The following is a 57,671-nucleotide window of genomic DNA, read 5'->3' as shown; positions in this document are numbered from 1 at the left end:
CCTTCGCGACGTTGCGCGATCACCCTTTCGCCAGGGTGGATGGCGACACGCTGAACCTGTTCGAACACCTGCCCGGCGATGCCTGGCAGGCACTCGAAAAACCGTTGCCCACCGACAGCCGTGCTTCAATCGAACTCACCGGGTTTGATCAGGCATTGCTCGACGGCCAGCACGGTCAAGCCGCGCAAATGGCCATGCACATCGTGCTGCGCATGGCCGAGCTGCAAGGGGCGCGAAGCCTGGTGGATGTCACCCAGGCGCACATCGATGGCTGCATCTACACCGGACCTGCAAGCCTGCGCTTTGCCCAACAGTTGGTGGAATGGGGAGCCAAAGTGCGGGTGCCGACCACCCTCAATTCGATTTCCGTGGACCAGCGCCGCTGGCGTGAATTGGGCATCGACCCGGCCCTCGGCGAGCCGGCCAGTGCCTTGGGCGATGCCTATATGGAAATGGGCGCACAACTGAGTTACACCTGCGCGCCCTACCTGCTCGACAGTGCGCCCAAGGCCGGCGAGCAGATTGTCTGGGCCGAATCGAATGCCGTGGTGTACGCCAACAGTGTGCTCGGTGCGCGCACCCTGAAGTACCCGGACTACCTCGACATTTGCATCGCCCTCACCGGCCGTGCCCCGCTGATCGGCTGTCACCTGGACGCGCAACGCAAGGCGCGGTTGCAGATCGAGTTGCCGGTACTCGGTGAGCTGGACGATGCGTTTTACCCGTTGCTCGGTTATCACATCGGTGCGCTGGCCGGCAGCCGCGTGCCGTTGGTGCTGGGTCTGGAAAATCGCCAGCCGAGCCTGGACGATCTCAAAGCCTTTGGTGCCGCATTTGCCACCACCTCGGCGGCGCCGCTGTTTCATATCGCCGGGGTTACACCGGAGGCGATTGACCCTTTACAGGTGCTGGAAGCAGATGCGTCGATCCCCGTGGAAAAAATCCGCCTGAAAGACCTGCTGGTGAGTTGGCGCGAGCTCAACAGTGCCCGCAATCACCACGTGGATGTGGTGTCGCTGGGCAACCCGCATTTTTCCCTCAGCGAGTTCGCGCATCTGGCGCGGCTGTGCCGAGGTCGGCACAAACACCCGGACGTCGTCCTCGCCATCACCTGCGGCCGAGCGGTGCTGGAGCAGGCCCGCGAGGCCGGGCATATCGCGGTGATCGAGGCCTTCGGTGCCACGCTGGTCACCGACACCTGCTGGTGCATGCTCGGCGAGCCGGTGATTCCACCCGCCGCCACCACGCTGATGACCAACTCGGGCAAGTACGCCCACTACGCACCCGGACTGGTGGGCCGCAAGGTGCATTTCGCCAGCCTTGCCGAGTGTGTCGATACCGCGTGCAACGCCATCGCCAGCGCACGCCTGCCGGCCTGGCTGCAACCCGCCGCCCAACTGGAGAGCCCTGCGCATGTTTGACTACACCTTTCAATGGCGCTCTGCCCTGCGCGCCTTGCCGGACATGCTCGCCGGTGCCGTGGTCACGTTTGAGACCGCGGCCCTGTCGATGATCTTCGGCGTGCTCATCGCCCTGGCCCTGACGGTCATGCGCGAAAGCAAACAGCCACTGCTGCGCGGCATCGGCAACGGCTGGGTATCGATTGCCCGCAACACGCCGTCGTTGTTCCAGATCTACATCCTGTACTTCGGCCTTGGCTCGCTGGGCATGCACGTCAGTTCATGGCTCGCGCTGCTGGCCGGGATCACGTTCAACAACGCCGGCTACCTCGCGGAAAACTTTCGCGGTGGGCTCAAGGCCGTGCCGCAAACCCAAGTGCGCGCGGCACGGTCACTGGGCATGAGCGCCTTTCAGACCTATCGCATGATCATCGTCCCGCAACTGCTGCGCATCGTGTTCTACCCGCTGACCAACCAAATGGTCTGGGCGGTGCTGATGACGTCGCTGGGGGTGATCGTCGGGCTGAACAATGACCTGACCGGGGTGACCCAGGACTACAACGTCAAAACATTCCGCACCTTCGAATACTTCGCGATTGCTGCGGTGCTGTATTACGCGATTGCCAAGACGATCGTCGCGACGGCCCGGCTGATGGCCTGGCGGTTGTTCCGTTACTGAGGAGCTGTCCATGTTTGCCACCGGTTTTTCCTCGAATGACCTGATGTTCCTGCTCAATGGCGCCTGGGTCACGCTGCAATTGACGTTCTGGTCGATCATCCTCGGCTCCATCGCCGGGCTGCTGTTCGGCTTGTTGCGGGCGTTGTTGCCACGGGCCAGTTTGCCGCTGGCCTGGGTGCTGGACGTGTTTCGCAGCGTGCCGTTGTTGATCCAGTTCGTGCTGTTCAACTCACTCAAAAGCATCGTCGGCCTGAACATCAGCGCCTTCAGCGTCGGCTGCATCGTGCTCGGCGTGTACACCGCCGCGTACTTCACCGAGATCGTGCGTGGCGGCGTGCTGGCGGTGCCCTTCACGGTACGCCGGGCCAGTCGCTCACTGGGCCTGAGTTTCTTGCAGGACCTGCGCTGGATCGTCCTGCCGATGGCCACGCGCGTCGCCTTCCCCGGCTGGCTGAACCTGGTGCTGGGGGTGATGAAAGACACCGCGCTGGTGATGTGGATCGGCATCGTCGAACTGCTGCGCGCCTCACAAACCATCGTCACCCGCATCCAGGAACCGTTGCTGGTGCTGTGCATCGCGGGCCTTATCTACTACGTCATGAGCCTGGTGGTTGCTCGCCTCGGCGCTCGTCTGGAAAGAAGGTGGCAGGAAAATGATTGAGATCGACAACGTACACAAATCGTTCGGCAACCTCGAAGTGGTCAAGGGCGTGAACCTGACCGTGAACAAGGGTGAGGTGGTGTCGATCATCGGCGGCTCCGGCTCCGGCAAATCCACGCTGCTGATGTGCATCAACGGCCTGGAGCCGATCCAGAAAGGCAACATCCGCGTGGACGGTGTCGAGGTTCATGACAGCGCCACCGACCTCAACCGTCTACGGCAGAAGATCGGCATCGTGTTCCAGCAATGGAATGCCTTTCCGCACCTGACGGTGCTGGAAAACGTCATGTTGGCGCCGCGCAAAGTGCTGGGCAAAAGCAAGGCTGAAGCCGAGGAACTCGCGGTGCAACAACTGACCCATGTTGGCCTGGGCGACAAGCTCAAGACCTTCCCCGGCAAGCTGTCCGGCGGTCAACAGCAACGCATGGCCATCGCCCGCGCGCTGGCGATGTCGCCGGACTACATGCTGTTCGACGAAGCCACCTCCGCCCTCGACCCGCAACTGGTGGGCGAAGTGCTGGACACCATGCGCATGCTCGCCGAAGACGGCATGACCATGGTGCTGGTGACCCATGAGATTCGCTTTGCCCGCGATGTGTCCGACCGGGTGGCGTTCTTTCGCAATGGGCTGGTGCATGAGATTGGGTCGCCGGATCAGGTGATTGGCAATCCGGTGCATGCGGAGACGGCGGCGTTTCTTAAATCGGTGAAATAGCGGATGGCCCCATCGCTGGCAAGCCCGCTCGCACAGGGTTTGGTGGTGTCCGCAAAGTGGGTGACCAACACAGATACCTGTGGGAGCGGGCTTGCCCGCGATGGGGCCCGAACAGACAAAACAAGGAGCAGGCAATGCGCTCATCAAAAGTCATTCATGTAGTCAGCTGCCACGCCGAAGGCGAAGTCGGTGACGTGATCGTCGGCGGCGTCGCCCCACCCCCCGGTGCCACCGTGTGGGAGCAATCACGCTGGATCGCCAAGGACGAAACCCTGCGCAATTTCGTGCTCAACGAACCGCGCGGCGGCGTGTTTCGCCACGTCAACCTGCTGGTGCCGGCCAAGGACCCGCGGGCGCAGATGGCCTGGATCATCATGGAACCGGCGGACACGCCACCGATGTCCGGTTCCAACTCACTGTGCGTGGCCACGGTGTTGCTCGACAGCGGCATCCTGCCGATGACCGAGCCGCAAACCCGGCTGGTGCTGGAAGCCCCCGGTGGGCTGATCGAGGCCGTCGCCGATTGCCGTGACGGCAAGGTTGAACGGGTGGAAATCAAAAACGTACCTTCCTTCGCCGACCGCCTGGACGCCTGGATTGAAGTCGAGGGCATCGGTTCATTGAAGGTCGATACCGCCTACGGTGGCGACAGTTTCGTAATCGCCGATGCCAAGGGGCTGGGCTTTTCCATCCGACCCGACGAGGCCGCCGATCTGGTCGCGGTCGGGCTGAAAATCACCCGCGCCGCCAACGAACAATTGGGCTTCGTGCATCCGCTGAATCCGGAGTGGTCGCATATTTCCTTCTGCCAGATCGCGGCGCCCATCGTCCATGAGAACGGCATTGCCACCGGCGCCAACGCGGTGGTGATTCAACCCGGCAAAATCGACCGTTCCCCTACCGGCACTGGCTGCTCGGCGCGCATGGCCGTGATGCACGCGAAGGGCTTGATGCAGGTGGGCGAACGGTTTATCGGTCGTTCGATCATCGGTTCCGAGTTCCACTGCCGCATTGATTCGCTGACCGAAGTGGCCGGCCGCGCGGCCATCTACCCCTGCATTTCCGGGCGGGCCTGGATCACCGGTACTCACCAATTGCTGCTCGATCCGAGCGATCCATGGCCACAGGGCTATCGCCTGTCTGATACCTGGCCGGGGGCTTAATCCCGAACACCCGGACCAACGGCTACAAAATCCCCTGAAAAAACCGAAATAGCACTGGCCGAATCTTTTCATTTTAAATATCGTATACGAAATACAATTAACGACCCGGAGGCAACAAATGAGCAAGCGTATTAACTGGAGTGGCGTCTTCCCCGCGGTGACCACTCAATTCAACGATGACTTCACCATCAACCTGGACAAGACCCATCAGGTGATTTCCAACGTGATCCGCGATGGCGTGTCGGGCCTGGTGGTGTGTGGTTCGGTGGGTGAAAACACCTCGTTGACCGCCGAAGAAAAAATCGCCGTCACCGAAGTCGCGGTCGATGCCTCTCGCGGCCGGGTGCCGGTGATTTGTGGCGTGGCCGAATTCACCAGCGTGCAAGCGGCCAAAGTGGCCAACGCCGTGCGCAAGGTGGGCGTCGATGGCGTGATGCTGATGCCCGCGCTGGTCTACAGCTCCAAGCCGTTTGAAACCGCCGAGCACTACCGCTACGTGGCCAAGCATGCCGACGTACCGTTGATGGTCTACAACAACCCGCCGATCTACAAAAACGACGTCACCCCGGACATCCTGATTTCCCTGGCCGACTGCGACAACGTGGTGTGCTTCAAGGATTCCTCCGGCGACACCCGCCGTTTTATCGACGTGCGCAATGAAGTCGGCGACCGCTTCGTGTTGTTCGCGGGGCTCGACGACGTGGTGCTGGAAAGCATCGCCGTGGGCGCCGAAGGCTGGGTCTCGGGCATGTCCAACGTGTTCCCGAAAGAAGGTGAAACTATTTTCCGTCTGGCCAAGGCCGGGCGTTTTGCCGAAGCCATGCCGATCTACGAATGGCTGATGCCGATCCTGCACCTGGATGCCCGTGCCGACCTGGTGCAGTGCATCAAACTGTGTGAAGCCATCGCCGGTCGCGGCAGCGCGCTGACCCGTCCGCCACGCCTGGCCTTGCCGGACGAAGATCGCCTGTTCGTCGAACAGATCATGGCCAAAGCCCTGGCGAACCGTCCGCAGCTGCCGGACGTCGGTCTCTGAGTGAGTGCCGGGCGGGCCTTGGAGGCCCGGCCCGGCTGCCTGTTTTTGCGCCTCTACAGGAAACGTCAGCATGCCCAATCATCAAGACACTCAACGCGCAACCTCGCCCTCCGGACTCAAGCGCGTCGTGGCCGCCGCCATGGCCGGCACGATCGCCGAGTGGTATGAATTCTTTCTCTACGGTACGGCCTCGGCCCTGGTCTTCGGCCAACTGTTCTTCCGCCAGACCGACAGCCCCGTCGACGGCATCATCGCCGCGTTCGCGCTGTACGCCGTGGGCTTTCTCGCCCGCCCGCTGGGGGGGCTGGTGTTCGGTCACTACGGTGACAAATTCGGCCGCAAGCGCCTGCTGCAACTGAGCCTGGTGGTGGTCGGCATCACCACGTTCCTGATGGGTTGCCTGCCCGGCTTCGATCAGATCGGGTACGCGGCACCGGTGTTGCTGGTGCTGTTGCGGCTGATTCAGGGTTTCGCCTTTGGTGGTGAGTGGGGCGGCGCGATTCTGTTGGTGTCCGAACACTGCCCGGACAATCGCCGGGGCTTCTGGGCCAGTTGGCCGCAAGCCGGTGTGCCAGCCGGGAATCTGGTCGCGACCGTCGCCCTGCTGCTGTTGTCGTCGAACCTGTCGGAGCAACAATTTCTCGCCTGGGGCTGGCGCGTGGCGTTCTGGTTCTCGGCGGTCGTGGTGTTGATCGGCTACTGGATTCGCACCAGCGTCGATGACGCACCGATCTTCAAGGAAGCCCAGGCGCGTCAGGCTCACACCAAGCAACAACAATTGGGCGTGGTGGAGGTGCTGCGTCACCACTGGCGTTCGGTGCTGGTGGGTATCGGCGCGCGCTTTGCCGAAAACATCCTCTACTACACCGTGGTGACGTTCTCGATCACCTACCTCAAGCTGGTGGTGCACAAGGACACTTCAGAGATTCTGTTTCTGATGTTCGGGGCTCACTTGCTGCACTTCTTCATGATCCCGTTGATGGGGTATCTGTCGGACATCGTCGGGCGCAAACCGGTGTATCTGGTCGGCGCGGTGCTTACGGCATTTTGGGGGTTCGTCGGCTTCCCGATGATGGACACCGGCAACAACTGGCTGATCATGGCGGCCATTACCCTGGGCCTGGCCATCGAGTCGATGACCTATGCCCCGTATTCGGCGCTGATGGCCGAGATGTTCCCGACGCACGTGCGCTATACCGCCCTTTCGCTGTGCTACCAGGTGGCGCCGATTTTCGCCGGTTCCCTCGCTCCGCTGATCGCGATCACGCTGCTCAACAAGTACCACAGCTCGACGCCCATCGCCTGGTACCTGGTCGGTGCCTCGCTGATCTCTGTCATTGCCGTGGGGCTGACCCGGGAAACCCGCGGCAAGTCGCTGCACGCGGTGGATGCCGAGTCCGCGGCGCGCATGGCTGCACTGGATAACGCCGCTCACGTTAGCCCGCGTCGAGGCGATTCGCTGGCGTGAATCCAAAACCTGTAGGCGCGTGGCTTGCCCGCGCCCACAGGGGATGTATTACCTTTTTGCCTGACAGGAGTTTTCATGCCCCAGATCCTCGGCCACAACTACATTGGCGGCACACGCAGTGCCGCCGGCAGCCTCACGTTACACAGCCATGACGCCAGCACCGGCGAGGCGCTGCCCTACGCTTTCGTGCAAGCCACCGAAGGCGAAGTGCACGCCGCCGCTGAGGCCGCTGCCGCTGCATTCCCGGTCTTTCGCACGATGCCAGCGGCACGCCGTGCGGATTTTCTCGAAGCCATCGCCGCACAACTGGATGCGCTGGATGATGCATTCGTCGCCCTGGTCACCCGCGAAACCGCACTGCCTGGCGCACGGATACAGGGGGAACGCGCGCGCACCAGCGGCCAGATGCGCCTGTTCGCCCAAGTCCTGCGACGCGGTGATTTTTACGGCGCACGCATCGACCGCGCCTTGCCCGACCGTCAACCGCTTCCCCGTAGCGACCTGCGTCAGTACAAGATTGGCGTCGGCCCCGTGGCAGTGTTTGGTGCGAGCAACTTTCCGTTGGCGTTCTCCACCGCTGGCGGCGATACCGCTGCGGCCCTGGCCGCCGGTTGCCCGGTGGTGTTCAAGGCCCACAGCGGACACATGGCTACGGCCGAACAAGTGGCCGATGCAATCATCCGCGCCGCCGAACAGACCGGCATGCCCCAGGGTGTGTTCAATATGATCTACGGCGCGGGCGTGGGCGAAGCGCTGGTCAAGCATCCGGCGATCCAGGCCGTCGGGTTCACCGGTTCGCTCAACGGTGGCCGGGCGTTGTGTGACATGGCCGCCGCACGCCCACAACCTATTCCGGTGTTTGCGGAAATGAGCAGCATCAATCCGGTCGTGGTGTTGCCCGAAGCCCTTGATGTTCGCGGCGAGAACATCGCCAATGAACTGGCCGCCTCTGTGGTGCTCGGCTGCGGCCAGTTCTGTACCAATCCGGGATTGGTCATTGGTATGCGCTCCGTGCAATTCAGCGCCTTCACTGAGACCCTGACTGCGCGGCTGGCTGAACAACCGGCGCAAACCATGCTCAACGCCGGCACCCTGCGCAGCTACGAAAAAGGTGTGCAGGCCTTGATTAATCACCCAGGCGTGACCCACCTGACCGACCATGAACAACACGGCAATCAGGCGCGCACGCATCTGTTCAAGGCCGACGTGAGTCTGTTGCTTGAAGGTGATCCGTTGCTACAGGAAGAAGTGTTCGGCCCGACCACCCTCCTCGTCGAAGTGGCCGACAAGGCCGAATTGCGCCAAGCGCTGAACAGCTTGCACGGTCAACTCACCGCCACCCTGATTGGCGAACCCCAGGACTTGCATGAACATGCAGAGTTGCTGGCGCTGCTGGAACAAAAGGTCGGCCGGGTGCTGTTCAATGGCTACCCCACCGGCGTCGAAGTGTGTGATGCGATGGTGCATGGCGGCCCCTACCCGGCCACCTCGGATGCCCGTGGCACCTCGGTCGGCAGCCTGGCCATCGAACGTTTCCTGCGCCCGGTGTGCTACCAGAACTGCCCGGACGCGCTGCTGCCCGCCCCACTGAAAAACGCCAACCCACTGGGCATCGCGCGGCTAATCGACGGCAACACCCAACGAAACCCGATCTGAAAACACCCAAAACCTTGTAGGAGTGAGCCTGCTCGCGATAGCGCAGTGTCAGTCAACAGAGATGTGGACTGTGCCGCCGCCATCGCGAGCAAGCTCGCTCCCACAGTTTTTGAATCAAGCCAGCAATGCCATGAGGTCGTTATACAACGCCTCGGGAATCTGCACGCCCTCCACCAGGCTACGCGCCCGCGCTTCGTATCGGCGTTGAGATGGCAAACGTGCGCCCTGCCCTTCGATACCCTGGAACAACGCTTCAGCCCTGGCCAGATGCACCTCTGTCGAATCCCCCAAAAAGCGTCGTGGGTCCAGGGCAATGATCAGTTCCCCATGGTACGGCGACGATTTGCTGCCCGCATCGTAGGCCAGGGATTCGGCACTGGTCAGGTCGCCGATCAACGGCCCGGCAATCAGCTCCACCATGGCCGCCAGCGCCGAGCCCTTGTGCCCTCCGAATGTGAGCATCGCGCCGCTGTCGAGTACGACGTTGGCATCGGTGCTCGGTTGCCCCTGCGCGTCCACGCCCCAGCCCTCGGGAATCGCTTTGCCGGCACGACGATGCAGTTCGATGTCGCCACGGGCGATGGCGCTGGTGGCGAAGTCGAACACGAACGGATCCTGTCCCTGACGGGGCCAGCCGAAGGCAATGGGGTTGGTGCCGAACACCGGCAAGCGCCCACCGGCCGGTGCCACCCAGGCATGACTTGGATTACACGCCAGCGCCACCAGTCCGGCAGCAGTCAATTGCTCGATCTCCACCCACAGCGCCGAGAAATGCACACAGTGATTGATCGCCAACGCCGCAATCCCGTTGGCTCGGGTTTTCTCCGTCAGCAACGGCAAACCTGCCTGAAACGCCAACTGCGAAAAACCGCCACCGGCATCCACCCGCACAATCGAGGGCGCCTGGTTGATCACTTCGGGTTCAGCCGTGGCCGAGACTTTGCCGGCGCGCAGGGAGTTGACGCACCCCAGAACCCGGTACAAACCGTGGGAGGCACAGCCATCGCGCTCGCCGGCCGTCACCGTCGTCGCCACCGCACGCGCATGGGCCAGGTTAAAACCGTTGTGCAACAGGATCGATTCGGCCAACGCGTGGGCTTCGATCAGGGTCAGTCGGATCATGGTCATCTCCTTGAACAGACCGGTCAGGGTGGTCTATTCGAGGCGACAGGGCTTGATGGGTTTGCACGGAGGGAGTGACGAAATCAGCACAGGTGCTTCACCAAGTGCCCGCGACAGTGCAATGACGATCCCTGCACTGTCGCCCCTGTCGGTCAGGCCTTCGTGCTTCGTACCGCTGGCACAACCACCGCCGATTTCCTGGCCAGCAGGTAGTAAAGAACACCCGGCACCACCAGCCCGACGATCCAGGAAATATCCACGCCGCCCAGTTGCGAAACCATCGGCCCGGAGTAGAAATGCGTGTCGACAAACGGCAGCTGGATCAACACGCCGCTGACATACACGCTGATCCCCAACACGTTCCAGCGACCGTAACGCCCGGCCGGGTCGGACAAGGCCGGGATGTCATAGCGCTCCTTGTTGATGAAGTAGTAGTCCACCAGATTGATCGCGCTCCACGGGGTGAAGAACGTCAGCAAAAACAGGATGAAGTACTTGAAGGAGTTGAGGAACGAGTACTGGCCGACCAACGCGAGCGTGGTCGATGCCGCGACGATCAGCAGCACAAACAGCATGCGCTGGCGGGCGGTGATTTCCAGGCGACTGCGGAAACCGCTGATGATGGTGGCCACGCACATAAAGCTGCCATAGGCGTTAAGAGTGGACACGGTGACTTTGCCGAACACCACGCTCAGGTACAGCAGCGACGCCATCACCCCGGTACTGCCCAGGCCGACGATGGTCGCCACTTCGTGACCGCGAAAGTTGGCACCGGCCAGTGCGGCGGCAAACACCCCCAGCACCATGGATGCCTGGGCGCCGAGCACGGTCCCGAGGCCAACGGCGGTGAACGTTTTCCAGGACGACGTTTTGCTCGGCAGGTAACGCGAGTAGTCGGCCACGTACGGGCCAAACGCAATCTGCCAGGACGCCGACAGCGACACTGCCAGCAGGAAGGTGCTCCAGCCAAAGTGGCGGTTTTCCAGGAGCAGGCCGATGTCGTTGAGGGTCATCAAGCGGGTAAACAGGTACGCGAAGGCGATGATGCCGAGCACGCTGGCCACACGCCCCACCAAGTGAATCACCCGATAGCCGAAGATCGTCAGGAACGTGATGCACGCGGCGAAAATCAGGATGCCGGTGCTGTCGCTGACGCTGATCAACTGGGCAATCGCCTGCCCCGACAACACCGCGCCGGTGGCGCTGAAACCGAGGTACATCAGGCACACCAACACAATCGGGATCGCCGCGCCATAGACCCCGAACTGCACACGGCTGGAGATCATCTGCGGCAGACCCAGTTTCGGGCCCTGGGCCGCGTGCAAGGCAACGACCGCACCGCCGAGCAACTGGCCGATCAGCAAGCCGATCAATGACCAGAACACATCCCCGCCCAACACCACGGCCAGCGCCCCGGTGACGATTGCGGTGATTTGCAGGTTGGCGCCGAGCCACAGGGTGAACTGGCTGTAGAGGCTGCCATGACGCTCGGCCTCGGGGATGAAATCGATCGAGCGGGTTTCGATCAGGGGACTTCGTTGTTGGCTATCGTGGAGCTGAGTCATTATTTTTATTCTCTTCAAAGGTAGAAACCATGCCGAACAGTTCAGCCAGCTGCTACAGAATTGTGTTGAAGCTGAAATTGTTTAGCTGATCGGCATTAGTAGGCGTGGGTTATTTTTGTTGTTCGGTCATGGCCACTTGGCCTACGAACGGCGCCTTGGCCCACACGATCTTGCCCCCCACCACGGTCATCAACACGCTGTTGCGGGCCAATTCATCCTCGGGCACCTGCATGAAGTTTTTATCCAGCACGATCAGGTCCGCAAACTTGCCCACCTCGACCGAACCGACGACGTTCTCCAGCTTCAGTTGCTCGGCGGCGTTGACGGTGATGGTGCGCAGCACTTCGGCACGGGACAACGCCGGGTCGGCATTCAGGCGACCCGCGTATTGGGGGCCATAGCTGTGCGGGTTGGTCGGATCACCGGAACGGGTGACACCGACTTTCAGTGCCAGGAACTCATCGAGCGGATCAACCGGCCAGTCGCTGCCATAGGCCACGCGACCACCCGCACGGGCGATGCTGCCCGAAGGCTCCATACGCGCAAATCGAGTAGGCCCGAGGTGATCGCTGGTGCCGTCAACGGTGGACGGTGCCTGCTGCGCCCACTGGAAGGACATGTTGGCGGTCACGTCGAGGGCCTTGAAGCGCCCATAGTCGGCGGGGTCCACGGACTCGTTGTGGGTGACGGTCGGGCGAAAGCCATTGCCGGGCAATTGTTGGCGCACGTATTCGATGCCGTCGAGTGAGTCACGCACGGCGCGGTCGCCGGTGGCGTGCAGGTGCGGATCGAGGCCGGCCTGCACCGCTTGCAACAGCAGCGGCTTGAGCACTTGCGGCGGGAAATACAGCTCACCGACGTTTTTACCCGGCGCCCATTTTGGTGCCTTCTCGGTGCCGGCGTTGCGCAGGTACGGCGTCAACATCGCACCGGTGTCCGCCGGGGCATTGATGATGCCATCCATGAACAATTTGACGTGACGCATGCTCACGCCGGGCGCGACTTTGGCTTCGCCCTGATCGTAGGTCGCGGCCATTGCCTTGGCCTCGGCGATGGTTTTCGCCGGGTCGGCTGCAGCGGCGGCCGGGTCCAGTTTGATCGCCAGCAAGGCCCGGGCGGTCAGTTCACCCGACTGCTGCAAGGTGGTGAAGGCTTTGCCGTTCTCCGGCCCCGACAAGGCATCGAAGAAACTGGTGATGCCTTGCTGGCGCATGGCGTCGAGCGCCGCGCGGGTCTGGTTGAGTTTTTCCGCGTCGGTGGCCGGCGGCACCACGGCGGCCATCGCGTCGGCCGCGCCGTCTTCGCAGATGCCGGTGAGGTTGCCGGCACTGTCGCGCACGTACTTGCCATCCCCGGGGTTGGCGGTGTTTTTGCTGATGCCGGCGACGGCCAGGCCGCGCGAGTTGGTCAGCACGGTGTGGAAATCGGTGGAGCGCACCTGAATCGGCCGGTCGGTCTTGAGGGCGTCCAGCGTCGATTTGTCCGGGTCGCCGTCGAGGCCGTCCATGCCCATCCGGTCCCAGCTGCCGACTTCGAGCCAGACATCAGGCCCCTTGCCCTTGTCGGCATCCAGGCACGCCTGAATGGTGGTCTGGAATTCCTTGCGCGTCATGGTCTGGTATTTCAGGTCGCATAACGTCATGGCGCGGCCGCCGTCACCGGGGTGCATGTGCGCATCGATGAAGCCCGGCATCAGCATGCGCCCCGCCAGATCGATCAATTGCGTTTGTTTGCCGATGTACGACGCCGCCCCTTCGTCGTTGCCGACGTAGACGATCTTCCCGCCCGTGACGGCAATTGCCTGCTGCACCGAGTTCTGGCCATCGACGGTGTAGACATAGCCGTTGCGCATGACCATGTCTGCCGGGGTCGAACCCTGGGTCTGGCACCCCACCAGCGCCAGACCGGAAAATGCCGTGGTTGCCGCAATGGCGACAAAAAGCCTGGAGAATTTCAACTGCCTCACCTCTGTTTTTATAGTTTTGGAAGAGGCCCGAACAGCCTGCGCGCAAGCCCCTGATATGCAAGGCATACCCTAGCGTGCGCGGGCGTTGGATGGACCTCCACAAATGAGGAGGGGGCGGTGATTCAGAGGGCTTCGCGGCGGGTTGCCTGTGCAGACAAGACAGCGCCCAGCTCGACTTTGCTTTTCACGCCGAGCTGCAAATAGCAGTTGCGCAGGTAGGTGCGCACCGTCGCAGGGCTCAAGCCCAGGATTTTGGCGATCTCTTTATACGAGTGACCGGCCGCAAACAGCATCGCCGCCGTCCGTTCCCGTGGCGCCAGCACCACGCCGCGTGACTGTGTTTCGAGGGACAGAATGACGTGCTCGCCATTCGGGCTGAGGGTCAGCGCACAGCGGCCCAGGCGCATGACGCTCGGCGCTTTTGGCAGTTGCGCGATCACTTGCGCCGGCAGCATCGAACCGCTCCACCCCGGCACCTCGCGCTGGATCGCCGCACACAGGCTGGCGCCGACGTACAGCAGCGTGCCGTCCATGCGCGCTACGCCAAAGTCGCTGGCACCGTTACCGGTGTCGATGCGGATCATGTCCTGCACCTGGAAGCGCCACAGCTGCAACAGGTGATCGCAGAAGGCCGAAAACAACGCGGCCTCGCTGTCGTTGAACCCCGGCGCGTGTTCGCCGCGATACAGGCAGACAAAAAACATCAAACCGCTTTCGGGCAACTCGAAGGTGATGCAGATCACATGGTAGAGGTCATGACGGCGAGCGAACGCGTCGACCTCTACATGGGGATCGGTGTAGCCACTGTCACGCACCACTGCGCCGGGTTGACTCAAGGTGTCATGGGAGAACCGGTCGCTGCCTGCGCTCTTGTGCCATTCGGCGGCAAACGACTCGGGCAGGTCGATGCGCCCGTGCATCCAGCTTTTCGGCGCCACATGGGCATCCGACGTGGACATCTCGCCCCACCACGCCGACGCGAACGGCACCAATGAGCGAAAGGCTTGCAGCCCGTCTTCGATGAATTGCGAGGCGCCGCGCTCCCGAGCCAGTCGCCCGAGGTGCAACACGCACTGATTGAATGCCTTCAGCGTCGCCATCGACGGTGTGCCGCCGACCTCACTCCCCTCCTCCATCATCTTGATCCTGTTGGCTGCCTGGCATTTTTTTCGACCATGCCACAAGGCCAGCGATGGCGTCCACAAGCCCTGCATTCATGCGCAAAACGGCAACAGTGTTTGTCCTTCCGACCGCTGTTTGAGGCCGGGGCAAACCCCTAGCATCGTTCCTGCCCGGTGAGCATTTACCAACCGCTCACAAGGTAGAAAACCAACCCTCCTCAAACGATACGGTGAACGCCATGAAACTTTCGAAATTCGCGCTTCTGCTGACACTGGCCAGTCTCGGCGCCCCCGCCTTCGCTGACGATAGTTCTGCAAAGACCGCAACGGCCAACAGCCCGGTTGAAACTTACACCTACGACACCCACCTCGACATCAAACGCGTCATCAGCGTGTCAGACGTCGGCGATGAGTGTGGCCCGGTACCGGCGCAAATGACCTACGAAGACTCCCGCGGTCAACAGCACGTCCTGCAATACCAAGTCATGGGCACTGGCTGTTCCAACGGTTGAATACCGTGCAGACGATGGAGGGTCGACACTCCATACCGGCGGCACCGGCGTTTACCTGTTTTTGCTTGAACCGACGATTTTCTCATCGGAGGCCAACAGGACCGGAATGTAATCCTTGAGAAAATCCACCCAGGTCTTGATTTTCGCATCGACGAATTTGCGTGACGGATAGATGGCGAACACATTCAGTTCTTCGAAACGATACTCAGGCAACACCCGCACCAAGGTCCCCGCTTTCAAACCTTCCACGGCAGACGCAATCGGTTGAATGCCGATGCCCATTCCGTTGCTGATCGCCACTGTCATCGCGTCGGCGGTGTTGACGTGAAACGGCGACATCGGTGTGCTCACCGTCTCCACGCCTTCGGGCCCTTCGAATACCCAGTTCTCCGCCGGCATCACAGTATTCACAATCCGCAGGCAATCATGTGCGCCCAGTGCAACCGGTGCGTGGGGAATTCCGCGTTTCTTCAAGTACGCGGGCGAAGCGCAAAGAATGCTGTAGGTAATGCCCAGCCGCTGCGCGACAAAGCCTGAATCGGGTAAGTCCCGCGCCAACACAATCGACATGTCATAGCCTTCTTCCAGCAAGTCCGGCAGCCGATTGGTCAGGGTCAAATCAAACATCACCGAAGGGTGCGTCTCTCTGTAGCGAGCGATGGCGTTGATCACGTAGTGATTGCCCACGGCGGACATCGCATGAATTTTCAGCCGACCCACGGGCCTGGTTTGCGCCGTCCCCGCTTCTTCATCGGCTTCGCGCATCTCCTCGATAATCTTCTCGCAGCGTTGCAAATAGCGCAGGCCCGCCTCGGTCAGGGCCAGACGCCGGGTCGTGCGATTGATCAGGCGTGTTTGCAGCCGCGCCTCCAGGCTGGAAACCGCTTTGGACACGTTAGTGGTCGAGGTGTCCAGCATCGCCGCTGCGGCCGTGAAGCTGCCGCTCTGGGCCACGGCGATGAAACAACGCATGGTTTGGAAAACATCCATCGGTTTTGCCTCGGCGCACAATTGACCAGTCAAAAAAAAGCGGCGGCCCGAGATCAGGCCGCCGCGCTAGCATGGGTTACCTTTTGCCCGGGATAAAGCCCGGAATACCGGTTTCCACCACCGAGTTGAAGCGCACCCGCGTCGTGATGTCCTCCTTGATCTCAAGCATGGCCCGGTGCGGCAGCGTGGTAATGTCAAAGTTTTCCTGAATATGGCTCAGTGTCGCAGACGTGGTCAGAAACGCCACACCGCGCTGCACCGACCAGGCCAAGGCGACTTGAGCCGGGGTTCTGCGCAGGTGTTTGGCGATGCCGGTCAGCACCGGATCTTCCAGCACCGCAGGCTGCATGCCATGACCGAGCGGCGCAAACGCGAGGACGATGATGCCGTGCAGTTTGCAGAACTCCAGCAGCTCCCATTCCGGCAGATACGGGTGGGATTCCACCTGCACCACGGCAGGTTTTATCCGCGCGACTTCGACAATCGCCTTCAACGCCTCAAGGGTGATGTCCGACAAGCCGATGGACTTGCAGCGCCCTTCATCCACGAGCTGTTCCAACGCCCGCCACGTCTCGATCAAGGTCACGCCCGAGTCATAGATCATGTGGCCGAACGGGTCTCGGGGTTCCTGGTCATCACCGGGTTGAAAGGCGAACGGCGTGTGGATCAGGTAGCAGTCAACGTAATCCACTTGAAGACGCCGGCAACTGGCCTCGAACGCCGGCAACACGCGCTCGGGACGATGGTTGGTGTTCCACAGTTTGGTGGTAATGAACAGGTCTTCGCGCCGGGCCTTGCCCGAGTCGATGAAGGCCTTGAACGCCACGCCCACTGCTTCTTCATTGCGATAACGCTCGGCGCAGTCGAAATGACGGAAACCGGTTTCCAGCGCGTGGGTGACCGCTTGGGTGGTGACGCTGAGGTCGCGGAACAAGGTGCCAAAGCCCACGGCTGGCATCTCGGCCGAGCCGTGGCTCAGTGCAAATTTTGTCTCGCGAAGTTCGTCGTGAAAGGCTTCGTAGGTCATGTCGTTACTCCACTCTCTGAGGCCGCAGCCTTTACTGATATGAACGTTTGGATGCTTCGCGACTGGCGACTCGCTGCTCAAACACGCCAACCGAATTGCCACCCAGGGCGACAAACAGCTGGACGGTGTCGAGGTACTGCGCGGTCTTCACCCTGATCTGTCCCAACAACGCTTGCTCATAGGCGCGCTCGGCCTCCAGCACCTGAAGAATGCTGTTCTCGCCTTGGGCGTACGCTTGCTGGTTCAAGCGAAAACTGCTGTCGGCGGCGCGCAATGCATCTTCCTGGGCGAGGTTTTCTTCGGCGTGATGGTTGATGGCTTGCAGCGTGTCGGCGACCTGACCGAACGATTGGATGACGGTCTGCTGGTAGTCAGCGAGCGATGCGTTGTAACCATCGACCGCCGCCTGGCGTTCAGCCTTGAGGGTTCCACCATTGAAGATCGGCCCCGCCACCCCGGCGGCGAAGCCCCAGAGCGCGGCGCCACCATTACCGGACGCCGACTGTGCGAGAAACGCGGACAGCTCCACATGGGGATAGAGGTTGGCAGTCGCGACACCGACGGCGGCGCTGGCCATGTGCAGTTGCGCTTCGGCTTGCAAAACGTCCGGCCGGGTGTGGGCCATTTCCGAGGGCAGACTGACAGGCACGTTGGCCGGCAAGGCAAATTCACTCAGGTCGAAGTCCGGCGCGATCCAGTCGGCCGGGCCTTTGCCGGTCAGAATCGACAGCGCATGCCGGGCCGAATCACGTTGCTGAGCCAGAGGCGGCAATAGCGTGCGGTCCTGGGCGAACCGGGTTTCGGCCAGCGACACATCGATCTGCGTGGCGCTGCCGTTGGCATGGGCCATGCGCACCAATTCAAGGTTTTTGCTGTCATTGGCCAGCAGTTTTTCCACGGCCTGGATCTGCGCATTCGCCGAGGCCATCAACAACGCCTGGCTGGCGACATTGCCCGTCAAGGTCAGGTACGCCGCTTCGTAGCGATGTTGCTGAAACGCCGTCAATGCTTGCTGTTGTTCAACCTGGCGCTTGTTGCCGCCGAACACATCCAGGTCGAAACCGACCCGAGGCCCGATGGCATAAAAGTTGGAAACCACGGGCTGCGGTCCGTTGTGCGTACGCTGGCGACCGGCCTGGGCAGCAAAATCGACCTGCGGATACAGCACCCCTTGCGCCGCCGCGACGGAAGATGCCGCCTGGCGAATGGTGGCATCGGCCGCGACGAGTTCCAGATTGCCTTCGATGGCCCGGCGCACAACGCCGTCGAGCTTGGGCGAACGAAACGCTGTCCACCAGTCGCCGTTGACCTTCTTGCCCAAATCGATCAACAGGCCAAGACGCTGCTCGGCCTGTTGATCGTAGTGTTGCGACGGACTCGGCGCAGGCATTTGATAATCGGGGCCGACCGTGCAAGCGGTCAGGAACACCAGCACCGCGACCGCGCCGAACGTGGTGTTGATCAGTTGTCTGTTGATGAAACGCGCATTGGATTTCATGAGGCAAACTCCACGAAAACTAGTTGGTCGCAACAGGCTTGCGAAGAAAGATCACCAGTGGGCTCACCACCAGCATCGCGAACATCAAAATCTTGAATTGGCCGACCACGCCGATAAACGCCGCCTGGCCGGTGATCATTTCGTTGAGCCCCGCCATGGCTTGCAGGGACGTCGCCGCCGAATGCGCCGCCGCGCCATACGGCGTCAGGTTGCTGGCCAGCGCCATGTGCATCGCGTGGGTGTTGTTGTAGAAATACAACTGCACGATTGCCACACCGAGGGTGCTGCCGTACACACGCGACAGATTGAACAGACCGGTGCCTTCCGGGCGCAGCGTCGGGTCGAGCGTGCTGAACGCAACCTTGGTCAGCGAGGGCATCAACAGGCCGATGCCGATGCCCTGAATCGCCCCGGCCAGCGCCACCGGCCACCCGTCCATCAGCGGCGAATAACCGAGCATCAGCCAGTTGGCATACACCACGATGGCCACGCCCGCCGCCACGAACAGTCGACGGTCGAAACGCTCCGGAACACGCCCCATCAACAGAAATGCACCAACCAGGCCCATGCCCCGCGGGATGGTCAGCGAACCGGTGGTGTCCGGCGGGTAGCCGAGGATTTCATCGAGCATCGGCGACGTCAGCGCCATGGTCGACAGCAGCACGAAACCCACCGCAAAAAAGATCACCGTCGACAACACGAAGTTGCGGTCGTTGAACAAACGCTTGTTGAGAAAATGCACCTTCGCGGTCAACACATGCACGAGGAACAGGTAGAGCCCGAGTGCACAGCCGATCGCTTCCAGCCAGATTTCGGTCGAGGCAAACCAGTCCAGGCGTTCCCCACGATCGAGCAACATTTGCAGGCTGATCAGCCCCAGCGTGAAGGTGCCGAAACCGAAGAAATCGAACGTTGGGCGTTTCTCGGCCTTCTTCTCGGCGAGCAACAATGCGATCACCAGGAAGATGTACGCCGACAGCGGCAGGCTGATGTAGAAGATCGGGCGCCAGCCAAAATGTTCGGCGACCCAGCCGCCGATGCTCGGGCCGCTGACGATGCCCAACAGCACGATGGCGGTCCACGTCGCGCCGAACTTCGCGCGTTTCTCCAGTGGCAATGTTTCCAGGGCAATCGCCATCGACAACGGCGCCAGCACGCCACTCGCCAGGCCCTGGAAAATCCGCGCGCCGATAAACTCCAGCGGCGTCGAAGCCAGGGTGGCGAGCAACAAGCCCAGGACGAACACGGCCAGCGCGGTTTGGTACACCCGTTTCAAGCCATAACGCCCGGCCAGCCATTGCGCGACCGGCATGGTGATCGCGCTCGCTGCAAGGTACGAGGTGAAAATCCACCCCGCCTGGTCGTCGGTCATCGACATACTGCCTTGAATATGTCTGAGCACGGCATTGGGCAGAGGCAGGTTCGCCGATTGCATATACGTCGCGAGCAATGCGGCCAACCTCAATGAACCCGCGGGAGTGGTGTTCATCAGGAAGCTCCTGCGGTCAACAGCGCCTTGAGCGGTTGCCACCATGGCGTGCGGTGCCCGGTATCGACCTTGACCGTGGCACTGATCCCCGAATAGAGCGGCATCTGCGGGTCGAGCTCGTCGAGTTCGAGTCGCACCGGCACCCGCTGCACCACCTTGACCCAATTGCCGGTGGCATTTTCCGGCGGCAGCAAGGCGAAGTCCGAACCGGCACCGGGGCTCATGCTGATCACGTGGGCCTTGAATTCGTGATCCGGGTAGGTGTCGAGATGAATGGTCGCCGCCTGACCCGGACGCATATGCGTCACCTCCGTTTCGCGGAAGTTGGCTTCCACCCACACCTCGCGATCGGACAACAGCGCAAAGGCTGGCGCGCCGTTGTTGACGAAATTACCCACCTGCAAATCATCGACCTTGGCGACGATGCCGTCGTCCGGCGCATACACCGTGGCGTACGAGAGGTAGAGCTGGGCTTCATCCAGTTGCGCCTTGGCCTCGCGGACGGCCGGGTGGCTGTCGGCCTCGATGTTCGGATTGCCATTCAACGCGACCACGGTGCTGGCGATCTGTTGTTCGATGGAGGCAATACGTTGGCGTGACACTTTCACGTCGGTGTCGGCGCGCTCATAAATCGACTTCGACACGAACTCGGACGCGACCAGTGCCTTCTTGCGGCCAAATTCCTTTTGGTCGAAGTCGGCCGACTCTTTGGCCGATTGCAGTTCAGCCTGTTGCTGGCGGTAACTGGCCTTGAGCCCATCGATGCGCAACCGCGCGACGCTCAACTGGGCTTGTGCGCGGTCAACGGCGATCTGCAAGGGTTTGGGGTCGATGCGGAACAACACCTGGCCCTTGCGAACGGGCTGGTTGTCTTCGACTGCGATCTCGATGACCTGCCCCGAGGTGCGGGCATTGATCGAGGCCTTGGCCACTCGGGCGTAGGCGTTATCGGTCGAGATGTAAGGCTCGCCAGCAACATAGTGGGCGTATCCGATCGCGGCGAAGAGCGCCGGGACACCCACCATCAACAGGGGCCGTACGGTTTCTTTAAGCGTTTTTTTGTTGGGCGCTGTCGGGTTTGGCCCTGGGTGCTCAAAGGTTTGTGAAGCCGGGATATCGAACTGTTTAGTCATGATCGAAAACACCTTTAACCGGGAAGTCAGGGGCTAATACCCATAAAAAACAGCCATACCGTGCGCAGTCAGAAGGATCACTCCGCCGCACCCTGTTTCGTCGCCGCTATACCCCGTTCGAGCGCTGCTTCAACAAACCTGAAATTGAGGAACTTCTGGTTCCTTAATTTTGTGCGATGGTGTAAGAATATGCCTCGACTTACCTTCACACAAGGATTTTGTACGCCATGGCACAAAAAAAGATTACCGAAGCAAAAGGACGTGGACGCCCACGCGCCTACGACCCACAGACCGCACTGCAGCAAGCGCTTGGTGTGTTTTGGAGTACTGGTTATTCCGCCGCGTCGCTGGACAGCATCGCCACCGCAGCGGGCATGAACCGCCCGAGCCTGTATGCCGCTTTCGGTGACAAACACGCGCTGTACATCAAGGCGCTTGAGCAGTACTGGGAATTTGCCGCCGCCGACATGCACGCGGCGCTGACGGACAGCCAACTGACCTTGAGCGAGGCGTTGATGCGTTTCTATGAGGGGCAACTATCGATCTACTTCTCGGGAGACGGCCAACCCCGCGGCTGCTTCGCGATTGGCACGGCCACCACCGAAGCCGTCGAGGATGTTGAAATCCGTGAGGTGCTGTCGGACCGTCTGAGCCGACTCGACGCCGATCTCGAAGCGCGTCTGCGAACGGCCGTGACTGCCGGCGAACTCAAAGACAACGTCAACCCGGCCGCCCTCGCCGTGCTCGCCTCCTCCCTGCTGCACAGCATTTCCATCCGGGCGCGTGCAGGAAAATCCCGCGCGGAACTGACCGAACTGGCACGCAACGCGGTCAACGTGATCTGCGGTTGAGAGGCTTTATGGCGGGTGAAGGACTTGAAGACATTTTGGCCGATCAGCTCGACGTGATTTTCTGCGGGATCAATCCGGGCATGACGGCCGCCGCCCAAGGGCATCACTTTGCGGGCCGGAGCAATCGTTTCTGGCGCACGCTGCACCTTGCCGGGTTTACCCCCGAGGAGGTGCGCCCGGAAAACGACCGGACCCTCTTGCAGTACCGCTGCGGATTGACCGCCGTGGTCGACCGGCCCACTGCGCGCGCCGATCAGCTGTCATTGCACGAATTCATCGCCGCCGCTGCCGACTTCGAACAGAAGATCCTGCGCCATGCGCCCCGTGTCGTCGCGTTTCTCGGCAAGGCCGCCTACAGCGCGTTAACCGGCCAGCGAGACATTGCCTGGGGCCTTCAACCCAAGACCTTCGGCAACGCCAAGGTCTGGATTTTGCCCAATCCGAGTGGGCGGAATCTGGCGTTCTCGCTGGATCAATTGGTGGCTGCGTATCGCCAACTCCATCAAAACTTGCACAAATCAACAGTAGGCTAAGCTAAGGATCAGCTTATTGCGCACGATGCTCGCTCCGGCAGGGTTTGGGTGTTTCTGAAGAGCGTCTGCAACAGCTATTTCAGACAGGCCCACACTGTTCACGCAGGACTGACGTGATGACCGAGCCCCTTCTCAGCTTTGATGAACTGAAGCGTGCCGCCGTTGCCGGCGAAATTGATACCGTCCTGGTCTGCATGGTCGACATGCAGGGACGTCTGGTCGGCAAACGATTCCAGGTCGAGTTTTTCATCGACAGCGGCCATGAAGAAACCCACTGCTGCAATTACCTGTTGGCCGACGACATCGACATGGAGCCCGTGCCGGGCTATGCCGCTGCCAGTTGGAGCAAAGGCTATGGCGACTTTGTGCTCAAGCCTGACATGTCCACCCTGCGCCGGGTGCCCTGGCTGGAATGCACGGCGCTGGTGCTCTGTGATGTGCTCGATCACCACCATCGCCGCGACTTGCCGCACAGCCCGCGGGCGATCCTGAAGAAGCAGATCGAACGCCTGCGCGAGCGTGGCTATACCGGCATGTTCGCCTCGGAACTGGAGTTCTATCTGTTCGACGAGAGCTACGAGGCGATCCACAAGCGCAACTACCACAAGCCAAAAACCGCCGGCCATTACATCGAGGATTACAACATCCTGCAGACCACCCGCGAAGAGCCGGTGCTGCGGGCGATTCGCAAGCACCTGCAGGCCAGCGGCATTCCCGTGGAAAATTCCAAGGGTGAATGGGGCCCCGGCCAGGAAGAAATCAACATCCGCTACGCCGATGCCCTGACCATGGCCGACCACCACGTCATCATCAAGCATGCCTGCAAGGAGATTGCGCAACTGCAAGGCAAGGCGATCACGTTCATGGCCAAGTGGCGTTATGACGCCGCCGGGTCCAGCAGCCACATCCACAATTCGCTGTGGGACAAGAACGGCAAGAAGCCGCTGTTCTTCGATGCCAAAGCCGAATTCGGCATGTCGAACCTGATGCGCTCCTGGGTCGCCGGTCAGCTCAAGTACGCCAACGACATCACCTGTTTTCTCGCGCCCTACATCAACTCGTACAAGCGTTTCCAGGCCGGCACGTTTGCACCGACGCGGGCGGTCTGGAGCCGCGACAATCGCACCGCCGGTTTTCGGCTGTGTGCCGAAAGCAGCAAATCCATCCGCATCGAATGCCGCATCGGCGGCGCCGACCTCAACCCGTATCTGGCCTTCGCAGCCCTGATCGCGGCGGGCCTGGCCGGGGTCGACGAGAAGCTCACCCTCGCCCCGCCGTTTGAAGGCGACGCTTACGTCGATGACCATTTGCCCGAAGTCTCCAAGACCTTGCGCGAAGCCAGCGCCGCACTCCAGAGCTCGAGCATGTTGCGCGAAGCGTTCGGCAACGAGGTGATCGACCACTACGTGCACACCGCCGAATGGGAACAGAAAGAGTACGACCGGCGGATCACCGACTGGGAACTGCAGCGCGGCTTCGAGCGCTATTGAGGTCAGCATGACGGCAACCATCCAACTCATTTCCCCGGTCGATGGCCGGGTGTATGCCGAGCGCCGCTACGCCGACGCCATGCAGATCGAACAGGCACTGACCGCCGCCTCCACCGCCCAGGCACAGTGGAAACGCCGGCCACTGAGCGAGCGCGCGGTTTTTTGCAGTGCGGTGGTGGACGCGATGCTGGCGATGAAAACTGACATCGTGCGGGAACTGGCCTGGCAAATGGGGCGCCCGGTACGCTTTGGCGCGGGTGAACTGCGCGGTTTCGAAGAGCGTGCCCGGCACATGATCGCCATTGCACCTGAAGCCCTGGCGACGATTGAACCCACGCCCGTCAGCGGATTTCGTCGGTACATTCAACGTGATCCGTTGGGGACCGTGCTGGTCATTGCGCCATGGAATTACCCGTACCTGACCGCCGTGAATACGATCATTCCGGCGCTGATGGCCGGCAACAGCGTCATCCTCAAACACGCGTCGCAAACGCTGCTGGTGGGAGAACGGTTCGCCGAGGCCATGGCCAACGCCAACTTGCCGCCCGGTCTGTTTCACAACCTGCTGCTCGATCACCGCCAGACCGCCGACATCATTGGCTCCGGACGCGTGCAGCAAGTGAATTTCACCGGTTCCGTCGGCGCTGGCGAGGCCATGGAAACCGCCGCAACCGGGCGCTTCCTTGGCGTCGGCCTGGAGCTCGGTGGCAAAGACCCGGCCTATGTGCGCGCCGATGCCAATCTTGAACACGCGGTAGAAAACCTGGTGGACGGCAGTTTCTTCAATTCCGGGCAAAGCTGCTGTGCCATCGAACGCATTTACGTCGACAAGACAATCTACCCGGACTTCATCGAACGTTTCGCCGCCCTGACTCGCCAATACGTGCTGGGCAACCCGCTGGATGAAGCCACCACACTCGGCCCCTTGGTCACCCCGGCCGCCGCTGATTTCGTGCGCGGCCAGATCGCCGAAGCGCTGGCCCAAGGCGCCATGGCACTGATTGAACCCACGGCATTTGCCGCTGACGAACCGGGCAGCGCCTACCTCGCGCCGCAAGTATTGGTCGATGTCACTCATCAAATGTCGGTCATGCGCGAGGAAAGCTTCGGTCCGGTGGTCGGCATCATGCCGGTGGACGGTGACGACGAAGCCATCGCCCTGATGAATGACAGTGAATTCGGGCTCAGTGCCTCGATCTGGACTCAGGACCTGGCCGCCGCCGAACGCCTGGGCAATGAAATCGACACCGGCACCGTGTTCATGAACCGCTGCGATTACCTGGACCCGGCCCTGGCCTGGACCGGGGTAAAAAACAGCGGACGCGGCGTCACCCTGTCGCGCATCGGTTATGAACACCTGACCCGCGCCAAATCCTTCCATTTGCGCCACGAGATCTGAGCCATGAGCCTGACCGCGAACTGGAATTACCCCACGAGCATCCGCTTCGGTGTCGGCCGCATCGCCGAACTCGCCGACACCTGCCGCGCCCAGGGCATTCAGCGCCCGTTGCTGGTCACCGACAGTGGCCTGGCGCGTGCGCCGATGACCCTCGCCACCCTCGACGCCTTGCGCTCAGCGGGCCTCGGTGCGGCGATGTTTAGCGACCTCAAGCCCAACCCGGTCGAAGCCAACCTTGCCGGAGGCCTGGATGCCTGGCGTGCCGGCAACCACGATGGCGTGATCGCCTTCGGGGGCGGCAGCGGCCTGGACATGGGCAAGCTCATCGCCTTCATGAGCGGACAGACGCGGCCGGTCTGGGATTTCGAAGACATCGGCGACTACTGGACCCGCGCCGACGAAAGCCGCATCGCCCCGGTCATTGCGGTGCCGACCACGGCAGGCACGGGCTCGGAAGTCGGGCGTGCAGCGGTGATCATCGACGAGGCGACCCACACCAAGCGCATCATCTTCCACCCGAAAATGATGCCGCGCGTGGTCATCAGCGACCCGGCACTGACCGTCGGCATGCCGGCGAAAATCACCGCCGGCACCGGCATGGACGCCCTGGCGCACTGCCTGGAAGCCTACTGCGCCCCCGGTTTTCACCCGTTGGCCGACGGCATCGCCGTGGAAGGCATGCGCCTGGTGGCCAACGCATTGGTGCGCGCCGTGCACACGCCGGGCGACCTGGAAGCGCGCGCGAACATGCTCGCGGCGGCGGCGATGGGCGCCACCGCGTTCCAGAAAGGCCTGGGCGGAATGCACGCGCTTTCACATCCGGTGGGCGCGCTGTACGACACCCATCACGGCATGACCAATGCGACCTTCATGCCCTATGTCCTGAAATTCAATCGCCCGGCCATCGAAGAGCGCATCACCCGCCTGGCCGCGTATTTGCGTTTGCCTTCCCCCGGCTTCGACAGCTTCCTGGCCTTCATCCTCAAGCTGCGCAAAGACATCGGCGTGCCACACACGCTGTTCGAGTTGGGCGTGGACGATCGACAGGCTGATCTGATCGCGGACATGGCCGTGGTCGACCCTTCTGCCGGCGGCAACCCGCTGCCCTTGACCAAGGCCGGTGCGGCAGAGATTTTCGACGCGGCGTTTCACGGCCGCCTGTAGAGCCGTTGACTGTCGGTGCTCGACACATGAAGGCAGCGCACGGCAGGTTGTATCGGTTGGAGACAGGAGCAGTACGACAAGGGGTTGAAAGCCAGCTCGTCCGGCATTCCGGAGGGGCGCGTATCAAAACCTGAAGGGGCACACAACATGAATCCAGCAAGCCAGCCCGGCTCCGACGCCTCGCATGACGAGGACGTCAAGGCGCTGCACAGCATGGGCTACGCCCAGCAGCTCTCACGACGCATGGGCGTTTTCTCCAACTTCGCGATTTCCTTCTCGATCATCTGCATCCTCTCCGGGGGCATCAACTCCCTCGCCCAGGGCACCTCCGGCGCGGGCGGCGCGTCCATCGGCATCGGCTGGCCCATCGGCTGCCTGATCTCCGGGGTGTTCGCCATGGCCATGGCGCAGATTTCCTCGGCGTACCCCACCGCTGGCGGGCTGTATCACTGGGGTTCGATTCTGGGCAACCGCTTCACCGGATGGCTGACCGCGTGGTTCAACCTCCTGGGATTGGTCACCGTACTGGGGGCGATCAACGTCGGCACCTATTACTTCTTTTTCGGTGCGTTCGGCCCGGCATTGGGCATGGAAGACACGACCACGGTGCGGGTGATTTTCCTCGCCGTGCTGACCGGTCTTCAGGCCTTGTGCAACCACCTGGGGATCGGCCTGACCGCCAGGCTCACCGACTTCTCCGGCTACCTGATTTTCGCCACGGCTTTGGCGCTGACCATCGTCTGCCTGATCTCGGCACCGAGCTATGAATTCGCACGGCTGTGGACCTTCAGCAACTACTCCGGCGATGCCGGCGGCGCGGTCTGGCCATCGGTGTCGAACGGCTGGGTGTTCATGCTCGGCCTGCTGCTGCCGATCTACACCATCACCGGTTATGACGCCTCGGCACACACCTCCGAAGAGACGCGCAACGCAGCCATTTCCGTGCCGCGCGGCATGGTCATGTCGGTGGTCTGGTCGTTGCTGTTCGGCTGGGTGATGTTGTGCTCGTTCGTGCTGATGTTGCCGAACATGGACGAGGCGGCCAAGCAAGGCTGGAACGTGTTTTTCTGGGCGATGAACACCCAGGTCAGCCCGACGCTGAAAGTGGTGCTGTATGTGGCGATTTTCATCTCGCAGATCCTCTGCGGCTTGGCGACCGTGACCTCGGTGTCCCGGATGATCTTCGCCTTCTCCCGTGACGGCGGCCTGCCCTTCTCCAGAGCACTGGCGTCGGTCTCGCCAACCTTTCGCAGTCCGGTGGCGGCGATCTGGACGGGTGCCACCCTCGCCGTGCTGTTCGACTGGGGCTCATCGGTGATCTCGGTCGGGGCCACGCCGGTGTATACGATCGTGGTGTCCTGCACGGTGATCTTCCTGTTCTTCTCTTTCATCATTCCCATCGTGCTGGGCCTGTTTACCTACGGGACCTCGAAGTGGCCGACCATGGGGCCGTGGAACATGGGACGCTTCTGGTACACCGTATTCGCCCTGCTCTCGGTGCTGTCGATGGTGATCATTTTCATCATCGGCATTCAGCCACCGAACGATTGGGCGCTGTACATCACCATCGGCTTCCTGGTGCTGACGGCGATTGTCTGGTTCGGCTTTGAAGCCCGACGCTTCCAAGGGCCGCCGGTGGGCGATGTGATTGCCCAGCGCCAGGCGCAGATTGCGGCGGCAGAGGCGGCGTTGAATAAACGCGCCTGAAGCTACACGAACCCTGTAGCAGCAGGCTTCGCCAGCTGCTACAAAATTGCGTTAGCGTCTCAAAAACGCGGCTTGACGGTTTTCCACTCGGGCTTGTAACGCTGCATCTGTTTCACATCATCGCGCTGGCGAATGCCGCACGTCAGGTATTGGTCATGCAGCTTGCCAAGTTGATCGTGATCCAGCTCCAGGCCCAACCCCGGCGCACGAGTAATTTTCACGCAGCCATCGACGATCGGCAGCTTGCCGCCCTTGATCACCTCTTCGTCCGGCTCCTGCCACGGGTAATGCGTGTCGCAGGCGTAATCGAGATTCGGCACCGACGCGGCGACATGGGCCATCGCCATCAGGCTGATGCCCAAGTGCGAGTTGGAGTGCATGGACACGCCCAGGCCAAAGGTCTGGCACATTTTCGCCAGCGCCTGGGTGTCGCGCAGGCCGCCCCAATAGTGATGATCGGCGAGGACGATCTGCACGCTGTTCAAGGCCACACTGCGGCGGAACTCATCGAAATCAGTCACCACCATGTTGGTCGCCAGCGGCAGGCCGGTGCGTTTGTGCAGTTCGGACATCCCCTCCAGGCCTGGCGTCGGGTCTTCGTAATATTGCAGGTCGTCGCCCAGCAGTTCGGCCATGCGAATCGACGTTTCCAGGGACCAGTTAGCGTTCGGATCGATCCGTAGCGGGTAACCCGGAAAGGCCTTTTTCAGCGCCTTGATGCACGCCACTTCATGCTCCGGTTCCAGCGCGCCGGCCTTGAGCTTGATGCTCTTGAAACCATAGGTCTCGATCATGCGCCGAGCCTGGGCGACGATCTGCTCTTCGTTCAGCGCTTCACCCCAGCTGTCGGGCTTGTAGGGGGAATCGATGTGCTGGGCGTACTTGAAAAACAGGTAGGCGCTGAACGGAATCTCGTCGCGGATCGCACCGCCCAGCAAGTCCACCAATGGCACGTTCAGCGAGTGCGCCTGCAAATCCAGGAACGCCACTTCGAACGCCGAGTAGGCATTGCTCACCGCTTTGCTGGCGTGAGAGCCGGGCGCCAGTTCGGCGCCGGCGATGCTCGCGGGTTTGTTCGCCGCCACGGTGGCCTGCACGATGGCGCGCAGCTGATTGAGGTTGAACGGGTCGAGGCCGATCAGCTTGTCTTGCAATTGCTGCTGGATCGCCAGCGCCGGCGCGTCGCCGTAACTCTCCCCCAAGCCGATGTAGCCATTGTCGCTCTCGATCTCGATGATCGAGCGCAGCGCGAACGGTTCGTGGATACCGCTGGCATTGAGCAGCGGCGGATCACGGAAAGCGATGGGGGTGACGGTGACTCGTGTGATTTTCAAGAGGCTGCTCCCTTTGGATCTGGTTTCAAAGCGGTGTGACTGACAGTGGATTGCGGCAAGGGGGTCGTGGCGGGTTTACCGGTCAGCGCGCGCAAGGCGTCGCCACGGGGTGCGGTGCGTGCGAAAAAGATCACCACGGCGGCGACCAGTGAGGTGGCGGCCAGGCCGTAGAGCCCGCCCTCGATTGAGCCGGTTTTTTGTTCGAGAAAACCGAATGCCGTCGGCGCCACGAAACCGCCCAGGTTGCCGATGGAATTGATCAGGGCGATCACCGCGGCGGCGATGCGCGCATCCAGATAGCCTTGCGGAATCGGCCAGAACAACGCCGAGGCCGCCTTGAAACCAATGGCCGCAAAACAGATGGCGACGAAGGCGAAGATCGGTCCGCCGGTGGTCGACATGAACATGCCGAACGCCGCAATCACCAGCGTCAACGCCACCCAGGCTTGCTGGTGTTTCCATTTGTTGGCCATGGCGGCGAAGCCATACATCGCGACGATGGAAATCAGCCACGGAATCGAGTTGAACAGGCCGACCTGGAAGTCGCCCAGATTGCCCATTTTCTTGATCATGCTCGGCAGCCAGAACGTGGCGCCATAGATGGTCAGGGCAATGGAAAAGTAGATAAAACAGAACAGCGCGATTTGCTTGTCGGCCAGCAGTTTGAACATCGACGGCTTGATTGTCTGCGCGGCTTCGCGAGCCTGCTGCTCCAGCGCGATGGCGCCCACCAGCGCGTCCTTCTCTTCGGCGCTCAGCCACTTGGCTTCACGCGGATGGGATTGCAGCCAGAACCAGACAAAACCGCACAGGACGATGGAGGCAAAACCTTCAATCAGGAACATCCACTGCCAGCCATGCAGGCTGAAACCGCTGACGTTCAGCAGCGCACCGGACACCGGGCCGGAGATGACCGACGCAATGGCCGAACCACTGAGAAAAATCGCCATGGCCTTGCCCCGTTCCGTCGACGGCAGCCACTGGGTGAAGTAGTAAATGATGCCTGGGAAAAAACCCGCTTCGGCCGCGCCGAGAATGAAACGCAGCACATAAAAACTGGTTTCGCCGCGCACGAAGGCCATGGCCATGGCGGCGGCGCCCCAGGTGAACATGATGCGCGTCAGCCACGCGCGAGCACCGTAGCGTTGCAGCAACAGGTTGGAGGGCACTTCGAAGATCGCGTAACCAATGAAGAACAGCCCGGCGCCCAGGCCATAGGCTGCGGCGCCGATGCCCAGGTCGGTTTCCATGTGGCTGCGCACGAAGCCGATATTGACCCGATCGATGTAGTTGACGATGAACATCACCACAAACAGCGGCAGCACGTGGCGTTTCACCTTGGCCGCGGCGCGGGCGAGCACACTCGGGTCTGGCGGATTCTGGAGGGTATTCAAGAGGCAACTCCCGATCATTGTTTTTTTAGGGACGAGCCGATCATGGACGCGGCAATTGATCCCGTCTAATCTAACTTGGCATTCGATTGATACCTGGATTAGATCAATGTTCGAACTGACTCAACTGCGCTGCTTCACCACAGTGGCCACCGAACTCAACTTTCGGCGCGCCGCCGAACGCCTGAACATGACGCAACCGCCGCTCAGTCGACAGATCCAGTTGTTGGAGCACCATCTGGGTGTCGAGCTGTTCACCCGCACCACCCGCAGCGTCGCCCTCACCGCCGCCGGTCGTGCCTTCTTCATCGAAGCGCAGAACCTGCTGGAGCGCGCCCAGCAAGCCGCCGTCACCGCCCGGCGTTTTGCCGAAGGCGACATCGGCTCGGTCAACATCAGCTTCGTCGGGAGCGCGGTGTACGAATTCCTGCCCAAGGTCATCGCCGAAGCACGGCTCAAACAGCCCCACGTCAAAATCGACCTGTCGGAAATGAACACCTACCAACAGCACGAAGCCCTTCGCGCTCGGCGGATCGATCTGGGCATCGTCCGCGCGCCCTTGCTGGAACCGGGCTACGCCACCGAGTGCCTGGTGCGTGAGCCGTTCGTGCTCGCCGTCCCCAGTCGCCACCCGCTGGCGACTGCCGACACCGTGTCCGTCCAGGACCTCGACGCGCAACCGTTCCTGATGTACTCCCACGCCGCCTACCCGCCCTTCAACGAACTGCTGACCGGGATGCTGCGCTCCGCCCGCGTGGCCCCGGAATACGTGCAATGGCTCGGTTCGTCACTGACGATTCTGGCGCTGGTCAACGCCGGAATGGGCCTGGCCCTGGTCCCGCGTTGCGCCACCAGCGTGGTGTTCAAGAACGTGGTGTTCCGGGATATCGATCTGGGGGAAGGCGTGCAGAGTGAGCTGCATCTGATCTGGCGCGAGAACAATGACAACCCGGCGTTTGCGATGTTGCTGGAGGGGATCAGGAAGGCTGTGAGGGAGGGATGGGGCGTGTGAAAGCATCGATCAAACGATGAATACCTGTGGCAAGGGGGCTTGCCCCCTCACCACAATCAGCGGTTACACAGAGGGCTCAACCTTATCCAGCACCCGGTTCGCCGTGATCTCCGCCACCATGATGCTGTTGGAAATACCCAGCAAGGCGTAGCGCGACTCACCCTCCAGGTGATCCACCAATTGATGGACCATCACATCGACCGACGCCAACGTTTCGACCAAAAACACGGCCAGGGTTTCGGTCGTGGCCGCCGGGTCCACGGAAAACAGCGTACTGCGCGTGCGCTGGGTGGCTTTGATGTCCGCGTTTGACGGGAAGTGAAAATTGAGCGCGCGCTCGGCGGCCGCGTGGAGTTTTTTGGAGTCGAGGGTTTCGTATGGGGATGCGGGGTCGGTATCTGGTGGGTCGGTTTCTGGTGGATTGGGCGTTACTTTGAACATTGGCTCTAACCTCATAAGAGTGAGGCTGCAACCCGCTCGCGACTAAACGATAGGGAGGCAGCTGTGCACAGGTTAGTCGACCGATGAGCCAAGAAATCGGCGCGCCGAAGCGCCCTGCGCACAACCGCCATCAAGTGCAGGCATGGGATACCTGACTGATAGGGACACTGTGCGTCTTGACATCAACGGGCGACTAAACCCGATCACTGATGGGCAGTGACGGGAATCAAATTACCGAGGGAGCCCAAGGCGCACAAGCCGGCGGATTCTGGCGTAGCCGTAGGCAACGGCGCAAGGTTTTGTAGCTTTCAGGACGTAACCTGGAGGGCGTTTAAACACGCGCTTTCAAAAGTTGTTGAATGAGCCGACACGTAGTTCCTAAAGACTCCTGTCGTGGGAATGATCAATAACCTGTGGCGAGGGGGACGGCTTTATTGTTCCTGCCGTCTGAAGCCGCTCACTTCTGCGGAACGACAAAACTCACTTCCGTATGGGTGAGAATCTTGTGAGTCGGATCCGCCACTTCAAGCAGCACCTTATGCGTGCCGGGCGTCAGCCCAACCACGATAATCGGATCTTCACTGGTGTGCGCCCATGTCCCTTTCCAGTCGTCGACGGTCACATGCAGGTGAGCGAGACGGGGTGATACGTCAGCAGCCGTTTTGCCAAACACCGGCATGATCCTGGCGTGTTCTATTTGATACTGGATGATGACAACCCCGCGGGCGAGCGGCTCGGCAAGCGGCGGATAGGCGATGAGCGTGGGCACCGCCTCGGATTCCAGCGGGAGGATTGCCGGTGGCTGCTGGGGGGCTGCAATGCCTTGACCGCTTGCGGCGATGTAAAGAAAGAATCCCGACGCAACGGCCAAGGCATTTCTGAGCGCGACGGGCATGATTGTTCTCCCGTGAGATAACTTAAGGCTAGATCAAACTTGGCAGTTGTCGATATGGCACAGAACGTGCCGCATCCGCTCGAACGCCGCACACCCTCAACGCCCGATGGATGACTTATCGAGTATCGCTCGATACCCTACCTCCCCGTTCCCAGCCCAACGCCCCTTTCACCCAGGCGAGCATGTCATGAAATCCCCCGCAGGTTTGCTGCTGTCGGCTATCGAACTGGACCGTACCAGCGCCATTCCCCTGTACCGCCAACTGTATCTGCAAATTCGCAAACAGATACTCAACGGCAGAATCCAGGGCGGCGTGCGCCTGCCGTCTACGCGGACCTTGAGCCAGGAATTGGGGCTGTCGCGGATCACCATTCTCAATGCGTTCGATCAGTTGATTGCCGAAGGTTTTCTGGCCTCGCGCACCGGTGCCGGTACGTACGTCGGCACGGAGTGGGAAAACCGGGGGATCGAGGACGAGCAAACGTCCCAGCCACCGCGCCTGTCGGACCTGAGCCAGTCAATGCTGTCGCTGCGCAGCGATCATTTTCGCGGGGTGTCCTATGCCGACTGGGACCCTGCGACCCCAACCTCTTTCCTGCCCAGCCACAGCACCTATGAAGCCTTCCCGCAGGCGATCTGGCGGCGCCTGATGAACCGTCATCTGCTCAAGCCCACCAAGGCCATTCTGGGTTATGGCGAATTGCAAGGCTTGCAGGCGTTTCGCGCGGCGATTGCCGAATACGTTTTCGATGCGCGGGGCATCGACTGCGATGCCGGGCAAGTGGTGATCGTTTCCGGCGCGCAGCAAGCGTTCAACCTGCTGGGCATGTTGCTGCTCAATCCGCAGGACAGCGTCTGGATGGAAGATCCGGGGCACATCGCCGCGCGCATTGCGTTGCAGGCCCAAGGGGCGCAGGTGATTCCCTTGCGTATCGATGAACAGGGGATCGACGTCCAGCAAGGCCTGGCCGAGTGCCCTGATGCCCGCCTGGTGTTTTGTACGCCGTCGCGCCAGCACCCGTTGGGTGTCACCCTCAGTTATGCGCGGCGCCAGGCGCTGATCGACTGGGCGGCGCAGCATCAGAGCTGGATCATCGAGGACGATTGCGACAGTGAGTTTCGCTACAGTGGCCGCCTCCTGCCGGCGCTGTATGCCATGGACCAGATGGCCCGGGTGATCTACGTCGGTACGTTCAGCAAAGTGCTCTTCCCGTCACTGCGACTGGGTTACGTGATTCTGCCGCAGGCACTGGTCGAACCCTTTTGCACGTTGCGTGCGGTGATGGATCGCAGCCCGCCCACCCTGCTTCAGGCGACGACAGCAGACTTCATGGGCGAAGGCCACTTTCTGGGGCACATCCGCCGCATGCGTGCGCTGTACAAGGCGCGCCAGCAGGCCTTGATCGGAGAGCTTGAAAAGCAGATTGGCAACTTTTTCAGGATCACCCCGGCGGACGCCGGCATGCACCTGATCGCCTGGCTGCCCGCCGAACTCAGTGACATCGAAGTTGCCCGGCAACTGGCCCAGCGCAACATCCACACCTACGCCTTGAGCGACTACCGCATCCAGCATGCCCTGCCGCCGGCGCTGTTGATCGGCTTTGCCGGCACGCCCGAACACCAGGCCCGGGAGCGTGTCGAGGCGCTGGCCCAAGCCTTGCGCGCATTGGGTTATCTGCCGCCGACCACTTGAGGCGAGGCAAGTGGTCTTATCAAATAACTGATAGTGGATCTATCGAGAGTTCCTGACTGGCGCGATAAAGGCTGCGCCGGTAGACCCGGTGTCTGAACCAGGAACGACTCTAATGAACAATAAGATCCAGGAACGATTCAACGCCTTGCTGAGCCATAAAGTGGTCGAAGACGGGGCTGTCCCCGTGCTCACGGATGCACTGGCCCGGCGGTTGCTTGAGCGTCTGGGGCAATTGCGTCTGTTTGCCCACGCCTACCCGCTACTGACCAACCTCACCCATGGCCGTGTGACCCCGGCCGACCTGCTGGACTTCGCCTATCGCCACGAGCTGCAAGGCCTGAGCCTGCACTTGCTCGACGGCGAGGAAAACAGCCTGAGCCAGATGTCACCCGTGCAACTCCAGGCGTTTGCCGCCAAGGCCAAGGCACTGGGGCTGGATGTGCACCTGGAAATCAGCAGCACGCGGAAAAAGGATGTCGACCAGGTGATCGCCATCGCCAGGGCGCTGGGGGTGCGCAACATCCGTGTTTACTCGCGGTACGAGGGCACGCTGTCACAGGTCATGGAGATCATCGAAACCGACCTGCAGTACCTCGCGCAGCAAGCCGATGAACACGACCTGTTCTTTGACTTCGAGCAGCATGAAGAACTCAAGAGCGGCGAAATCGCGCAACTGCTCAATCGCCTCAACCACCCTCGCCTGCATGCCCTGTTCGACTTCGGCAACATGATCAATGCCTGCGAACAGCCTTTGCAGGCCCTGCGCAACCTGGGGCCGCACATCCGCCAGACGCACATGAAAGGCGTACGCATCGTCCCCGAACACAACGGTTTCGGCCATTACGGTGTACTGCAGGGCAGCGACGAAGACGATCTGCCCAGCGCCCGCCTGCTGTTCGAATTGTTGATGCTGGGCGAAGCCACCCCACAGGTGATCGCCTTCATTCTCGAGCAGGAAAACCACTACGTGGCCCCCGCCTTCCGCCAGAGCATCGAGGCCGCCGATCCGTTCATTGCTTACCGGGAGATGAGCGAAACGCCGCTCCCGAACGGCTTCTCGCTGGAGCAAATGCTGGCCGATGAACACCGCTGGGCAAACAACCAGGTCGCCTATGTCCGTAGCCTGCTGGCCGAACTGCGCACCTTGGCCGAACTGACCCTGGCCAGCCCTTCCAACGCCTGACCCTGACGACCCGATTACGCCCGGAGAACAATAATGACAACTCAAAACAAGGCCAAATGGCTCCGATTCCTGATCCTCATCCTCGGGGGCGGCACCATCTACAAACTGGCCAATCTCAAGGACGCCTTTTACGTGCCCATGCAGGAATTCATGGGGTTGAGCCACACTGAAATCGGCATGCTGCTCAGTGCCAACGCGATCATCGCCACTGCGCTGTTTGTGCTGGGCGGCCTGCTCGCCGATCGCTACGACACGCGCAAGCTGATCCCCCTCGGCCTGATCGGCACCGGTGGCCTGGGGTTGTACCTGGCGACCTTTCCGCCCTTCAGCAATTTACTGATCGTGTTCAGTCTGTTAGCCGTGTGCGCCGACTGCCTGTTCTGGCCATCGCTGCTCAAAGCCATCCGCAACCTGGGTGACGATCAGGAGCAAGGCCGGTTGTTCGGCCTGCTCGAAGGCGGGCGTGGCGTGGTGGATACACTGGTGGCGTTTTCGGCGCTGGGCGTGTTCGTCGCCATGGGTTCGGGCGAAACCGGCCTGAAGTCGGCGATCCTGTTCTACTCGGTCATCGACATTTTGGCCGGCACCCTGACCTGGTTCCTGCTCAAGAGCGGCAACGCGCAGTCGGTGGCCAAGCCCAAGAATGGCCTGGCGAACCTGATGGAAGCGATCAAGGTTCCAGGCATCTGGCTGGTCAGCCTCAACGTGTTCATGGTCTACATCGTCTATTGCGGCCTGACCTATTTCATTCCCTACCTCAAGGAAATGTACGGGTTGCCCGTGGCATTGGTGGGCGCCTACGGCATCATCAACCAGTACTTCCTGAAGATCCTCGGCGGACCTGCCGGCGGTTTTATTGCCGACAAGCAATTCAAGAGCACCAGTCGCTACCTGAAGTGGGCATTCCTGGCGCTGTTGCCGCTGATGGGCGTAATTATGTTGATTCCGAAAAGCCCGGGCTTCATCTATGCGGGCATGGCTGCCACCCTGTCCTTCGCCTTGATCGTGTTCTCCATGCGCGGGGTGTTCTGGGCGCCCATGGGTGAAGTCGGCATTCCCCAACACATCACCGGCTCGGCCTTCGGCATCGGTTGCCTGATCGGCTATGCGCCCGGCATGTTTGCCTACGTCATCTACGGCGCGATCCTCGATCATTTCCCCGGTGAACAGGGTTACAACTATGTCTTCACCTTGATGAGCCTGCTGGCCGTCGTGGGCTTCATGGTGTCGAGCCTGCTTTATCAAGCGGTGCGCAAAAAATCCGTGACCACTGACGGCATGAGTGCGGCGCAAGCCTGATCGTCGAGTGCAGAGGTCATCGGCATTGACGATGACCTCTGCCTCGCCCGTCACTCAATGCGGCGCGCGAGGAATCGTCTTCAGTAGGTCTTCAGGGCTGATGTAACCCACCACCGGCTCTGAACCACTGCCCGGCAGTGGCAGGTCAAGGATGTGGCCCTTGATCTTGCCGATGACGTGCATTTCGCAAGGCTTGCAGTCGAACTTCAGGGTCAGCACTTCGTCACCGTGCACCAATTGCATTGGCGCGACTTTGGTGCGCACACCGGTCACGCCTTTGGCTTGCTTGGGGCACAGATTGAAAGAGAACCGCAGGCAGTGCTTGGTGATCATCACTGGCACTTCCCCGGTTTCTTCATGAGCCTCAAACGCCGCGTCGATCAGCTTGACGCCGTGGCGGTGATAGAAGTCCCGGGCCTTCTGGTTGTAGACGTTGGCCAGGAACGACAGGTGCGACTCCGGATACACCGGCGGCGGCGTGGCTTCGGCCTTGCGGTGACCTCGCGGGTGGGCGAGCAGCCGGGCCGCGGTCAATGCCTCGATCACTTCGCGACGCAAGGCTTTGAGCTGCGAGTTGGGAATGAAGAACGCCTGGGGTGCATCCAGCTCAATGGCAGTGGCGTGGTAGTCCGTGGTGCCCAATTGACCGAGCAGGTCGCGCAGTTGCTCCAGGGCCTGCTCCGGCTTGTTGGCCAGACCGAACGGACCGTCCAGCGACAGGCTCGCGCTGACGCCCTCCTCGCTCGTGGCGGTCAATTGCAGGCGCTGCTCATCCAGACGGGCCACCCAACTCAAACCGATACGGCGTTCGGCAGAAGTCTTCTGCAAGGCCTGCTGCCAGTTATGGTCAAGGTTGCGGCTCAGTGGATGGTTGGGCCGCAGCTTGAACATCCCGTCTGGCATCTCGTTGGGTTCGACCCGGTAGCGATAGCGCTTCTGGCCGTCTTCGAGGAATTCACCCTTGGGCTCGGCGATGTTGGCGCGGAAACCCACCACCTCGCGTTTGATCAGCACATTAAGGCCGTCGCCATTGGACAGCGGCTCGAAGGTCACCACCTGCAAATCACGCTTGCCGACCTTCTCCACCACGCCCACCGACAAACCGGTGAAGGTCGGTGAGTCGAAGGCGCCGATGTCGATCTTGCGATCAGTGACGAAGTAATCGGTGCTGCCACGGTGGAAGGTCTTGTCCGGGTCGGGCACGAAGAAGTGCGCGGTGCGGCCGCTGGAGGCCCGCGCCAGGTCCGGGCGGTCTTCCAGCACGTCGTCCAGACGCTGACGGTAATAGGCCGTGATGTTCTTCACATAGCCCATGTCCTTGTAGCGCCCTTCAATCTTGAACGAGCGAACCCCGGCTTCGACCAACGCCCGGATGTTGGCGCTCTGATTGTTGTCTTTCATCGACAGCAGGTGTTTTTCGTAGGCGACGACGCGGCCTTGGTCGTCCTTGAGGGTATAAGGCAAACGACAGGCCTGGGAGCAGTCGCCCCGGTTGGCACTACGACCGTTCTGGGCGTGAGAAATATTGCACTGCCCGGAGAACGCCACGCACAACGCGCCGTGGATGAAGAATTCGATCGCGGCATCGGTCTCGTCGGCGATGGCGCGAATCTCTTGCAGGTTCAGCTCGCGGGCCAATACCAGTTGGGAGAAACCCGCCTGGTCCAGAAACTTCGCCCGTGCCAGCGTGCGGATGTCGGTCTGGGTGCTGGCGTGCAGCTCGATCGGCGGGATATCCAGCTCCATCACCCCCAGATCCTGAACGATCAACGCGTCGACGCCGGCATCGTACAACTGGTGAATCAGCTTGCGCGCCGGCTCCAGTTCGTTGTCATGCAGGATCGTGTTGATCGTGGTGAACACGCGGGCGTGATAGCGACGGGCGAACTCCACGAGTTGCGCAATATCGCTGACTTCGTTGCAGGCGTTGTGCCGGGCGCCGAAGCTCGGGCCACCGATGTACACGGCGTCGGCGCCATGCAGGATGGCCTCGCGAGCGATGCTCACGTCACGGGCGGGGCTGAGCAATTCCAGGTGATGTTTGGGAAGAGACATATTTTTTATCTGGTTATCACGGTAGGTGCGCATTGTAGCGGGCAAAAACGAGATGGGCACGTGGGGCGACGGAATGAGGGTTGTTGCACACCTGCACAGCAAAAGCAGCACTTGCCGACACCCACTTACAGCGAGTGTCAGCAAGGGGGCGCACTACTTCGATACCACCACCGCCGGTGGCTGCCAGCTGCCCTCGCCAGGGGGAAGAATCGAAGGCGGTGCGGTCTTCGGCCAGTAGAGACGCATCACCAGATAGACCGTGTCGTCAGGTGCCGGCAGCCAGTTGGCTTCCTTGGCCTTGCCGGGGGAGTCCTTCTGGATGTAAATCGTCAGTGAGCCATCCGTGTTTTTCTTCATGGCCGACAGCATCGGCGAATTGATCAGGTAACGGTTGAGCGGATTCTTGATCAGCAGTTGGCTCTTGCCGTCGTACAGGGTCACCGACCAAAAGGCATTGACTGGTGGCAGCTTGCCGGCCGGGAAGGTAAGCGTGTAGTTGCGCTTGCTGGTATCCAGCGTCTGGCCGTTGCCGTCGGTGCGGGTATAGGGGTACATCGCCTCAACGGCGTCATTGCCGTAAAGGCCGCCCTTCGCGGCGCCGGCACGCATCAGCCAGTCGGCCTTGTAGAACGCCTGGTCGCCGAAGAACGCGCCGACGTTCCAGCCATTGATGTTTTTCATGCCGCTCGAGAGAAACTGGTCCACCTTCTCATCGCCGGCCTTCATTCCCAGCAAGACTACCGCCTTGTGTTCGAGCGAGAGGTCTTTGAATTCGAAGCGCCGGCCGGGGCCTACGCCGATGCTGGCCAGCTTCGCCCGGATCTCCTTGTCGTCAGCCGATGGCGGCACATACTCCAACGCGGCCGACAGGTACTCGAAGAAATTGTCCTTGATCCCCGCCGTGGTGGCCGGCACGAAATCAATCTTCGGGGCCGCGGGCGGCGCTGGTTGATGAAGGAAGGCTGAAAGCGGCTGGACCTTGTAACCCGCCTGAACCTTCTCGACATTGGGCATGTCGGCTGGATTGAACAACTGGGTCCGGATCAACGTCAGGGCAAAGGGGGTCGTGGAGGTGAACACTTTATCGATGCCAGGCGGTGTCGCCCCTTTCCAGTCAGGGCCTGCAATCAGATAGCTCCCGGGCGCGCTGGCCGTTGCCCGGCTGCCGATGTAGCCGAAGTTATAGGTGTTGCCGTCGATCAGCTGCACCGAGTAATAGCGCTTTTTGGAGACTGCCGGCACGGTGATCACCAGAGGCTCGGCACGCAGGTCGGTCCAAAGTATCGAGTATGGAGTGTCGCTGTTTGGCGTAATGACGGCAGTGTCAGCGGGCGTCGCGACCCGATGTTCGTTATACAGTCGGTTGAAGGGCGCCTTGAACTGGCTGGACTTGGGGTCCACCGCGAACTCGTTCATCACGGCGTAGTTCATCACCAGCGGCAGGCCGTAGATAAAGCCTTCCTCGGCGATAGCCTTGGTCTGTTCGAGGCCCGGCGCGGGTACGCCCTTGGCCACATCGGCCTTGTCTGCCTGTGTGATCGGATCGTTCTTGCTCGCACATCCCGTGAAAAGCGTTGAACCCACCACGACAAGTGCCGCAACTAATGTCCAGCCCCGGTTAAACGTCCTGTTCATGTCCACCTCGTTTGTTCTGAGCAAGTTGGCACCACGCCAGTCTGACGACTGAATGCCTGCAAGAACCCTAGGCACAGGGTTCCGGCTCGTCAAACGGACAAGGACAATTTTGAGTTTCATCACTGATTGACGGTGCTTCGCGATGTGAACAAGGCCATCACTGCCGCGAGCACCAGCAAGATAGCGCTGGCGAGAAAGGTCATGCGATAGCCGCTCCCGTCGAACAACAGCCCGCCGAGGGTAGAGCCCAGCGCAATGGATAGCTGAATGACCGCCACCATCAGGCCGCCACCGGCTTCAGCATCCTTGGGCAACGCCTTGGCCAACCACGACCACCACCCCACAGGTGCCGCCGTCGCGATCAGGCCCCACAGCCCCAGTAATACAAAAGCAGCCACGACGCCACCGCCAAGGACAATCAAGGACAGTGCAATGGCGGCCATTAAGAGTGGAATGCTGACCAGGACGCGGTACAGGCCGGTTTTCAGGAAACTGCCGATCAGAAGGGTCCCGACAAAACCCGCCACGCCGATGACCAGCAGGATTATCGACAACAGGGAGACCTCTACACCCGTGACGGTCTCCAGAAACGGGCGCAGATAGGTGAACAATACAAACTGCCCCATGAAGAAAATGCCCACGCTCAACATGCCGAAACGGACCAATCGGCTCTTCAACAATCGAAAGACATTGCCCGTGCCCGCTTTACGCGGCGCCGCCGTCATGGCCGGCAGGCTGATCCACTGCCAGATCAATGCGATGATCGCTACCGGAATCAGGCAGAGAAAAGCGCCCCGCCAACCGATGACACTCCCCAGGTAGCTTCCCAGTGGGGCGGCCACTACGGTTGCCAGTGCATTGCCGCCGTTGAAGACTGCCAGCGCCTTGGGCACGCTATGGGACGGTACCAGGCGCATGGCCATTGCCGCCGACATCGACCAGAACCCGCCGATCACCACGCCGATCAGCGCACGCCCCATCATGTACACCGTATAGTTTGGCGCCAGACCGACCACCAGCCCCGACACGCACATAATCCCGGTCAGTAGCAGCAACAGCGTCTTGCGGTCCATTGCGCCCGCAAGCCTGGAAATCGAAAGGCTTGTCAGTACCGCGAAAGCGCCGGAGATGGCAATCCCATACCCGGCCAGTCCTTCACTGATGTGCAGATCCGACGCAATCGGCGTGAGTAAACTGACAGGCATGAACTCGGAGGCGATCAGCGCGAATACGCACAGTGTCATCGCAAAGATGCCACTCCAGTAAGCCGGCAGTTCCCCAGTTCCCGGCGTGCCGAGGGCATCACCTGTCGGGGTGTCGAATACAGGTGTCTCGCTCATCCTAAGTACTCCGTTCCAGATAGGTGACAGAGCTTGACGGATTCGAGATACCTTGATTAGTAGGTGTAATCTTCATGTGCTTTTGAGAAAAACTCAGCAATGGCCCATACCAAAGTCAACGATCTCCAAGCTTTTCTGGCAGTGGCACGCGATCAAAGCTTCACCAAAGCCGCAGCCAAACTGGGCATTACGCCTTCTGCACTGAGTCATACGATCCGGGCACTTGAACAAAGACTGGGAATACGTCTGCTCGCCCGCACAACACGCAATGTGTCGCCGACAGAGGCAGGCGAACGATTGATGCGCTCGATCGCCCCGCTTTTTGATCAGATCGCGGTCGAGATTGAAGCCTTGAGCGAATTACGGGACAAGCCCAGTGGCACGATTCGTATTTCCTGCACCGACGATCAAATTGAGTTGTGCATTCGGCCGATGCTTGCAGGCTTCTTGAAGAATTACCCGGATATCACCCTGGAGTTCTACGTCGACTATGGATTCACCAACGTGGTCGAGGAACGCTTCGATGCCGGCATTCGCCTGGGCGAATCGATCAGCAAGGACATGATCGCCGTTCGCATAGGACCGGATTGGCGGTTGGCGGTGGTGGGCTCTCCAGCCTATTTCGAACGCAACCCGGCACCCACAACCCCCTATGAACTGACCGGGCATGACTGCGTGAATATCCGACACAGGCCATCAGGGGCGATTTACGCCTGGGAGTTTGAACGAGATGGCCGGGCGTTTACGGTCAAGGCAGATGGGCCACTGGTTTTCAACAGCATCATGCATGTTCTCAATGCCGCCGTTGATGGCATTGGTCTGGCCTACGTACCCGAGGAATTGGTCGCACCGTATCTGGCCGACGGCCGCCTCAAAGAAGTCCTGGCCGACTGGTGCCCCGAGTTTCAGGGTTACCACTTGTATTACCCCAACAGACGCCAGACCTCTCCCGCCTTTTCTGCATTGGTGGAGGCGCTGAAATATAGAAGCTGAGTGTTCTGTATTCGACGCGCTGCAACGTCTGTTACAGCTCTAAATCAGCCAAACGGAGCCAATCTGATACGGTTTTTTATTGTGGATCTGAGTCTGTTCTGTGGCTGGGTCGGTGTTCTATAAAGAGCGGGATCGGAGTGCGAGCGGACTGCACCCGACCGCCCACTTTTCCAGACTCTTTGAAGATCGGATGGTCTCGGCAGTCCTCAGGAACCATCATGAATACCCTCTGCACGAGCTTTCACAGCGTGGCTCTCCCCGAGTCGCAGCGTGACATTCTCGGCATGATCGCGACCAATCATCCACTGGGCGACGTTCTGGCCGCCATCTGCCTGATGCTCGACGCACAAGAGCCTGACACGCGTTGTTCGATACTGCTCACCGATGCTCAGGGCAAGCATCTGCTGAACGGTGCGGCGCCTGGCCTACCGCCTGAATACAGTCAGGCCATCCATGGCATGCCCATCGGTCCACAGGAAGGGACCTGCGGCACCGCAGCATTCCGGCGAGAATTGGTGGTCACCGTAGACATTGCCCTGGATCCGAGCTGGGAGCGTTTCCGGAGTCTGGCGCTGGGGCACAATCTGCGCTCCTGCTGGTCGTTGCCGTTATTCTCGCATCAGGGCTGTGTGGTGGGGACGTTTGCGCTGTATCAGGATCGGGCCAATGGACCGAATGAGGCGCAGATTCAACGGCTGACCTGTGCGGCGCAGCTGGCGGCCATTGCGATCCGCCATGAGCGTGACGGCCACCGTCTGGAGGAAAGCGAACAACGTTTTCGTTCATTGTTTACCTTCAACCCCAACCCGGTGTTCGCCCTCGATCTGGCTGGCAATATCCAGAGTGTGAATCCAGCAGGCCTGAAGCTGAAACCGCACACTGCAACCGACTTCATCGGTCATCATTTTTCCCACCTGGTGCTCGAAGAAGACCTGGAACGGGTCAGTCGGCATTTTTCCGCTGCCCGCACCGGCGAGCCGCAACGCTTCGAGGCACGGGTTCGCGACGAGAATGAAAACCTGTTGACCATGGACATCTCTAACCTGCCGATCATGGTCAACGGAAAGATCGTCGGGGTATTTGGCATTGCCCGGGACATCAGCGAGCAGAAGCATTACGAGCGCCAATTGAGCTTCAACGCCAGCCATGACCGGCTAACCGGTTTGCTTAACCGTGTTTCGCTTGAAGACCGGCTTATTCTGGATTGTCACATCAGTCGTCGGCGTAAGCGTCGTCTGGCAGTGATGTGCATTGATCTGGATGGATTCAAATCCATCAACGATTCGATCGGACACTGCTTCGGCGATCAGGTGCTGATTGAAGTGGCGCAGCGCATGACCCAACAGGTTCGTCCCGGGGATACCATCGTGCGCATGGGCGGTGACGAATTTATCGTCTTGCTGCCAGATCTGCTTCGGGATGAGGACGTTGTACCGGTGGCCGAGCGATTGATGGCCAGCATTGCCAGCCCCTACTGCATCCAGGGCATTGACCTGCACGTGAGTGCAAGTATCGGCATCACCCTGAGTGATGGTGACATCGAGCAGCCGATGCAGCTGATCCAGCAAGCTGACATGGCCATGTACAAAGCCAAGCAGCAAGGGCGCAACAACTTCCAGTGGTACACCAGCGATCTCAATCAACGTGTTTGCGAGCACGCAAGCCTGCGCAATGACCTGCAAAAGGCGATCGAAACTCAGTCGTTTGAACTGCATTATCAACCGCAGATAGACGCGCGCACCGGTCGGGTAGTCGGGATCGAGGCGTTGCTGCGTTGGGAACATCCGGAGAAAGGCTTTATCTCTCCAGCGGTGTTTGTGCCGGTGGCAGAAGACAGTGGTCAAATCATCCCACTGAGCCTTTGGGTCCTCGATACGGCTTGCGCGCAGCTGCGCCAGCTAGGCGATCAGGGCCTCACAGGCATCTCGATGGCCGTGAATATTTCGCCGATGCATTTCCAGCGCGGCCAGTTCGTTGAGTGTATCCAGACAGTGCTGAGCAAGCACGGAGTTAGCGCCGGGCAGTTGGAACTGGAGATTACCGAGTCGCTCTTGCTGCATAACGTTGAACAGGCCATCGATACGTTACACCGGCTCAAAGCCTTGGGTGTACGCATTGCGCTCGATGATTTCGGCACCGGCTTTTCAAGCCTCAGCTACCTCAAGCGTTTGCCCATCGACAAGATCAAGATTGACCGCTCGTTCATCCAGGATATCGCCACCGACCATCACGATGCCGCCATCACCCAAGGCATTATTTCCATGGCCCATCACCTCAGCCTGACAGTGGTCGCCGAAGGCGTGGAAACGGCGTCTCAGGTGAATTTCCTGAAGGGCAGTCGCTGCGACATTTTTCAGGGCTATTACTTTGCCAAACCGATGCCATACGAGGCACTTGAGATGTTCTTGGGCATCGATATCCGCGGGAGCAATACCACGCAGGCCAGATGAACAGGACTCCCTGGTGATCGCTGGGCTAGCCGACTGAAAACCGTAATCGTCCTTGTCAGCGGCTGAACTAAAACGGGCTGGATATCCGCTCTATCCGGACGAGGATGCCTGCAATCACTTAGGGGGGAGACACGCATTCGCTGCCCGCCGCGGGTCAATGGAGCAGACGTGCAGGTGAAACGATATTGGGGCCCCCTGCTACCCGGCTGAGCAATTCCAGCCGGGCAACCTCAAATGTATTCCATACCTCCCGATCGGCAACACTGGGTAGCGAGATGGCTTCTCCAGAATCAAAATCCTCTAGCGCGGCATCCACAATGGCCACTGCGCTTTGATATCGGGTCTGCTGTGAACCGGCATACAAAATTGCTTGAACACGTACTGCGACTTTATTGAAACGCTGGCGCAGCGCGTGGGATAGCGAGAGCAAAAAAGCGCTACTCGCCGACTCAATGGCAGCACCGGAACTCGTCTCGAACACGGGCACCAGATTGATAACCGTTCCGGCGCCCCTCTTTACGAAACCATTTGCCAATGCGTAAGACAAGCGTACGGGAGCAGTGATCCCCAAGGCGATTGTGGCCCCTATCTCATCTTCCTCAGGGATATCGTGATGGTTGATGAGCAATGTGATACTGGCGTCCTGGCTTAACAAGGCCTCAATGCGGACAACTTCGGCGGACACGGCCAAATCGGCATTCAGCACTTCAACCGATCGTCCGCTGGAGTCAGTGAGCGCTGCAGCGAGCGTCATTAATTGCGGCCGATCCACGGCAATTAAAATCAAGTCGTAGCCCCGCTGAGTCAGTCGGTGGGCGAACGCTGTGCCTATCGCGGTACCAGCGCCGGTTATAACTGCCGTGCCTTTATGAGTCATGCGGTTTGCTCCAAAGGCGGGTGCATGAAATAGGACCAGAGTAGTGAACGCCCGTATGTCGGTAAAGGCCGTAAAACCATCATTTCCGGCCTCGTGTTGGTCAAGTTTATGGGCGGAAATATTGGTATTCCAACCTGTTGACGGAGTGCAAGCTGCTTAATCTGTCTTCACTGAGTCGGGCCGTAAGACGCCGCTACCGACACCACCGACAGCCGCAGCATCAACTTGATGACCATTGCCGATGATGATCAATACGGTGACCACCCCAGCGCACTGGAATCTACAGCCAGTCAACAGATGGTCATCCGGTTGCGATAATGCGTGCCAGCGTGGAGCCTGGCGATCTGGAGTTCGTAGTGCAGCTCAATGAGGCACTGGCTGCGGGTTGAAGTTTCTCGTGCCTCAGTATCGGCCTTACCGAATTTACCCGGCAAAAAACGCTAACCCCCTCGAAATCGCGGTTCTGCTTGCAGTCCGGCGATTTTCGCGCATGATTACGTTTCGCATGTCACCAGACATCATGCGTCAAGCCACTGATCAACTGGGCGAACGGGAGTCTTTATGCAAAGTGTTGCGTTGATCGTACGGCCCGATTTTCAGGTTATGAGCCTTGCTGCGCTTTCAGCTTTCGAGTTTGCCAACCTGGCCGCGGGCGAAAAACTCTATGACATCAGCGTGCTATCCGAGCACGGTGGATTGGTCGCCAGCTCCCTGTTCACCTCGGTTGATACTCAGCAGTTCAACAAGACAGATTTCGATACCGTCTTGATCAGCGGTGCAATGGATCGCAGTTCGGCGTCGAACGGTATTCACTCCTTTCTGGTTGAAGCCAATGCCGATTCACGGCGGGTAGGCGCTTTGTGCGTCGGCGCTTTCGCGCTTGCCGAGTCCGGGTTGCTCGATGGGCGTCGAGCCACAGTGCACTGGGCTCGCGCCAAGGAAATGCGCGATAGATTTCCCGCAATTAAGGTAGAAGAAGATCGCATCTTCATCATCGATGGCAAGATCTGGACCTCGGCGGGCATGACCGCTGCGCTCGATTTAACCATCGGTATGGTCGAGAAGGATTACGGTGCCGCACTGGCCCGGACTGTCTCTCAGCGGCTGGTGCTTTACCATCGCCGCGCGGGTGGGCAGTCCCAGCATTCGGCGATGCTGGAACTGAGTCCGAGCTCCGACCGGATTCAGCAGTCGCTGGACTTCGCTCGAAAAAACCTGCGCCGCGACCTTTCCGTAGAAGACCTTGCGGATGCGGCTTGCCTGAGTCCTCGGCAATTCAGTCGAAGCTTTCGCGAGCAGACCGGAAGCTCACCCGCCAAGGCCATCGAAAATCTACGTCTGGAGGCCGCACGATTGATGATCGAACAAGGGCGTCTAACGCTTGAAGCGGTGGCCTCGGAGACCGGCTTTGGCGACCGTGAGCGTATGCGCCGGGCCTTCCTGCGCGTATATGGTCAATCCCCGCAATCGTTGCGCCGGACCTTCGGTTCTAACGCTGACGTATAAGCTTCTATCTTTTCGCAGCAGAATAACGGCGGCCATTGGCCGCCGTTATTCATTCTTGGAACGCTACTTTTTGAGCGTACAGATTATTTAATTTGAAGGTTGAAGTTGCGGTGCAGGTCGACGACCGGATATGTAGGCCAAGATCAAGGCTGTCGCTGTGCAGAGGGCGCTGACAAAGCCAAGGTTGGCCAACGAGCTGTAGTGCAATGTCAGGGAGCCAAGACCCGCACCCAGTGAGAAACCGAGGTACATGAAGGAGGCGTTGAGCGACAACACCACCGGCGCGCTCGCAACACCAGCCACGCCGACCAGCGTGGTTTGCTGGGCAGGATAAAAAGCCCAGTGAGCCACGCCCCACGCAGCGATGGCGAGGATTATCGGCACAACTACGAACTGTCTATCGATAAAGTGTGGCGCCAGCGACAGGACGACGAACGCCGTAGTGGATGTCGCCAACGCTGGCAGGATCACTGCGCGCGGACCTTTGCGGTCTACCGTTCGGCCGCTGATGGCCAGGCCGATTGCGGCTGAAACACCCCAGCCAAATAGCACGAAGCCTATCGCGGGGCCATTTATGAAGGTGGTGGCTTCCAAAAGCGGCGCGAGGTAGGTGTAAGTGGTGTAACTCGCCATCGCCCACAACGTAGTGATCAGCAGTGTATGCAAAACCGCAGGCTGAGCCGCAGTTGAAATGCGCTGGCGCAGGCTGGCGGTAGCGAGTCCGGTTCCTATCTCGCGTGGAAGCCCTATCAGCAAACCGGCGACGGCCAACGCGGCAATGATCGCGACGCTGCCGAACGTGGCGCGCCAACCCATTGCCGCCCCCAGCACGGTGCCCGCCGGAACACCCAGGGCAATGGCGAGCGACAGGCCACCGTTGACGATAGCGATGGCGCGGCCACGCTGTTCGGGCGGCACGACCACGCTGGCCAGTGCGTTCGCACCGGGTACATACACTGCCGCCGCGAGCGCCAGCACCAGTCTCGCGGCCATCAACGACCAATAGCCACTGGCCGTGAAGGCCAGCAGATTGGCCACCGCAAATAACGCCATGGCACCGATCAGCAGCCTGCGCCGGTTCAGGTTCCCGGTCAGCGCAGCCAGCACTGGAGAGCTCAGTGCATAGGCCAGAGCAAATACCGTGACCAACTGGCCCGCCGTGGCAACGCTGACGTCAAGATCCTTGGCCATGCCGGGAAGCAGGCCCGCGATCATGAAGCTTTCGGTACCGACGGCAAACGTGCCTAAGGCCAGCCAATACAGCGGCCGGTTGCTTTTGATGAATTGGGTTGAGTTCATGGTGTTCCAGCTGTGGAAATGTGAGTTAAGCCACCCGGGTCTCAATCAAGCCGTGACTAGTGTCGGATAGTCCGTGTAGCCCACTTCGGTGCCGCCGTAGAAAGTGTTGCGGTCGTACGCGTTCAATTCAGCACCGGATTTGAAACGAGCGGCCAGGTCCGGGTTGGCAATGAACATCCGCCCGTAAGCGATGGCATCGGCATCCCCGGCAGCAATCGCTTCGCTGCCACTCTGCGCGGTGTAGCCTCCCGCCGAGATCACCGGTCCTTTAAAAAGACGGCGGAATAATCGAGCGTTGTTGGCGACATCCAAACTCAGGTCATCACCCAGGCCTACCGAAGAAGCGCGAGGCTCGATCAAGTGCAGATAGGCGATGCCACGCTCGCTCAATGCCTGGATGACATAGCTGAACAGGTCCGTGGGGTTGCTTTCTTTCATGTCATTGAAATTGCCCGACGGCGACAGACGTACACCCACTTTGTCCGCGCCGATGGTGTGGGCAATCGCATCGACCACATTCAGAAGCAGGCGAGCGCGGCCTGCTATCGAACCGCCGTAGGCATCTTCACGCAGGTTACTGTTGTCCTGAAGAAATTGGTCGAGCAGGTATCCGTTGGCACTGTGAATTTCAACCCCATCAAAACCTGCGGCCATCGCATTTTCAGCGGCCTGACGAAAGTCATTGACGATGCCGGGCAGTTCATCGATATCCAGAGCACGCGGGATTTCGAAAGGTACCAGTGAAAATTCGGGTGTGAACGCCTGGCCGTCGACCGGAGCCAATGCAGATGGCGCCACCGGCAAAGCGCCCTCGGGGCTATAGGATGAATGTGAAGTCCGCCCGCCATGCACGATTTGCGCAATGATGCGCCCGCCTTGAGCATGTACTGCCTTGGTCACTGCGTACCATCCGGCCACTTGCTCGGCCGAGTACAGCCCCGGCATATTCGGGTAACCCATGCCCTGCACACTGACGCCCGTGGCTTCGGTAATGATTAACGCGGCTGAAGCACGTTGAGCGTAGTACTCGGCGCTCAGGGCGGTAGGTACGCCACCGGCAGCTGAACGCATGCGCGTCAGGGGGGCCATGACGATGCGATGAGGCAGTTCCAGCGACCCCAATCGCAGGGGGGCATAAAGATTTTCGATGGACATGAGCAAGTACTCCGCAATAACTGAAGTCAAAAAGGGATGATGAATTGCAGACGCAGGACTTGGGTTTCATTCAGCGTGGCGGACGAGCCAATTAGCTGAAAATGAGCTTGCTGAAGTCCAGCGACACAAGCAAAGGCTCGGGGATTTTTTGCCCAGCTTCGTCGTAGGCGTAGATACGGCGTTTTGTCGGCATCATCAGCCCCTGTACCTCGCAGTAATCACTGACGTAGTTAGCGCCGGTAGCTCCGCCAAGAATGTCGACGGTGTAATCATGGCGACGCATCAGGCCATCCGGCCCGAAGTGGGTGATCTGCTTGCGGGTATGGCTCTCGATATGATCAGGGAAAGTGACTTCCAAACGTCGCCATACTTCGCCGTTTTCGTTCCATGGCTCGATCTCCCTGCATTCGAAGCCGGGGTAGGTATAGAGAAAAGGCGAAGTCAGGTAGGTCCACAACGCTTCGCTGGCAAAATAGGCCACATGTAGCAAGTCCCAAGGGCTTTCCAAGGTATGACCAACGAAGGAGGCGGCGGGCTGGTCGCGTTGTTCGACGATGATTCCATCGAGGGTTTCCAGGGTCAGTTGACCGGGTAGGAACACGCTGCGTTGGTTCGGTCCGGCGAAGGGGGTGATGCTCAGGCGCTGGGTCTGGGTCTTGATATCCAATTCTTTATCGAACAGCTGACCCGGCTGCTGCTTGAGGTGCCAGATAGCACCGTCGATCGAAACGTTGGCTCGCAGTTGTGCGAAGCTATTCCAGCGATCCAGGCCACCGTGGGCCTCAACGGCGAAAGCGAGTAGATCATTCATCAGGCGTGCTCCGAAAAGAGGTTTTATATCGATGCGCAAGGGTTGCGCCGGTCCGGCGACTCAGAGTGCGGCGCGAAGCACCAGTTCAGCGACTGCGCCAGGCTGGGAAATCATCGAGCAATGCCCGGCTTCCACCGTGGCCTGCACGGCTCCGATCCTGGTCACAAACATTGATTGAAGTTCAGGCGCAATGGCGTTGTCTTGTGTCGCGAGCAGATACCAGCTTGGCTTATCGGTCATACTGAACTCCCCAACGGGATAGCGAAGTTGAGCTGGGTGGTGAAGAACCGCAGAAAAGAAGTAGTAACTTCAGGCCGAGGCTCACCGTGAGGAGTGCGGAGCTTCAACTGCTCTGCGCTGCTCATGGGAAGTATCTTGGGCCGTATAGGTTTGGGACATCGGTCGAAAAACCGACATTTCAAGCCATTGTGCGTTGACCGGAAAAGGCGTTTTTTTGGGCGCGCGCCAAAGCGCCGCAGCGACCACAACTGTCGCTGAAACGAGAGGGTTGGAAGGGATGGAGACTAACGCCACTGTGACGCTTCTTCAGACGCTAAGGCCCTGACAGCTGAATTCCATCCGGTACGCAAACGATGAACGCAGATAACCGATCAGCGCCTGCAAGGGGGCCGATTCAAAGTGCTCGGCCATCGCCAGAGGACAACTCCAATCACCCTGAATCAGCAGAGTGAGACGGTCGGTGGGATCCAGAGCTAGCGCATAACGAGAGCAGTTTGGAAGTACAGCCATGCTGTCGATAAAACCGCTGATCTGTTGGGCGAGGTCGGATGGGCTTCCGCGCCGCAACTCAACAACGATGAGGTTACTCGCCTGGGTCTGCTGACCAGCGTGTAGGGCGCCGTTATTCTGAAGATGAGTGGTCATCGGTTAGCTCCTGCTGTTTGTTGTCCATGATCGGTATCGGCACCGGACTTCCCCGGCGCATTTACCGGTGTCGGCGGCGCCATTTCCCTACCCTCCTCTTCCCAGTGCCTCGCAGGAGCCAGATGTCTTGCAAGAGCGCTGGGGGCCATGAGGGTCAGCGGTCTGCCGCACTGCAATATGGCCCTGCTGCGTTTGCAACAGGGCCTTGAAGGGTCATCCCGGGAGTGACGTGGGCCTGTTACTTTGGCAGGGCTGCCAACGCCGCTTTTTCGATCACCGCAGCCACTTCTTTCGGGTGCGAGATATACACCGCGTGGCTGGATTTGACTTCTGTCACCTGAGCCGCGGCACGGGTGTACATGAAGCGTTCCAGATCAGGATTTATCGCCCGGTCCTGGGTGGCGACGATGGCCCAGCTCGGCTTCGATTTCCAAGCCGGCGAGGTAATCTTCTGGCCGAAGTTGGCGCCGTTGGTCAGCACTTGAGACAACGCCATAAAGTGGGTGAGCTTTTCCGGCAGGTCGGCGGCAAAGTCGGCGCGAAACTTGTCCGGCGCCAGGTAAACGAAACCGTCCGCCGTCGGGGTAATCGCCGTCGAGGCCGCCGGCATTTTGTGCAGTAATTCGCCCGCCGCTTCACCCGCGTCCGGAGCGATACCCGCGACGTATACCAACGAGGCAACCTTCGGATCGGTCCCGGCCTGGGTAATCACCACACCGCCGTAACTGTGTCCGACCAATACCGCCGGGCCATCCTGCAAGGCCAGCGTACGCTGGACCGCTTTTACGTCGTCATCCAGTGAGGTTTCCGGCTCTTGCACGACCGATACATGAAAGCCGTCCTTTTCCAAAATCTCCGTGACACCGCGCCACCCGGAGCCGTCGGCGAAGGAGCCGTGTACCAGCACAATGTTGTGGATCGCGGCAGCCGGCGTAGCCGCCATGACGTAGCAAGACGCAACGGTGGAAGTTGCCATTAACAGTGCCGCGGATAAAAACTTCATCGATGATTCCTTTTATCAAGTGTGGATTAAAGATGTAGCGCGCGTGTTCACGAAGGCGCGTCGAGCGATGACGCTGAAGTTAAACGCCCCCGAAACTCACGTTCTTTGTTGTTGTGCCATGGGTCCCATGTTAGGGAGCGGCAGCAAGGTTCACCGGACGAAATACCAGCCTTTTGAGCCATGTTTTGTCCTTTTTTTTCCGGGCTCATCAGAGCTCGCGTACAAACCAAAAAGCCCCCATGAGGGGGCTTCGTTTGATCTCTACGCTACAGCCGTTCGCGCTCGGCGAAAGACGTTACGCAGTCGCTTCTTCTTTATAGAACTCGTAGTCGGTGTAACCCACCTCGGTGCCGCCAAAGAAGGTTGGACGGTCATAAGCGTTCAGCGGCAGGTTGTGGCGCAGGCGCTCCGGCAAGTCCGGGTTGGCAATGAAGTGGCGACCGAAAGCCACCAGATCGGCGTCGCCAGCCTGAAGGATGGCCTCGGCGGATTCGCCGTCAAAGCCACCGGCAGCAATGATCACGCCTTTGTAGTGTTTGCGCATCAGCTGGGCAGCCACCGGCGCCGGGTCGGCATTCTCGTCCTCGATGTTGCCCAGGATGCGCGGCTCGATCAGGTGCAGGTAAGCCAGGTTCAGCGGCGCCAGTTGTTGCGCGACGTAAGTGAACAGGCCTTCTGGATCGCTGTCGCCCATGTCACCCCAAGTGCCGCTCGGGCCAACACGTACCGCCACGCGATCACTGCCCCACACTGAAATCAGCGCGTTGGTCACTTCCAGCAGGAAGCGAGCGCGGTTTTCGAACGAGCCGCCGTAACTGTCGGTGCGTTTGTTGCTGTTGTCCTGCAGGAACTGGTCGATCAAATAACCGTTGGCGCCATGCAGTTCCACGCCGTCAAAACCGGCTTTCACGCCACGTTCGGCAGCAGTGCGGAAGTTTTCTACCAGGCCTGCGATCTCCTCGATGCTCAGGGCGCGGTTCGGGGTATTGGGTACCCACCCTTCGGTGGTGTAAGCAACGCCGCCGTGCAGGACTTCCGATGGGCCGACGGGGATGCTGCCTGCAGGCTGCACGTCGACATTGGATTGGCGACCCGCATGATAAAGCTGCAGAAAGATCTTGCCGCCTTTAGCGTGCACGGCGTCGGTGACGTGTTTCCAGCCCGCAATCTGGCTGTCGTCGAACAGGCCAGGTGCGCCGAGATAGCCGTTGCCGTTTGGCGCGGCGATGGTGGCTTCACCGATCAGGAAGCCGCCTTCGGAAGTGCGCTGGGCGTAGTACTCGGCCATCAGAGCGCCAGGACGAGCGCCCTCTTCGGCACGCATACGGGTCAGCGGTGCCAATACAATGCGGTGGGCGAAGGTGAACCGCCCGACTTTAACTGGGGAATGAAGTTTGGACATGGTTGCCTCGATTGAAGTGTATGTGTAGAGCCATTGGATATCTGCCCGGGTCGATAGCCATGTGGGCTTTCGGGGTTGGGGCGCTTGGCATCAGTAAAGGTGATTTTCCGGAGTGAATAAATGGGCCGCGTTTCCCAACACTTCGGACTTTTTGGCTGTAATGCTGGCGATCATGGAGATCGAACTGTCGATGTCCGTATAACGGCGCCCGCACTCATGCAAGCGCCGCGGGGTGCTCACTGGGCGTAGAGTTCCAATATCTGTGTGTTGAACTCAGTGACAAAGGCGTGTTCATCGGCCCCGGCATTAGCGCGCATTGGTTTGGCCCGCTCGACCAGGATTTCCACCGCGTCCGTGCCCAGCACCGCTATCGTCTCGGCAATAAACTCATCCAATGGCATCGCCAGTTCCGCTTCGGAGCTATCCATCAGCTCAGTACGTACCCAGGGCGGCGCGATTTCCAGCACCTTGACCGAGGTATCGCGCAGCATGAAGCGCTGTGACAGTGCATAAGAATGCAGCGCAGCCTTGGTGGCGCTGTACACCGCCGTCAGCGCCATGGGCACGAAGCCGAGCACTGAGGAGGTGTATGCCACATAAGCTTCATCGGCCTTCTTGAGGTGCTCAATCAGCGCCGAAGTCATGCGAATGGGGCCCATCAGATTGGTGGTAACGGTCGACGCCAGCAACTCGTCATCCACATGGCCGGCTGCGGTGTCCGGCAACATGATCCCGGCGTTATTGATCAGCACGTTGAGCTGCGGGAATTCGTTGATCAACTGTTTCGCGACCTCGGTAATACTGGCTGGATCGGTAATATCCAGCTCGACCGCATGCATGCCTGGGTTGGCCGCAACGACGGCTTCCAGATGGCCCTTGCGCCGACCTGAGATAATCACCTGGTTTCCCAGCTTGTGCAGTGCTTCGGCCAGCCCGCGGCCGATGCCAGAGCCGCCGCCGGTAATGAAGATAGTGTTTTGAGTGAGTTTCATGGGTGTGTCCTCTGAGATTGCAGAAATGCTAAGCGTGAACAATTAAGGAAAAATATCGGTTACCTGGCGGCGCGAATGACCAGATCGGCGACAGCCGCAGGCTTGGAAACCATTGAGCAATGGCCCGCATCGACATGGTCGCTGATGGCGCCGATCTTCTTCACCATCAGCTCTTGAAGTGCCGGTGTAATGGCGTTATCAAGGGTCGCCACCAAATACCAGCTGGGCTTGTGCTGCCAGGCGGCTTGAGTGAGTGGTGTGGTGAGTGCCGCTACAGCGGTGGGACGCTGGTTTTCAAACAGCTGACGCTTCTCCTGCGCACTCACATCCTGAGCAAAGCCTTCAAAAACACCCTCGTAAGTGAGGCTCGACGAGCCCGTCTGATCTATGTGGATCTCGGCACTCATCAGCGATGGCTCGGCCAATGCGGTCAGCCCCAAAGCTGATTCGCCAATGTCAGGGGTAAAGGCGTTGATATAGACGAGGCCCGCCACCTTGGCGTGAACACCTGCCTCGCTGATGACCGCACCGCCATAGGAATGGCCCACCAGCAACACCGGTCCTGGAGCGGCGGCGATGGCCTGGGACACGACGTCGGCATCTGCTGCCAGTGACGTCAGCGGCAGGTTGACCGTGCTCGTGCTCAGGCCGGCGGCTTCGATCAATGCGCGCGATTTGCTCCAGCTGGTGCTGTCGGCCCAAGCACCGTGTACAAGAATGACGTGTTCGATAGTGCTCATGGCCTTTCTCCTGATTTCGGGTAGACGGGCGGGTTGCCCGTGCTGTGGATTCAGGGTCTATGCTAGGCGCGAGCCAAGAAGCTGATCGGTCGAAATACCGACGTTTCGGGCCATTTCGCCGCCCGCCTCTACTCTGCCTTGACCCTCTCCCAGCACCGAGCACACCTCAAATGATGGACAGCCTCAGCGGCATCACGGCCTTCATTCATGTGGCCGAAACCCGCAGCTTTACCGAAGCCGGTCGCCTGCTGGAGATTTCCTCCTCCGCCGTTGGCAAGAACGTAGGACAACATTCTCAAAGCCTGAAATCAGCGTTGCAGCGCCTCGGCAATCGGCGCTTTGCCGAGACCGAAACTGAGCATCACCGCCAAACCGAGCACACCGATGGCCGCGCCCAGCCACAACGCTGAAGACACGCCGGCGTGATCAACCATCAAGCCGCCAAACAGCGAACCCGAAGCAATCGCCACCTGAAACGTGGTCACCAACATTGCGGAACTGGCTTCCGGCAATTGCGGCGACGTCAGTTGCATCCAACTGCTCACGCCCAGAGGAATTGCGCCGTAGGCAACACCCCACACCAACACCGCCAACGTCACGCCCCAACCCTGCAACCCGGGCAAGGCCAATTGCGCGATCACCATCAGCAACACCACGGCGCCCAGCGACGCACGCAGGTGCGTGGTGATGCTCCCGGCCATGGCGAAGTTCGCCAGCATGCCGACCAGGCCAAACCCGAGCAGAATCGCGGTGATCGCGCTCGGCGAAAAACCGGCGTCATGCCCCAGGAACGGCGCAATGTAGGTGTACGCTGTGAAGTGCGCGGCGACCACTGTGCCGAGCAGCAGCATGCTGCGCCGGGCATTGCTGCGCGACAGAAACGCCAACAAGGCGCGCACCTGCAAGCCCTCGCGGGACGGCAGCGAGGGCAGCGT

The 57,671-nt window shown here is 60.2% G+C and carries 49 protein-coding genes and 1 pseudogene (1 of these 50 running past the window's edge); 23 read left to right on the top strand and 27 right to left on the bottom strand.

Translation table 11 applies throughout. The annotated features are described in order from the left end of the window. The 8 genes from SB725_RS24310 to SB725_RS24275 all read left to right on the top strand — a co-directional run. Positions 1-1,421, top strand: partial view of an aconitase X gene (locus tag SB725_RS24310; protein WP_059182657.1) — the 3' portion only. The gene continues 355 nt to the left of window position 1, outside the view; only the last 1,421 of its 1,776 coding nucleotides appear in the window; the start codon falls outside the window, past its left edge; the stop codon is at positions 1,419-1,421. Continuing rightward, positions 1,414-2,079, top strand: coding sequence for an amino acid ABC transporter permease (locus SB725_RS24305; RefSeq protein ID WP_027924789.1), 666 nt, complete (start codon positions 1,414-1,416; stop codon positions 2,077-2,079). Before SB725_RS24310 ends, SB725_RS24305 begins: the two co-directional genes overlap by 8 nt. 10 nt (positions 2,080-2,089) lie before the next feature. Continuing rightward, on the top strand, positions 2,090-2,740 hold the full coding sequence (locus tag SB725_RS24300) for an amino acid ABC transporter permease (protein ID WP_027924790.1): 651 nt from the start codon (positions 2,090-2,092) through the stop codon (positions 2,738-2,740). After that, complete coding sequence (locus SB725_RS24295; RefSeq protein WP_027924791.1) at positions 2,733-3,455, top strand: amino acid ABC transporter ATP-binding protein; 723 nt, start codon at positions 2,733-2,735, stop codon at positions 3,453-3,455. Before SB725_RS24300 ends, SB725_RS24295 begins: the two co-directional genes overlap by 8 nt. Positions 3,456-3,589: 134 nt before the next feature. Next, complete coding sequence (locus SB725_RS24290; RefSeq protein ID WP_027924792.1) at positions 3,590-4,618, top strand: trans-3-hydroxy-L-proline dehydratase; 1,029 nt, start codon at positions 3,590-3,592, stop codon at positions 4,616-4,618. A gap of 118 nt (positions 4,619-4,736) precedes the next feature. Further along, positions 4,737-5,654, top strand: coding sequence for a dihydrodipicolinate synthase family protein (locus SB725_RS24285; RefSeq protein ID WP_027924793.1), 918 nt, complete (start codon positions 4,737-4,739; stop codon positions 5,652-5,654). Between the two features lie 70 nt (positions 5,655-5,724). Continuing rightward, the gene (abaF, locus tag SB725_RS24280; protein WP_410922681.1) at positions 5,725-7,122 is read left to right on the top strand and encodes a fosfomycin efflux MFS transporter AbaF; all 1,398 of its coding nucleotides are present in this window, start codon (positions 5,725-5,727) and stop codon (positions 7,120-7,122) included. A gap of 75 nt (positions 7,123-7,197) precedes the next feature. Continuing rightward, positions 7,198-8,778, top strand: a complete 1,581-nt coding sequence (locus tag SB725_RS24275; protein WP_410922680.1) for an aldehyde dehydrogenase (NADP(+)) — start codon at positions 7,198-7,200, stop codon at positions 8,776-8,778. Between the two features lie 114 nt (positions 8,779-8,892). Here SB725_RS24275 and SB725_RS24270 read toward each other — a convergent pair whose 3' ends face one another. The 4 genes from SB725_RS24270 to SB725_RS24255 all read right to left on the bottom strand — a co-directional run bounded on the left by SB725_RS24270 (position 8,893) and on the right by SB725_RS24255 (position 14,567). Next, positions 8,893-9,900, bottom strand: a complete 1,008-nt coding sequence (locus tag SB725_RS24270) for an Ldh family oxidoreductase (RefSeq protein ID WP_027924796.1) — start codon at positions 9,898-9,900, stop codon at positions 8,893-8,895. 152 nt (positions 9,901-10,052) lie between these two features. After that, positions 10,053-11,465 (bottom strand): purine-cytosine permease family protein, encoded by a 1,413-nt coding sequence (locus tag SB725_RS24265; RefSeq protein WP_410922679.1) that lies wholly within the window; start codon positions 11,463-11,465, stop codon positions 10,053-10,055. A gap of 109 nt (positions 11,466-11,574) precedes the next feature. Continuing rightward, positions 11,575-13,422 carry an amidohydrolase gene (locus SB725_RS24260; protein ID WP_194940321.1) on the bottom strand — a complete coding sequence of 616 codons (1,848 nt, stop codon included), beginning with the start codon at positions 13,420-13,422 and terminating at the stop codon, positions 11,575-11,577. Positions 13,423-13,553: 131 nt separating this feature from the next. Then, positions 13,554-14,567, bottom strand: a complete 1,014-nt coding sequence (locus tag SB725_RS24255; protein ID WP_410922678.1) for a helix-turn-helix transcriptional regulator — start codon at positions 14,565-14,567, stop codon at positions 13,554-13,556. Between the two features lie 224 nt (positions 14,568-14,791). Between SB725_RS24255 and SB725_RS24250 the strand changes: the two genes are divergently transcribed. After that, positions 14,792-15,064 (top strand): DUF2790 domain-containing protein, encoded by a 273-nt coding sequence (locus SB725_RS24250; RefSeq protein ID WP_027924800.1) that lies wholly within the window; start codon positions 14,792-14,794, stop codon positions 15,062-15,064. Between the two features lie 51 nt (positions 15,065-15,115). Here SB725_RS24250 and SB725_RS24245 read toward each other — a convergent pair whose 3' ends face one another. The 5 genes from SB725_RS24245 to SB725_RS24225 form a co-directional block, all read right to left on the bottom strand. Continuing rightward, on the bottom strand, positions 15,116-16,054 hold the full coding sequence (locus tag SB725_RS24245) for a LysR family transcriptional regulator (protein WP_027924801.1): 939 nt from the start codon (positions 16,052-16,054) through the stop codon (positions 15,116-15,118). Positions 16,055-16,130: 76 nt separating this feature from the next. Next, a complete protein-coding gene (locus tag SB725_RS24240) occupies positions 16,131-17,081 on the bottom strand; it encodes an aldo/keto reductase (protein WP_410922677.1) in 951 nt (316 codons plus the stop codon). A 31-nt stretch (positions 17,082-17,112) separates the two neighbouring features. Next, entirely contained in the window at positions 17,113-18,579 is a 1,467-nt protein-coding gene (locus SB725_RS24235; RefSeq protein ID WP_410922676.1) for an efflux transporter outer membrane subunit, read from the bottom strand. 19 nt (positions 18,580-18,598) lie between these two features. Beyond that, complete coding sequence (locus SB725_RS24230; protein ID WP_194940325.1) at positions 18,599-20,068, bottom strand: DHA2 family efflux MFS transporter permease subunit; 1,470 nt, start codon at positions 20,066-20,068, stop codon at positions 18,599-18,601. Next, entirely contained in the window at positions 20,068-21,201 is a 1,134-nt protein-coding gene (locus SB725_RS24225) for an HlyD family secretion protein (protein WP_059182651.1), read from the bottom strand. The genes SB725_RS24230 and SB725_RS24225 overlap by 1 nt, the downstream gene beginning before the upstream one ends. A 227-nt stretch (positions 21,202-21,428) precedes the next feature. On the opposite strand from SB725_RS24225, the gene SB725_RS24220 reads away from it, so the two are divergent. The 6 genes from SB725_RS24220 (at position 21,429) to SB725_RS24195 (ending at position 28,345) form a co-directional block, all read left to right on the top strand. Next, positions 21,429-22,052: a TetR/AcrR family transcriptional regulator gene (locus SB725_RS24220; RefSeq protein ID WP_410922675.1), complete on the top strand. Its 624-nt coding sequence runs from the start codon at positions 21,429-21,431 to the stop codon at positions 22,050-22,052. 8 nt (positions 22,053-22,060) lie between these two features. Beyond that, entirely contained in the window at positions 22,061-22,585 is a 525-nt protein-coding gene (gene mug / locus SB725_RS24215; protein WP_027924807.1) for a G/U mismatch-specific DNA glycosylase, read from the top strand. A gap of 116 nt (positions 22,586-22,701) precedes the next feature. Next, entirely contained in the window at positions 22,702-24,075 is a 1,374-nt protein-coding gene (locus SB725_RS24210; protein ID WP_410922674.1) for a glutamine synthetase family protein, read from the top strand. Between the two features lie 7 nt (positions 24,076-24,082). Next, a complete protein-coding gene (locus tag SB725_RS24205) occupies positions 24,083-25,474 on the top strand; it encodes an aldehyde dehydrogenase family protein (RefSeq protein ID WP_410922673.1) in 1,392 nt (463 codons plus the stop codon). A gap of 3 nt (positions 25,475-25,477) precedes the next feature. Then, the gene (locus SB725_RS24200; protein WP_027924810.1) at positions 25,478-26,638 is read left to right on the top strand and encodes an iron-containing alcohol dehydrogenase; all 1,161 of its coding nucleotides are present in this window, start codon (positions 25,478-25,480) and stop codon (positions 26,636-26,638) included. Positions 26,639-26,785: 147 nt separating this feature from the next. Then, positions 26,786-28,345 (top strand): amino acid permease, encoded by a 1,560-nt coding sequence (locus SB725_RS24195; RefSeq protein WP_410922672.1) that lies wholly within the window; start codon positions 26,786-26,788, stop codon positions 28,343-28,345. Between the two features lie 59 nt (positions 28,346-28,404). Here the strand turns inward: SB725_RS24195 and SB725_RS24190 are convergent, their stop codons facing one another. Together SB725_RS24190 and SB725_RS24185 are read right to left on the bottom strand one after the other, a co-directional pair. Further along, positions 28,405-29,679 carry a glucarate dehydratase family protein gene (locus tag SB725_RS24190; RefSeq protein ID WP_027924812.1) on the bottom strand — a complete coding sequence of 425 codons (1,275 nt, stop codon included), beginning with the start codon at positions 29,677-29,679 and terminating at the stop codon, positions 28,405-28,407. Further along, complete coding sequence (locus SB725_RS24185) at positions 29,676-31,073, bottom strand: MFS transporter (protein WP_194940329.1); 1,398 nt, start codon at positions 31,071-31,073, stop codon at positions 29,676-29,678. Before SB725_RS24185 ends, SB725_RS24190 begins: the two co-directional genes overlap by 4 nt. Before the next feature lie 106 nt (positions 31,074-31,179). On the opposite strand from SB725_RS24185, the gene SB725_RS24180 reads away from it, so the two are divergent. Further along, positions 31,180-32,082 carry a LysR substrate-binding domain-containing protein gene (locus SB725_RS24180; RefSeq protein WP_027924814.1) on the top strand — a complete coding sequence of 301 codons (903 nt, stop codon included), beginning with the start codon at positions 31,180-31,182 and terminating at the stop codon, positions 32,080-32,082. 63 nt (positions 32,083-32,145) lie between these two features. Here SB725_RS24180 and SB725_RS24175 read toward each other — a convergent pair whose 3' ends face one another. Beyond that, positions 32,146-32,523: a DUF6124 family protein gene (locus SB725_RS24175; RefSeq protein ID WP_410922671.1), complete on the bottom strand. Its 378-nt coding sequence runs from the start codon at positions 32,521-32,523 to the stop codon at positions 32,146-32,148. A 457-nt stretch (positions 32,524-32,980) separates the two neighbouring features. Continuing rightward, positions 32,981-33,418, bottom strand: coding sequence for a DUF6130 family protein (locus SB725_RS24170; RefSeq protein WP_027924816.1), 438 nt, complete (start codon positions 33,416-33,418; stop codon positions 32,981-32,983). Between the two features lie 187 nt (positions 33,419-33,605). Here SB725_RS24170 and SB725_RS24165 point away from each other — a divergent pair, with 187 nt between their 5' ends. From SB725_RS24165 to SB725_RS24155, 3 genes are all read left to right on the top strand, one after another. Beyond that, entirely contained in the window at positions 33,606-35,111 is a 1,506-nt protein-coding gene (locus SB725_RS24165; protein ID WP_410922670.1) for a PLP-dependent aminotransferase family protein, read from the top strand. 112 nt (positions 35,112-35,223) lie between these two features. Beyond that, on the top strand, positions 35,224-36,294 hold the full coding sequence (locus SB725_RS24160) for a sugar phosphate isomerase/epimerase family protein (protein WP_059182637.1): 1,071 nt from the start codon (positions 35,224-35,226) through the stop codon (positions 36,292-36,294). A gap of 33 nt (positions 36,295-36,327) precedes the next feature. After that, the gene (locus tag SB725_RS24155) at positions 36,328-37,593 is read left to right on the top strand and encodes an MFS transporter (protein ID WP_027924819.1); all 1,266 of its coding nucleotides are present in this window, start codon (positions 36,328-36,330) and stop codon (positions 37,591-37,593) included. A gap of 54 nt (positions 37,594-37,647) precedes the next feature. On the opposite strand, the gene SB725_RS24150 is transcribed toward SB725_RS24155, so the two are convergent. From SB725_RS24150 to SB725_RS24140, 3 genes are all read right to left on the bottom strand, one after another. Next, complete coding sequence (locus SB725_RS24150) at positions 37,648-39,648, bottom strand: peptidase U32 family protein (RefSeq protein ID WP_410922669.1); 2,001 nt, start codon at positions 39,646-39,648, stop codon at positions 37,648-37,650. 153 nt (positions 39,649-39,801) lie between these two features. After that, complete coding sequence (locus tag SB725_RS24145; protein ID WP_410922668.1) at positions 39,802-41,283, bottom strand: DUF1254 domain-containing protein; 1,482 nt, start codon at positions 41,281-41,283, stop codon at positions 39,802-39,804. Positions 41,284-41,402: 119 nt separating this feature from the next. Then, a complete protein-coding gene (locus SB725_RS24140) occupies positions 41,403-42,527 on the bottom strand; it encodes an MFS transporter (protein WP_410922734.1) in 1,125 nt (374 codons plus the stop codon). A gap of 195 nt (positions 42,528-42,722) precedes the next feature. Between SB725_RS24140 and SB725_RS24135 the strand changes: the two genes are divergently transcribed. Together SB725_RS24135 and SB725_RS24130 are read left to right on the top strand one after the other, a co-directional pair. After that, positions 42,723-43,616: a LysR family transcriptional regulator gene (locus SB725_RS24135; RefSeq protein WP_059182633.1), complete on the top strand. Its 894-nt coding sequence runs from the start codon at positions 42,723-42,725 to the stop codon at positions 43,614-43,616. A gap of 218 nt (positions 43,617-43,834) precedes the next feature. After that, positions 43,835-46,066, top strand: coding sequence for a putative bifunctional diguanylate cyclase/phosphodiesterase (locus tag SB725_RS24130; RefSeq protein WP_410922667.1), 2,232 nt, complete (start codon positions 43,835-43,837; stop codon positions 46,064-46,066). A 154-nt stretch (positions 46,067-46,220) separates the two neighbouring features. Here SB725_RS24130 and SB725_RS24125 read toward each other — a convergent pair whose 3' ends face one another. Further along, complete coding sequence (locus tag SB725_RS24125) at positions 46,221-46,943, bottom strand: SDR family NAD(P)-dependent oxidoreductase (protein ID WP_027924824.1); 723 nt, start codon at positions 46,941-46,943, stop codon at positions 46,221-46,223. A 561-nt stretch (positions 46,944-47,504) separates the two neighbouring features. Between SB725_RS24125 and SB725_RS24120 the strand changes: the two genes are divergently transcribed. Then, entirely contained in the window at positions 47,505-48,449 is a 945-nt protein-coding gene (locus SB725_RS24120; protein WP_410922666.1) for a GlxA family transcriptional regulator, read from the top strand. Between the two features lie 87 nt (positions 48,450-48,536). Here the strand turns inward: SB725_RS24120 and SB725_RS24115 are convergent, their stop codons facing one another. The 9 genes from SB725_RS24115 to SB725_RS24075 all read right to left on the bottom strand — a co-directional run bounded on the left by SB725_RS24115 (position 48,537) and on the right by SB725_RS24075 (position 56,736). Beyond that, positions 48,537-49,748, bottom strand: a complete 1,212-nt coding sequence (locus SB725_RS24115; RefSeq protein ID WP_410922665.1) for an MFS transporter — start codon at positions 49,746-49,748, stop codon at positions 48,537-48,539. Positions 49,749-49,793: 45 nt separating this feature from the next. Beyond that, positions 49,794-50,903 (bottom strand): alkene reductase, encoded by a 1,110-nt coding sequence (locus SB725_RS24110; protein ID WP_027924827.1) that lies wholly within the window; start codon positions 50,901-50,903, stop codon positions 49,794-49,796. A 91-nt stretch (positions 50,904-50,994) separates the two neighbouring features. Then, on the bottom strand, positions 50,995-51,714 hold the full coding sequence (locus tag SB725_RS24105) for a hypothetical protein (RefSeq protein WP_410922664.1): 720 nt from the start codon (positions 51,712-51,714) through the stop codon (positions 50,995-50,997). 60 nt (positions 51,715-51,774) lie between these two features. Beyond that, positions 51,775-51,954, bottom strand: a complete 180-nt coding sequence (locus SB725_RS24100) for an alpha/beta fold hydrolase (RefSeq protein WP_410922663.1) — start codon at positions 51,952-51,954, stop codon at positions 51,775-51,777. 306 nt (positions 51,955-52,260) lie between these two features. Then, on the bottom strand, positions 52,261-52,599 hold the full coding sequence (locus SB725_RS24095; protein WP_027924830.1) for a hypothetical protein: 339 nt from the start codon (positions 52,597-52,599) through the stop codon (positions 52,261-52,263). Between the two features lie 238 nt (positions 52,600-52,837). Continuing rightward, the gene (locus tag SB725_RS24090) at positions 52,838-53,602 is read right to left on the bottom strand and encodes an alpha/beta fold hydrolase (protein WP_027924831.1); all 765 of its coding nucleotides are present in this window, start codon (positions 53,600-53,602) and stop codon (positions 52,838-52,840) included. 295 nt (positions 53,603-53,897) lie between these two features. Then, positions 53,898-55,004 (bottom strand): alkene reductase, encoded by a 1,107-nt coding sequence (locus SB725_RS24085; protein ID WP_410922662.1) that lies wholly within the window; start codon positions 55,002-55,004, stop codon positions 53,898-53,900. Positions 55,005-55,240: 236 nt separating this feature from the next. Next, a complete protein-coding gene (locus tag SB725_RS24080; protein WP_027924833.1) occupies positions 55,241-55,996 on the bottom strand; it encodes an SDR family oxidoreductase in 756 nt (251 codons plus the stop codon). A gap of 59 nt (positions 55,997-56,055) precedes the next feature. After that, the gene (locus SB725_RS24075) at positions 56,056-56,736 is read right to left on the bottom strand and encodes an alpha/beta hydrolase (protein WP_027924834.1); all 681 of its coding nucleotides are present in this window, start codon (positions 56,734-56,736) and stop codon (positions 56,056-56,058) included. A gap of 59 nt (positions 56,737-56,795) precedes the next feature. Here SB725_RS24075 and SB725_RS24070 point away from each other — a divergent pair, with 59 nt between their 5' ends. Beyond that, complete coding sequence (locus SB725_RS24070) at positions 56,796-57,146, top strand: LysR family transcriptional regulator (protein WP_410922661.1); 351 nt, start codon at positions 56,796-56,798, stop codon at positions 57,144-57,146. On the opposite strand, the pseudogene SB725_RS24065 reads toward SB725_RS24070, so the two are convergent. Next, positions 57,045-57,671: pseudogene (locus tag SB725_RS24065) on the bottom strand (MFS transporter); the annotation flags it as partial. The gene SB725_RS24070 and the pseudogene SB725_RS24065 sit on opposite strands and share 102 nt — an antisense overlap.

The sequence above is a fragment of the Pseudomonas sp. SIMBA_041 genome, assembly GCF_046535095.1.
Lineage (GTDB): Bacteria > Pseudomonadota > Gammaproteobacteria > Pseudomonadales > Pseudomonadaceae > Aquipseudomonas > Aquipseudomonas mucoides.
This window is presented reverse-complemented; position numbering and strand designations above follow the sequence as displayed.

Coding starts and splice junctions, on each gene's coding strand:
- SB725_RS24305 (WP_027924789.1), top strand. CDS start 1,414: ATGTTTGACTACACCTTTCAATGGCGCTCTGCCCTGCGCGCCTTGCCG.
- SB725_RS24300 (WP_027924790.1), top strand. CDS start 2,090: ATGTTTGCCACCGGTTTTTCCTCGAATGACCTGATGTTCCTGCTCAAT.
- SB725_RS24295 (WP_027924791.1), top strand. CDS start 2,733: ATGATTGAGATCGACAACGTACACAAATCGTTCGGCAACCTCGAAGTG.
- SB725_RS24290 (WP_027924792.1), top strand. CDS start 3,590: ATGCGCTCATCAAAAGTCATTCATGTAGTCAGCTGCCACGCCGAAGGC.
- SB725_RS24285 (WP_027924793.1), top strand. CDS start 4,737: ATGAGCAAGCGTATTAACTGGAGTGGCGTCTTCCCCGCGGTGACCACT.
- abaF (WP_410922681.1), top strand. CDS start 5,725: ATGCCCAATCATCAAGACACTCAACGCGCAACCTCGCCCTCCGGACTC.
- SB725_RS24275 (WP_410922680.1), top strand. CDS start 7,198: ATGCCCCAGATCCTCGGCCACAACTACATTGGCGGCACACGCAGTGCC.
- SB725_RS24270 (WP_027924796.1), bottom strand. CDS start 9,900: ATGATCCGACTGACCCTGATCGAAGCCCACGCGTTGGCCGAATCGATC.
- SB725_RS24265 (WP_410922679.1), bottom strand. CDS start 11,465: ATGACTCAGCTCCACGATAGCCAACAACGAAGTCCCCTGATCGAAACC.
- SB725_RS24255 (WP_410922678.1), bottom strand. CDS start 14,567: ATGGAGGAGGGGAGTGAGGTCGGCGGCACACCGTCGATGGCGACGCTG.
- SB725_RS24250 (WP_027924800.1), top strand. CDS start 14,792: ATGAAACTTTCGAAATTCGCGCTTCTGCTGACACTGGCCAGTCTCGGC.
- SB725_RS24245 (WP_027924801.1), bottom strand. CDS start 16,054: ATGGATGTTTTCCAAACCATGCGTTGTTTCATCGCCGTGGCCCAGAGC.
- SB725_RS24240 (WP_410922677.1), bottom strand. CDS start 17,081: ATGACCTACGAAGCCTTTCACGACGAACTTCGCGAGACAAAATTTGCA.
- SB725_RS24235 (WP_410922676.1), bottom strand. CDS start 18,579: ATGAAATCCAATGCGCGTTTCATCAACAGACAACTGATCAACACCACG.
- SB725_RS24230 (WP_194940325.1), bottom strand. CDS start 20,068: ATGAACACCACTCCCGCGGGTTCATTGAGGTTGGCCGCATTGCTCGCG.
- SB725_RS24225 (WP_059182651.1), bottom strand. CDS start 21,201: ATGACTAAACAGTTCGATATCCCGGCTTCACAAACCTTTGAGCACCCA.
- SB725_RS24220 (WP_410922675.1), top strand. CDS start 21,429: ATGGCACAAAAAAAGATTACCGAAGCAAAAGGACGTGGACGCCCACGC.
- mug (WP_027924807.1), top strand. CDS start 22,061: ATGGCGGGTGAAGGACTTGAAGACATTTTGGCCGATCAGCTCGACGTG.
- SB725_RS24210 (WP_410922674.1), top strand. CDS start 22,702: ATGACCGAGCCCCTTCTCAGCTTTGATGAACTGAAGCGTGCCGCCGTT.
- SB725_RS24205 (WP_410922673.1), top strand. CDS start 24,083: ATGACGGCAACCATCCAACTCATTTCCCCGGTCGATGGCCGGGTGTAT.
- SB725_RS24200 (WP_027924810.1), top strand. CDS start 25,478: ATGAGCCTGACCGCGAACTGGAATTACCCCACGAGCATCCGCTTCGGT.
- SB725_RS24195 (WP_410922672.1), top strand. CDS start 26,786: ATGAATCCAGCAAGCCAGCCCGGCTCCGACGCCTCGCATGACGAGGAC.
- SB725_RS24180 (WP_027924814.1), top strand. CDS start 31,180: ATGTTCGAACTGACTCAACTGCGCTGCTTCACCACAGTGGCCACCGAA.
- SB725_RS24175 (WP_410922671.1), bottom strand. CDS start 32,523: ATGTTCAAAGTAACGCCCAATCCACCAGAAACCGACCCACCAGATACC.
- SB725_RS24170 (WP_027924816.1), bottom strand. CDS start 33,418: ATGCCCGTCGCGCTCAGAAATGCCTTGGCCGTTGCGTCGGGATTCTTT.
- SB725_RS24165 (WP_410922670.1), top strand. CDS start 33,606: ATGAAATCCCCCGCAGGTTTGCTGCTGTCGGCTATCGAACTGGACCGT.
- SB725_RS24160 (WP_059182637.1), top strand. CDS start 35,224: ATGAACAATAAGATCCAGGAACGATTCAACGCCTTGCTGAGCCATAAA.
- SB725_RS24155 (WP_027924819.1), top strand. CDS start 36,328: ATGACAACTCAAAACAAGGCCAAATGGCTCCGATTCCTGATCCTCATC.
- SB725_RS24150 (WP_410922669.1), bottom strand. CDS start 39,648: ATGTCTCTTCCCAAACATCACCTGGAATTGCTCAGCCCCGCCCGTGAC.
- SB725_RS24145 (WP_410922668.1), bottom strand. CDS start 41,283: ATGAACAGGACGTTTAACCGGGGCTGGACATTAGTTGCGGCACTTGTC.
- SB725_RS24140 (WP_410922734.1), bottom strand. CDS start 42,527: ATGACACTGTGCGTATTCGCGCTGATCGCCTCCGAGTTCATGCCTGTC.
- SB725_RS24135 (WP_059182633.1), top strand. CDS start 42,723: ATGGCCCATACCAAAGTCAACGATCTCCAAGCTTTTCTGGCAGTGGCA.
- SB725_RS24130 (WP_410922667.1), top strand. CDS start 43,835: ATGAATACCCTCTGCACGAGCTTTCACAGCGTGGCTCTCCCCGAGTCG.
- SB725_RS24125 (WP_027924824.1), bottom strand. CDS start 46,943: ATGACTCATAAAGGCACGGCAGTTATAACCGGCGCTGGTACCGCGATA.
- SB725_RS24120 (WP_410922666.1), top strand. CDS start 47,505: ATGCAAAGTGTTGCGTTGATCGTACGGCCCGATTTTCAGGTTATGAGC.
- SB725_RS24115 (WP_410922665.1), bottom strand. CDS start 49,748: ATGAACTCAACCCAATTCATCAAAAGCAACCGGCCGCTGTATTGGCTG.
- SB725_RS24110 (WP_027924827.1), bottom strand. CDS start 50,903: ATGTCCATCGAAAATCTTTATGCCCCCCTGCGATTGGGGTCGCTGGAA.
- SB725_RS24105 (WP_410922664.1), bottom strand. CDS start 51,714: ATGAATGATCTACTCGCTTTCGCCGTTGAGGCCCACGGTGGCCTGGAT.
- SB725_RS24100 (WP_410922663.1), bottom strand. CDS start 51,954: ATGACCGATAAGCCAAGCTGGTATCTGCTCGCGACACAAGACAACGCC.
- SB725_RS24095 (WP_027924830.1), bottom strand. CDS start 52,599: ATGACCACTCATCTTCAGAATAACGGCGCCCTACACGCTGGTCAGCAG.
- SB725_RS24090 (WP_027924831.1), bottom strand. CDS start 53,602: ATGAAGTTTTTATCCGCGGCACTGTTAATGGCAACTTCCACCGTTGCG.
- SB725_RS24085 (WP_410922662.1), bottom strand. CDS start 55,004: ATGTCCAAACTTCATTCCCCAGTTAAAGTCGGGCGGTTCACCTTCGCC.
- SB725_RS24080 (WP_027924833.1), bottom strand. CDS start 55,996: ATGAAACTCACTCAAAACACTATCTTCATTACCGGCGGCGGCTCTGGC.
- SB725_RS24075 (WP_027924834.1), bottom strand. CDS start 56,736: ATGAGCACTATCGAACACGTCATTCTTGTACACGGTGCTTGGGCCGAC.
- SB725_RS24070 (WP_410922661.1), top strand. CDS start 56,796: ATGCTAGGCGCGAGCCAAGAAGCTGATCGGTCGAAATACCGACGTTTC.